Consider the following 57,671-nt stretch of genomic DNA (forward strand, 5'->3'; position numbering starts at 1 on the left):
CGTTTTTTCTGGCCCAGGCAACCAGTTCGGGGACTGTCTGGGAAAATTCACTCATCGTTAATCCTTGTATCTACCTGCGGCTTCTGCGCGGTAACGTGTATATAGCGGCCCAGGCTCAGGTAAGGCTCCTGGCGGCAGTAACGCGTCTCTAACTCTACTAATGCAGCAAAACAGTCATGCTGTTTTTGCTTATCGCGCAGATAGTCGTGAAAAACCCTGATACCGGTTTTACCGGTGATCTGCCAGCCCATCTCTTCGAGCCAGCCGTAGACCTGCTGCGGATCGCGCGGAAAGTCTGGTGAAAGCGTCCGTCGTTTCTTTTTGTACATGCCCTGCTGCACATAGCCAAAGTTGCCCACCAGCACGTTCCGCATCAGCAGGCCGTTGGCATTGTAAAACATCAGCGACAGCGCGCCGCCGGGACGCAGCGCCGACCAGAGCGTCTGCAGAACAGCAACCGGCTCGGCGACCCACTCCAGCACGGCATGGAACAATATCAGATCGACCGGCGATTCCAAATGCTGGGCGATGTCCTGAGCGGCGCAGTGGATAAAATGCATGTTGTCGATCACACCTTCCGCCTCTGCCGCCGCGCTGGCCCGGGCGACCATCTCACCCGACAGATCGCAGAGGGTGACGTGATGACCGAGCTTCGCCAGCCGGATGGCCGTCTGCCCCTCTCCGCCACCGGCATCAAGAATGCGCAGCGGCCGTGGACCAAAGGTCGCGAGCAGAGCATTGAGATCCTGCCACAGGATCGCCTGGCGTAGCTGCCCTTTCGTGGTGCCATATATATTGCGGGAAAACTTCTCCGCGATGTCATCGAAATTGCGATCCTGCATCTGCTACTCCGCGATCCTGGCAAAACCGCTATTTTGTCACACCCACGTTAAGAAGGAACCTATCTGGTGTAAGATCCACAGAATAACCTGCTGTATGGTCAAAAAGGAAACGGAAGCCATGCTTTTTACGCTGAAGAAATACATTGGTGGGATGCTGCTGCCCCTGCCGCTGCTGCTTTTGCTGATGGGGATTGGCCTGGTGCTGGTCTGGTTTACCCGCTACCAGAAGTCAGGCAAGGCGCTGATGAGCGCAGGCTGGCTGGCGCTGGTGCTGATCAGCCTGCAACCGGTCGCCGACGGGATGCTCAGACCGATAGAGCAAACCTACCCTACCTGGCGCGGCACCCAGCAGGTGAAATACATTGTCGTGCTCGGCGGGGGCTACACCTGGAACGATACCTGGGCGCCCAGCTCGAACCTGATCAACAACAGCCTGCCGCGCCTCACGGAGGCGGTACGCCTGTGGCGGCAAAATCCGGGGGCTAAAATGATCTTCACCGGGGCACCGGCGGTGACAAACCCCGTCAGCACCGCCGAGGCCGGGGCGCGGGTGGCTGAAACCCTGGGCATCCCGCGCAGCGACATTATGACGCTCGACAGCGCGAAGGATACCGAAGAGGAGGCGGCAGCGGTGAAACAGGCCATCGGCGAGACGCCGTTTTTGCTGGTGACCTCGGCGTCGCATCTGCCTCGGGCGATGATCTTTTTCCGTCATGCAGGGTTAAACCCCCTGCCCGCCCCCGCTAACCAGCTGGCGATCGACTCGCCGCTTAATCCCTGGGAGCGCATTATCCCCTCCCCGGTGTGGCTGATGCACAGCGACCGGGTCGGGTATGAGACGCTGGGTCGCGTCTGGCAGTGGCTTAAAGGTTCGTCAGGCGATCCACGGCAGGAGTGATTTTGCGGCGAGATCAAAATTGCTGCGGCTGAAATGACCGGTATTGACCAGCTGCGCCACCTCGTCCCAAAGGGTATAGAGCCAGCGACGCCAGATAAACGCCTCGGAAACCGGGGCGTGCTGGAGATAGTGCCACAGCAACCCTTCCGCCAGCGCGCTGTCGGAGAGGCGAAACAGCTCGTACTCGCGTGGCGCCCAAAGCATGACGCCCGGCCCCACTACCGCCAGCAGCTGGTCGGTACGAGGATCTTTCAACATGCTGCGCAGGTTGAGATTGCCGTGCACCAGCACGCAGTTGTCGTTAAAGCCTGCAAACAGTTTCGGCAGGCATTCGCGGGTGCGAAACAGGATGCGTTTATCCTGCATCGTCAGGCCGGTATTTTTAAACTGGTTGAGGGTATTCCACAGCACCTCTACCCGCTGGCGATACCATGAGGGCCAGATATTCTCCTGGGTGCTGTCCACGACGCCGACGCAGCCGTGACTGTCCTGCCGGTGCCAGGCGAGCAGCGCCTCAACGATCTGATCCTTAAGCTGCTCCCAGCGCTCCGGCGTGCGGGCCGGGGCTTCAGCGGGGACACCGTGCAGACGCTCGATAAGCAGCACGTCAGGACCAGGGTGCTCATCGTGGGTCATCACGCCGTAGACTACTGGCATGCGTACCGTACCGCTGCGGGCCAGCATCGACATCTTCCATGCCAGCTGGCGCGCCAGCCCCGGCGTGGTAAAGCTTCTCGCCAGCAGCGGCATAGGGTGGCCGTGGCTGTCGTACAGTGACCACAGCGCGGTATCCGCCTTCTCGTTGACACACTCCACGCGGCTGAGTTTCTCCCCCAGCAGGTGGCTCAATTCGGCACGCAGCTGTTCCATTTACGCTACCTCTCAGGAATACCCTTACGCAGACTACACCTTTTATAATGGGCGTCTGTCACAGAGATGTCACCCCGATCGGATCAAAACAGCGGCAGAAAGTGAAGAAATTCCCCTCCGGACGGAGGGGAGAGAGGAAACTAGCGGAGTTCAGCGCGCACGCGGGCCAGATCCTCTGCGGTATCCACGCCGGTGCCGGGGATGGCCTGCGCCACGGCAACGTGAATTTTTTCGCCGTGCCAGAGCACGCGCAGCTGTTCGAGCATCTCGATCTGCTCCAGCTGGCTCGGCTGCCAGGTGACGTAGCGGCGGATAAACCCGGCCCGGTAGCCGTAGATGCCGATATGGCGCAGGAAGGTATCACCGATGGCCTCGCGGGACTGGGCGAAGCGGTCGCGATCCCAGGGAATGGTCGCCCGGGAGAAGTAGAGCGCGTAGCCCTCGCTATCCATCACCACTTTTACCGCGTTAGGGTTAAACGCCTCCTCCGCGCTGTGGATCGGCACGGCCAGGGTCGCCATACCCACCTGGCGCTGGGCCAGATTCTCCGCCACCTGGCGAATAATCGCCGGCGGGATCATCGGCTCGTCGCCCTGAACGTTAACAATGACCGTGTCATCGCTAAAGCCGCACGTCTCCACCACCTCTGCCAGCCGCTCGGTGCCGGACTGGTGATCGGCGCGGGTCATGCACACTTCGCCTCCGGCCGCCTCGACCGCCCGCGCCACGTCAGGGTGATCGGTGGCGACAATGATCCGTGCGGCACCGGACTCACGCGCCCGCTCCAGCACGTGCACGACCATCGGCTTGCCGTTGATATCCACCAGCGGCTTACCCGGCAAACGGGTGGAAGCATAACGCGCCGGAATAATAACAACGAAACTCATGGACGGCTCTCTTCAGCAGCAAGCGCACGGGCTTCGTTTTCCAGCAGTACCGGAATGCCTTCCCGCACCGGGAAAGCGAGGCTGTCAACTTTGCAGATCAGCTCTTGTTTATCCTGGCTGTAGTAGAGCTTACCGTTGCAGACCGGGCAGGCAATGATTTCGAGTAGACGGTGATCCATAGTTCCTCCTGAGGGACCGAAAGGGGTATGCCTTAAATGTTACCATATTCCCCTAATCCGCAGCGGCAATTTCCCATCCATCCAGCCTGTCGGTGAAGAGTCCGTCAGGCAGACGTTTGCAGACCACCCGCCGCGCCCCCTGCCAGCGGGCAAAATCCTCGATAGCCGTCGCCAGGCCGCTCTCCAGCCTGCGTCCCGGCTTGACGTCCGGCTCAAGATAGAGGGCGATAATTTCCAGCTCGCCTGTTTTCCGGTGCATTTTGGCATCCATCCGCCCCACCAGCTGCCCGCAGTGCAGCAGCGGCAGGACAAAATAGCCATACTGGCGTTTCGGCGCTGGGGTGTAGCACTCCAGCCGATAGGTAAAGTTAAACAGCTGCTCGGCGCGCTTGCGATCCCAGACCACCGGGTCAAAGGGGGACAGCACCGCACTGTGGGTGGCGTGCAGCCCGCCCGCCTGCGCCAGCTCAAGCTCAGGCAGCAGGTCGGCGTGGACAAACGCCTCGCCCAGGGTTTCAACCTCCACGCGCACTACCTTTTGCTCAGACTGCCAGCGCGCCATCAGGGCAGGCAATGCAGGCTGGCGCAGGCGGTAGTAGTCCGCCAGCCAGACGGGGCGAAAAAGACCTAAGCTGCGGGCGCTCTTCTCCAGCATCCGATCCTCCGCCACCGCCTGGGAGAGGAGATCCCGCTCGTCATCCCAGTGGGGCATGACGCGGTGGGTCAGATCGTAGACGCGCTGAAAGTTGCGCCGCTCAATCACCATCACCTTACCGGCAGTAAACAGCCCCTCAAGGTGTCGCTTGTGCGGCTTCCACGCCCACCAGCCGCTGCTGCCTTTGCGCGGATGTTCAAAATCCGCCGAACGCACCGGGCCATTCTCCTGGATATGGGCAATCAGCTGCTCAATTTCATCCGCGTGCTCATCCATCCAGGCCGCACGGTATTTCCAACCCATATTTTCCGGGGCCAGCATCCGGTGGCGTACCAGAGAAAAATCCTCACGCGGCAGAAAGCAGGCCTCGTGCGCCCAGTACTCCATCAGCTCGCCCCGGCGCAGCGCCTCATCAAGCCATGACGGCGAGTAGTCGCCGAGGCGGCTGAACAGCACCAGGTAGGGGCTGCGGGCCACGATATTAATGGTGTCGATCTGCAGGAGCGACATCCGCTGAATGGAGGAGAGAATATCGGCAGGCCTGGCGCGGCGGCGCGGCTTTTTCAGCAGGCCCTGGGCGGCAAGATGAAGATGGCGAGCGGCGGTGAGCGAGAGTTGCGGCACAGACATACGGGTTCCCGTGGTTAACAGGGCGCTGTCGGCACTGTGCCGCTAGCGCACCAGAGTGAGCAGTTCCTGCAGCAGGCGTTCGGGTTGATCGCCCTCCAGATGGGCGTCAACGGGCAGATACCACCAGCTATCGTCAGCAAAGGCGCGGCACTTGACCGCATCCTTCTCGGTCATCACCAGCGTCTGGCCGGGTTGAATAAACCCACTGACCTGTGAATAGCTGAGCGCCTGATGATCGGCCAGCGCAACGGTGTTTTCTAGCGCTACGCCGCAGTCGGTCAGAGTTTGAAAGAAGCGCGGCGGATGACCAATCCCGGCCATGGCGACCACGGCGGGTAGCGCATTAACCGGGCGGCGCTCGCCGCTCTTCAGGTTCACGGCCATGCCAGGCTGCAAACGCATCGGGATCTCTCCTGCCCGCGCCTCGCCGCCGTTGGTTATCACTGCATCGACGGAGCGCAGACGTGAGGCCCGCTCACGCATTGGTCCGGCAGGCAGCCACCAGCCGTTGCCAAAGCGACGCACGCCATCGATCACCACGATCTCTTTATCGCGGGCGAGACGGTAGTGCTGGAGGCCATCATCGGTCACTATCAGCTGGAGATCGTGCGCGGCCAGCAGGGCTTTTACCGCGTCGCTGCGCACCGGAGAGACCGCCACCGGCGCGCCGGTACTCTGAAAGATCAGCACCGGCTCGTCGCCCGCCTGCTCCGTCGTCGTCTGTTGGTCTAGCAGCAGCGGATAGCGCTCTGCCCTGCCGCCGTAGCCGCGAGAGACCACGCCAACCCGTACGCCGCGCTGGCGCAGCTGTTCAACCAGCCAGATCACCACCGGCGTTTTGCCATTGCCGCCTGCCGTGAGATTGCCCACAACCACCACCGGCACCGACGCACGCCAGGCTTTTTTAATGCCCAGCCGGTAGCAGAGACGGATTGCCCCGCTCACCAGGCCATAGAGCCAGGAGAGCGGCAGCAGCAGCAGCCACAGCGGCGATTCGCCTGACCAGATGCGGGCTATCATGCGCCAAACTGCATCTTATGCAGCTGGGCGTAGACACCCTGCTGAGCCAGCAGTTCGCTATGGCTACCGCGTTCAACGATGCGGCCGTCTTCAACCACCACGATCTCGTCCGCTTTCTCAATAGTAGAGAGACGGTGGGCGATCACCAGTGAGGTACGGTTTTTCTGCAGCTCGTCCAGCGCAGCCTGGATAGCGCGTTCAGACTCGGTATCCAGCGCGGAGGTGGCCTCGTCGAGGATCAGGATCGGGCTGTCGCGCAGCAGGGCACGGGCGATGGCGATACGCTGACGCTGACCGCCGGAGAGCAGAACGCCGTTCTCACCGATGATAGTATCGAGGCCGTTATCCATCTTGCTGATAAAGTCCATGGCATAGGCCATGCGGGCGGCGGTTTCGATCTGCTCCCGGCTGTACTCTTCCGTGCGCGCATAGGCGATGTTATTCGCCACCGTGTCGTTAAACAGGTGTACGTTTTGCGATACCAGTGCCACCTGATTACGCAGCGAGTGCAGCTTGTACTCGCGCAGATCGTGGCCGTCCAGCAGGATCTCGCCGCTGTCGGTATCGTAGAAGCGGGTGATCAGGCTGGCCAGGGTCGATTTACCGGAGCCTGAGCGACCTACCAGCGCCACGGTTTTACCTGCGGCGATGTTCAGGTTGATATCACGCAGCGCCGGGGTTTCACGCCCAGGATAGGTAAAGGTGACGTTGCGGAACTCCACGTTGCCTTCGGCACGCTCAATTTCACGCTTGCCTTCATCTTTCTCCTGCTCGCTGTCAAGAATAGCAAACAGCGTCTGACAGGCTGCCATCCCGCGCTGGAACTGGGCGTTAACGTTGGTCAGCGACTTCAGCGGACGCATCAGGGCAATCATCGAGGAGAAGACCACGGTAATAGTCCCGGCGGTCAGGGTCTCCATCACGCTGGGGAAGCTCGCCGCATAGAGTACAAACGCCAGCGCCAGGGAGGCGATCAGCTGAATGATCGGATCGGAGATCGACGAGGCGGAGACCAGCTTCATCCCCTGCAGGCGCATCTTGTTGCTCACCTTGTCAAAGCGCTCGGTTTCGACCTGCTGACCGCCAAACATCAGCACCTCTTTGTGCCCCTTCAGCATCTGCTCTGCGCTGGTGGTCACCTGCCCCATCGTATTCTGCATGTTCTTGCTGATGTTACGGAAACGCTTCGATACCACGCGAATGGCAATCGAGACGATCGGGGCCAGCACGATCAAAATGATCGACAGCTGCCAGCTGTAGTAAAACATCATGATAAACAGGCCGATAATCGACGCCCCTTCACGCACGACGGTGATTAGCGCGTTAGATGAGGAGGAGGCAACCTGTTCAGAGTCATAGGTGATACGGGAGAGCAGCGTCCCGGTGGACTGCTTGTCGAAAAAGGCGACGGGCATGCCCATCTTATGGCTGAACAGGCGGCGACGCATGCTCATGACCACTTTGCCAGAGACCCAGGAGATACAGTAGCTTGAGATATAGCTGGTGATCCCACGCAGGATCATCAGGCCGATAATCACCAGCGGCATCCATATCAGCACGGAGCGGTCCGTTTTACCAAAACCATCATCGAGCAGCGGTTTCAGAAGCGATAGCATAAAGGTATCGCTGGCTGCGTTGAGGATCAGTGCTACCCCCGCCACGAACAGACCCGCTTTGAAAGGTGCAATCATTGGCCAAAGGCGGCGGAACGTTTGCCACGTAGAGAGATCTTTGTCGTTATGCATTCAAAAAACCAGCACTTGTTGAAATAGCCGCATATTCTACCCGTTATCTGCAGGGACGCCAAACCGCTGATGATACCAGCGGGGTAAAAGTTGCTCGCGCAGGCTGAGTATCTTCCAGCCGTTAATGGAAAAATAGATGCTCGTTTGCCCCCCGTGCGGCGTGTCGTACCAGCGGTAGCCCTGCTGCCGGTAGCGGCGGATCACCTTTGTTGAGGGGAGTCGCCAGGCGTTGTAGCGCGACGCAGAGGCCAGCGCCGCCTGCCCGTTGACCCGCTGTAACAGCGGTAGCGATGAGGACGTGCTGCTACCGTGATGCGGAACCTGGATAAGTGTAGCCTGTAGATGCTGCCAGTAGCGGCTCAGCATGCGCCGCTCGGCGGGCGCTTCGATATCGCCGGTAAGCAGGATGCTTTGGCGACCGTCATCGACTTTAACCACGCAGGAGCCGTTGTTCCCCTTCGCTACCTCCCCCGCCAGCGGCCAGTGAACGGTAAAGTTTAGCCCCTGCCACTGCCAGCGTTGACCGCGAAAACAGGGCAGATGCCCACCCCACCCCAGCGGGCTGCGGACGGTCATCTCCGGCCACGCTTTTTGCAGCGTCTCCAGTCCACCCCGATGATCGAGGTGCTCATGGCTAAGGATAACGCCATCGGGCCGGAGATGGTGCCAGCGTAGCCAGGGAACGATTAGCTGCTGGGCGCTGTCTCCGCCCGGCCACGCCAGCCCGGTATCATAGAGCAGGGCCCGCTGGTTGCGAGTAATCACCATCGCCAGTCCCTGCCCCACGTCCAGCATATGCACAGCCCACTCATCGCTGCGGGCAGGACGTCCGCGCGGCAGCGCCAGCAGCATGGCAATCGCCAGACAGAGAAACGGCGCGTTGGTGTAGATGCGCAGCCGCCAAAGCACTATCCCCACCCAGGGGAGCCAGACCAGCCCCAGCCAGCGCCGATCAATGTCATACCAGCCGTCCGGCAGCTGGCGTAAAAACCAGAACAGCAGCGCCAGGGTTTTGTCCGCCAGCAGCCAGCTGCCGCTCTCGATTATCGCCGGCCCGCTCAGGTGCAGCACCATCCCGGCCAGAATCAGCGGCACGGTGACAAAGGTCACCAGCGGTACGGCGATCAGATTGGCAACGATCGAGGTCAGGCTAATGCCATGAAAGATTGTCACCTGGATGGGCAGGAGCAGGATCATCATTCCCGCCTGCAGATGCAGCAGGCTCAGAGTGCTGCGCCCGATGCGCCCGCCGGGCAGGTGCGGTAGCGGAAACCACTGATACCAGAAGATCAGGGCGGCGACGGCGAAGGCGGAGAGCCACAGGCTCTGAGAGAGGATGGCAACAGGATCGATAAACAGCATCGCCGCCACGCAGCAGAGCCAGACCTGCCAGGGCGACCACTGCCGACCCGAGAGGCGCAGCGCGCTCCAGACGGCAAGGGAGGCTACCGTGCGCAGAGCCGGAGGCTGCATACCGGTAAGCCAGGCATAATAAGCGGCGCAGGCAAGGCCAAACAGCAGCGGCAGCCGCCAGCTAATTCTGTTGCCGGGGAGAAAAAATTGCACGCCGCGCATCAGCAGCCAGCCCAACGTCGCCGCCAGGGCAATATGCAGACCTGAAATAGCCATCAGATGCGCGGTGCCGGTCTCGCGCATCAGCGCTTTAACATCGGTATCGAGCGTGGTGCGCTCCCCCATACCCAATCCCAGCATGACCGACTGCCAGGCGTAAGGAGCCAGAGTCGCGCTCAGGGAGGCAAGGTAGCGGGCGCGCAGATCGCAGCGGAGATCGACCGGCCTGGCATGGATAAAACGCCCGGTAACGGGACGATGCTGGGCCAGGGCATAGCGCTGAGTATCAAAGCCCCCCTCGTTGAGCTGCCCGTGCACGGCACGCACCTTCAGCGTCATCTCCCAGCGCTGTCCGGCACAGCCCGGCTGCGGCAGATACTGCCCGTAGAGGTTGATCCCCGGCGCGGGAAAAAGCCGCCTGCCGTCCAGTTGCTCGATAACGCCCCGGTGCATGGTTATATTATCGGTAGCAATGATTTTCACCACCGCCTGCCGGGTCGCCCCTGGCAACGCCTGTGCCGGCCAGAGAGCCTCCTGCGCCGCCAGCAATCCCCAGGCAAAAAAGAGCAACCACAGCGCCAGCCAGCGCACGCTCCGCCAGCGCATAAAACCCAGCACGATCCCGGCACCTGCGATAGCTTCTATCCAGCCTGTCTCTGGCAGCCTCGGCAGCCACAGCAGGGGCAGAACGGCAGTCAACAGACAAAACGCAACGACAGGCAAACCCATAGCCACCTCCTTGTGCCGCGATTATGCAGGCACCGGACGGTGCTGTCGGTAAGGGCTTTGCAGTTTTACGAGGCGGCTTCAGAAAGAGGGGGGAAATCGTGGGAGCGAGAAATGAAAAAAGCACCCTCAGGTGCTCTCTTCAGAGAAGTACGTTTTCGCCGCTATGGCGTAAAACCTACCCTTCGTAAATGTTGGCGCGGTCGCGAAGTTCTTTACCCGGCTTAAAGTGCGGAACATATTTGCCTTCCAGATCCACTTTATCGCCAGTTTTTGGGTTACGCCCGGTGCGAGGTGCCCGATAGTGCAGAGAGAAGCTGCCGAAACCGCGGATCTCGATGCGCTCACCCTGGGCCAGGGTCGAGGCCATATGCTCCAGCATCTCTTTCACGGCGTCTTCTACAGACTTAGCCGGAATATGAGATTGTTGGCTTGCAAGTCTTTCGATCAATTCTGACTTGGTCATGATTCCTCCGGTTTCCTTAATCAGGAATATTCACTAGCGGCAGATTAAACAAGGGCGGCCATAGCCGCCCTTTGTTATTGATTACAGGATTAAAAAGCACTCCTGTCAAGCTACCCGAGGGTAACTTATTCGCCTTTCGCTGCTTTAAATGCTTCAGCCATAGCGTTAGAGAAGTTGCCTTCTTCCTGTTTGTTGTTAACAGAAGCGATTGCATCTTTCTCGTCAGCTTCGTCTTTAGCACGAACAGACAGGCTGATGGCGCGGTTCTTACGATCAACACCGGTGAACTTAGCTTCAACTTCGTCGCCAACGTTCAGAACCAGAGTTGCGTCTTCAACGCGGTCACGGGAAGCTTCAGAAGCGCGCAGGTAGCCTTCAACACCGTCGGCCAGCTCTACGGTTGCGCCTTTCGCGTCAACTGCAGTCACTTTACCGGTTACGATTGCGCCTTTCTTGTTCAGGGCAACGTAGTTGTTGAACGGATCTTCTGCCAGCTGCTTAACGCCCAGGGAGATACGCTCGCGCTCTGCGTCAACCTGCAGAACAACCGCAGCGATTTCGTCGCCTTTTTTGTATTCACGAACTGCTTCTTCGCCTGCAACGTTCCAGGAGATGTCAGACAGGTGAACCAGGCCGTCGATGCCGCCGTCCAGGCCGATGAAGATACCGAAGTCAGTGATAGACTTGATTTTACCTTCAACACGGTCGCCCTTGTTGTGGGTTTCCGCGAACTGCTGCCATGGGTTGTTTTTGCACTGTTTCAGGCCCAGGGAGATACGACGACGTTCTTCGTCGATATCCAGAACCATCACTTCCACTACGTCGCCAACGTTAACAACTTTGGACGGGTGGATGTTTTTGTTGGTCCAATCCATTTCGGAAACGTGCACCAGGCCTTCAACGCCTTCTTCGATCTCAACGAAGCAGCCGTAGTCGGTCAGGTTGGTTACGCGACCGGTCAGCTTGGTGCCTTCCGGGTAACGTTTAGCGATAGCTACCCACGGATCTTCGCCCAGCTGTTTCAGGCCGAGGGATACACGGGTACGCTCGCGGTCGAACTTCAGCACTTTAACAGTGATTTCGTCGCCAACGTTCACGATTTCGCTTGGGTGCTTAACGCGTTTCCATGCCATATCAGTGATGTGCAGCAGGCCGTCAACGCCGCCCAGATCAACGAATGCACCGTAGTCAGTGAGGTTCTTAACGATACCTTTAACTTCCATGCCTTCCTGCAGGTTTTCCAGCAGCTGATCGCGCTCTGCGCTGTTTTCAGACTCGATAACCGCACGACGGGAAACAACAACGTTGTTGCGTTTCTGGTCAAGCTTGATCACTTTGAACTCAAGCTCTTTGCCTTCCAGGTGCAGCGTATCGCGTACCGGACGCACGTCAACCAGGGAACCTGGCAGGAACGCACGAATACCGTTCAGCTCAACAGTGAAGCCACCTTTAACTTTGCCGTTGATAACACCGGTAACAGTTTCAGCGTCTTCGTATGCTTTTTCCAGCGTGATCCAAGCTTCGTGACGCTTAGCTTTCTCACGGGACAGCAGAGTTTCACCGAAGCCGTCTTCTACTGCATCCAGAGCAACGTCAACTTCGTCACCAACCTGGATTTCCAGCTCGCCCTGGGCGTTTTTGAACTGCTCAGCCGGAATGGCAGACTCAGATTTCAGACCGGCGTCAACCAGTACGATATCTTTGTCGATAGCAACAACAACACCACGAACGATGGAACCCGGGCGGGTTTCGATTTCTTTTAAGGATTCTTCAAAGAGTTGAGCAAAAGATTCAGTCATGTTTAATCTTCAGGTTAATATAACGTCCACCTGGCTCCATGCCGGATGGGGTTGTTTCACATACCCACTGTCACTCCGTTGCAGCGGGGGTACTACAAATTCGGTCGCTTTATGCGAGAGCCAACTTTTGGCGCGCGTATTGTAACGCTTTTTCAATCACTTGCTCAATGCTTAAACTGGTGGAATCCAGAACTAATGCATCGGCAGCAGGGACCAGCGGCGCTACAGGGCGATTACGATCGCGATCGTCGCGTTCTTTGATCTCGGCCAAAAGGCGTTCAAAGTTAACACTAAAGCCCTTCTCCTGCAACTGCAGCATGCGGCGATGCGCGCGCTCTTCCGAGGAGGCATCGAGGAAAATCTTCACCGGCGCGTCCGGGAACACGACCGTACCCATATCGCGACCGTCGGCGATCAGGCCCGGCAGCTCACGGAACCCCCGCTGACGGCGCAGCAGCGCTTCACGCACGCGGGGAAATGCGGCGACCTGAGACGCGGCATTGGCCACCTCTTGGGTACGGATTTCACCGCTCACGTCTTCGCCCTCAAGGATCACCTCCAGCCTGCCGTCAGTCGATACAAAGCGGACGTCGAGATGGGCAGCCAGTGGGACCAGCACCTCTTCCGAGGTAACGTCCACATGGTGATGCAGCGCGGCCAGCGCCAGCACACGATAGATCGCACCCGAGTCGAGAAGATGCCACTGTAACGCTTCTGCCATCGCCTTGCACAGCGTCCCTTTGCCTGCACCGCTTGGCCCATCAATGGTGATTACCGGGGCAGTTGCCGCCATCTTTTTCTCCTTATTAAAGGCTTACCATGAACGTAAACGCCGCGCATTATACGCGCCAACGTACGCAACTGTTATCTTTGCGTGTAAATAACGGAATTTATGAGACTGAGTGTAGAAGAAATGGGCGAGGATGAGTGTGAGAAAACGTAAGGAAATGCCGCATCAGAGGATGCGGCAGAGATAATCATGCTAAGGTGCTAATACGCGCCAGCTGGTCGAAATAGTCCGGGAAGGTTTTCGCAGTACACTTCGGATCCAGGATAGTGACCGGCGTGTCTGACAACGCCACCAGCGAGAAGCACATCGCCATCCGGTGATCGTTGTAGGTGCCAATTTCCGCGAACTGCAATTTCGCAGGCGGCGTGACGCGAATATAGTCCTCGCCCTCCTCTACTTCCGCACCCACCTTGCGCAGCTCGGTTGCCATGGCAAACAGACGGTCGGTCTCTTTCACCCGCCAGTTATAGATGTTGCGCAGGGTAGTCGTGCCGCTGGCAAACAGCGCGGCGGTGGCGATGGTCATTGCCGCATCCGGGATATGATTCATATCCATATCGATAGCCTTCAGCTCACCGCGGGTACAGGCGATGTAATCCTCTCCCCAGGTCACGGTCGCGCCCATCTTCTCCAGCACATCAGCAAAGCGGATATCACCCTGCACGCTGTTGCGCCCGATGCCGGTCACCTTAACGGTTCCGCCTTTAATGGCCGCCGCCGCAAGGAAATAGGAGGCCGATGAGGCATCGCCCTCAACCAGGTAGTGGCCTGGGGAGCGGTACTGCTGCCCGCCGCGTACCACAAAGCGCTGGTACTGCTGGTTCTCTACCTCAACGCCAAAGGTCTTCATCAGGTGCAGGGTGATGTCGATATAGGGCTTCGACACCAGATCGCCTTTGATGGCGATGTCGGTGTCCTGAGAGGCCAGCGGCGCGGTCATCAGCAGCGCGGTTAAGAACTGGCTGGAGACGCTGCCGTCCACGGCCACCTGGCCGCCGGTAAAGCCGCCGCGCAGGCGCAGCGGCGGGTAGTTCTCCTGCTCGAGATAGTCGATCTCTGCTCCGCCCTGACGCAGCGCATCCACCAGATGGCCAATTGGACGCTCTTTCATACGCGGCTCGCCGGTCAACACAATGTTGCTGCTTCCCAGGCACAGCGCAGCGGCTAGCGGGCGCATCGCCGTACCGGCATTGCCGAGGAACAGCTCAAGCTCTTCAGCCGACCGTAACGCGCCGCCGTTGCCGGTCACTTCACAGCGGGTACGATCGTCAGAGAGCGTGTAATGAACGCCTAACGCTTTCAGCGCATTGAGCATATGGCGCACGTCATCGCTGTCCAGCAGGTTAGTGAGGACGGTGGTGCCGTTTGCCAGCGCAGCCAGCAGCAGAGCACGGTTCGAGACGCTTTTAGAACCAGGCAGATTAATGGTGCCGTCTACTCGCGCGACAGGTTGTAACGTCAGGGATTCCATGAAACTTAACTCTCAACTCAACATAATAAAAACCCCGCAGCAGAGGTGCGGGGGTGAAAAAGGCGCGATTAACCGTGGCGGCGTTCGAAATCGGTCATGAAATCGGTCAACGCTTTAACGCCTGCCAGCGGCATCGCGTTATAGATGGAGGCGCGCATCCCGCCTACCACGCGGTGGCCTTTCAGCGCGTGCAGACCGGCAGCGAAGGACTCCTCCAGGAAGAGGCTGTCGAGCTTGCTGTCTGCCAGCTGGAACGGCACGTTCATGCGCGAGCGGTTCGCGACCGCCACGTCATTACGGTAGAAGTCGCTGCCGTCGATAACGCCGTACAGCAGTTCGGATTTCTGCTGGTTAGTGGCATTCATTGCCGCAACGCCGCCGTTTTGCTTCAGCCACTTGAATACCAGGCCAGAGAGGTACCAGGCGAAGGTCGGCGGGGTGTTGAACATGGAGTCGTTGTCGTTCAGCACGGTGTAATCCAGAATCGACGGGCAGGATGTGTGGGCTTTACCCAGCAGATCGTCACGGACAATCACCAGCGTCAATCCGGCCGGGCCAATGTTTTTCTGCGCACCGGCGTAAATAACGCCGTAGCGGCTGACGTCAAGCGGCGCTGAGAGAATAGTCGAAGAGAGATCCGCCGTGACGATCACGCTATCGTCAAAGTTTGGCTCTTCATGAATAGCAATGCCGTCGATGGTTTCGTTCGGGCAGTAGTGGAGATAGGCTGCATCGCTGGAGAGCTGCCAGTCACTCATCGGCTTAACGGCGCGCAGGCCGTCAACGGTCACTTTGGCATCAATAACGTTCGGCGTGCAGTATTTGTGCGCCTCTTTTACCGCGCTGGCGGCCCAGTAACCGGCGTCAACGTAATCCGCCGTGGTTTTGTCGCCCAGCAGGTTTAGTGGGATGCCCGCGAACTGGCCGCGACCGCCGCCGTGGCAGAACAGAACCTTATAGTTCTCAGGGATGCTTAACAGATCGCGAAAGTCTTGCTCCGCCTCTTCTGCACACTGGATAAACGGCTTACCGCGGTGGCTAATCTCCATGACCGATGTGCCAAGACCCTGCCAGTCGCAGAGCTCCTGCTGAGCCTGCTTAAGCACCTCTGTCGGCAACATCGCCGGACCAGAACTAAAATTAAAGACCTGTGTCATTTCCTCTCACCACGCTGAAAGCAATAAGTTATTCCTGTGACATCGGTTGTACCATTGCACGTCACCCGCCGCAACGGGTATTCCGACGACGGGAAGAAATGTGCGCTCAGTCACATAGCAGAATATTTTGTGCTGTTCTGTGGCGGTGGCGAAAAACCCTGTCAGGTAATACGAATTGCCCGGCTGGCCTTCGTCCATTCTGGATTTTTGCAGCGCGGACAGAGTTGTTTCTCTCCTGCCTGCATCGCGATCACCTCGCTGCATTTTACGCAGGCGTAGTCGCTATCCTCCGGCGCAACCATAAAGCGCGGCACCAGCCCCGCGGGCAGCAGCGACAGCCCAGGGCGCACGTCCTCATCGCGGTAGTAGTAGGTACTGATCTGCCCGTTGGTCTCCATGATGGCCAGCCGAATCTGCCCCAGCTGCTCCACGCCGTTCACTCGTAGCTCCATAAAGAACTCTACCTCGGTGAGGTTGGCCGCTCTCAGCTTGTCCCACGCCAGCTCGCCCTCCTCTACGATAATAATCGGCTTGCCTTCCAGCAGATCCTCCAGCCGTTCACTATGGGACATCAGCCACATCACCAGCCGGTAGCAGAGCGCCAGCGAGATAAAGACCACCAGCACCGGCAGCATCGGCACGTCGTCATAGAAAGCGACATCCCCCGCCGCCGAACCGAGGGTCAGGATGATCAGCACCTCGAAGAGGGACATCTGGCGCACGCCGCGCCGTCCGGCAATCTTCAGGAACAGAAAAACGAGGATAAAGGTGTAGAGACTTCGCAGCGCAACCTCGCCCAGGAAGTCGAGCGGTGCCTTGTCCAGCATCATGCGTTGCAGATCGAATGCTTTCATTTTCTTTTGCCTAAACAGGACGTTAGTTTCTACAAGCATAGCTCGCGCTTTTATTTTCGTCCTCTGGCGCAGGAAGATAGCGCCGTTCACCTAAAACCCGTATCATTGCGCGCTTTCCGTACGAATAAAGTGACGCTCATGACGCAAACATTTATCCCCGGCAAAGATGCCGCTCTGGAAGACTCCATCGCCCGCTTCCAGCAGAAACTGCTCGATCTTGGCTTCGATATTGAAGAGGCCTCCTGGCTGAACCCGGTTCCTAACGTCTGGTCCGTGCATATTCGCGATAAGGCCTGCGCACTCTGCTTTACTAACGGTAAAGGCGCCACTAAAAAGGCGGCGTTGGCTTCGGCCCTTGGCGAGTATTTCGAGCGTCTCTCTACCAACTACTTCTTTGCTGACTTCTGGCTGGGCGATGAGATCGCTAACGGCCCGTTTGTGCACTATCCCAATGAGAAGTGGTTCCCGCTGCCGGAAGATGACTCCCTGCCGGAAGGTATTCTCGACGCCCGCCTGCGTGCATTCTACGATCCGGAAGGCGAGCTGGCCGCCGGTATGCTGATCGACCTGCAGTCCGGCAACGAAGCGCGCGGCATCTGCGGTCTGCCGTTTACCCGTCAGTCCGATCAGCAGACGGTCTACATTCCGATGAACATCGTCGGTAACCTCTACGTCTCCAACGGCATGTCCGCCGGTAACACCCGCAACGAAGCCCGCGTACAGGGTCTGTCGGAAGTGTTTGAGCGTCATATCAAGAACCGCATCATTGCGGAAAGCATCAGCCTGCCGGAGATCCCGCAGGAGGTGCTGGCCCGCTACCCGGGCGTGGTGGAGTCCATTGCCACTCTGGAAGCGGAAGGTTTCCCTATCTTTGCCTATGACGCCTCGCTGGGCGGTAAGTACCCGGTGATCTGCGTCGTGCTGTTTAACCCGGCGAACGGCACCTGCTTCGCCTCCTTCGGCGCACACCCTGACTTTGGCGTGGCGCTGGAGCGTACGGTGACCGAACTGCTGCAGGGCCGTGGCCTGAAGGATCTCGACGTCTTTACCCCGCCAACCTTTGACGACGAAGAGGTGGCCGAGCACGCTAACCTGGAGACTCACTTTATCGACTCCAGCGGCCTGATCTCCTGGGATATGTTCAAGCAGGACGCCGACTATCCGTTCGTAGACTGGAGCTTCTCTGGTACGACCGAAGAGGAGTTCGCCACCCTGATGGCGATCTTCCGTGCCGAGGACAAAGAGGTCTACATCGCCGACTACGAGCACCTGAGCGTCTACGCCTGCCGTATTATCGTGCCGGGCATGTCCGACATCTATCCGGCAGAGGATCTCTGGCTGGCAAACAACAGCATGGGCAGCCATCTGCGCGAAACCCTTCTTGCCCTGCCGGGCAGTGAGTGGGAGAAAGAGGCCTACCTCGACCTGATCGCCCAGCTGGACGAAGAGGGTCACGATGACTTTACCCGCGTGCGCGAGCTGCTGGGTATTGCCACCGGGAAAGACAACGGCTGGTACACCCTGCGTATTGGCGAGCTGAAGGCGATGCTGGCCCTGGCGGGTGGCGATCTCGATCAGGCCCTGATCTGGACCGAGTGGACGATGGAGTTTAACGCCTCCGTGTTTACTCCAGCGCGGGCGAACTACTACCGTTGCCTGCAGACCCTGCTGCTGCTGGCGCAGGAAGAGGATCGCCAGCCGCTGCAGTATCTCAACGCCTTTGTCCGCATGTACGGCGCTGAGGCGGTTGAAGCGGCCAGCGCGGCGATGAGCGGTGAAGCACCGTTCTATGGTCTGCAGGCGGCAGACGGTACACTGGAAGCATTCCCGGCTCACCGCTCTCTGCTGGCAGCCTATGGGAAGCTGCAGCGAGCGAAACAGGCTTTCTGGCCAAAAGAAGCGTAAATAACACTATAAGCTGTAGGCGTATTGCGACAGCCAGGCTATATTACGGGGCAATTTCATTGCCCCGTTTTTTATATATATTGGCAACGAATTATAAATGTAATAATTAGGTTACTCATAAGTAATATTCTTTATTAATACTCAGACATATTGTTAATTTTTGGCAGAATTACTCCATTGTAATTAACGCACCCGCAGCGATAACAAAAAAATATTCAAAATATTTTATAATTCTTAAACTTTATTTATTAAATAAAAATCAATAAGTTATCAATAAAAAGACCTAAAACCACAGCGTCTAAGAGGTTATAAGACGGACGAGATATGATCCATATCAAGTTCTCTCCTATAATGCTTTGTTAGTATCTCATCGCCAACTTAATGAAGAGAGAGTTAGTGTGAAAGCTGACAACCCTTTTGATTTGATACTTCCCCCTGCGATGGCAAAAGTTGCCGAAGAGGCGGGTGTCTATAAAGCGACAAAGCGTCCGATGACGACGTTCTTCCTGGCGATCACCGCCGGGGTGTTCATCTCCATCGCCTTCGTTTTCTATATTACTTCCACTACCGGCACGGCCGCGATGCCTTACGGCGTTGCCAAGCTGATTGGCGGGATCTGCTTCTCACTGGGCCTGATTTTGTGCGTTATCTGCGGTGCGGATCTCTTTACCTCGACGGTACTTATCGTGGTGGCAAAGGCCAGCGGCAAAATCACCTGGGGCCAGCTGGCACGCAACTGGATCAACGTGTACGTTGGCAACCTGGTTGGCTGTCTGCTCTTTGTGCTGCTGATGTGGCTCTCCGGTGAGTACATGACCGCTAACGGCGGCTGGGGGCTTAACGTCCTGCAAACTGCTGACCACAAAATGCACCATACTTTTATTGAAGCCGTCGCCCTCGGCATTCTGGCAAACCTGATGGTCTGTCTGGCCGTGTGGATGAGCTACTCAGGCCGCAGCCTGATGGACAAAGCCATGATTATGGTGCTGCCGGTCGCCATGTTTGTTGCCAGCGGCTTTGAGCACAGCATCGCAAACATGTTCCTGATCCCGCTGGGTATCGTGATTCGTGATTTTGCTACGCCGGAGTTCTGGACCGCAGTCGGTTCATCTCCAGACAATTTTTCTCATCTGACCGTGATGAACTTCATAACCGATAACCTGATCCCCGTTACAATTGGGAACATTATTGGTGGGGGTTTACTGGTTGGGTTGACATACTGGGTCATTTACCTGCGTGGCGATAACCATCATTGATGGCTGTCCCAGGCAGTAAATAAAAAATCCACTTAAGAAGGTAGGTGTTACATGTCCGAGCTTAATGAAAAGTTAGCCACAGCATGGGAAGGTTTCGTTGAAGGTGACTGGCAGAAAGCGGTCAACGTCCGTGACTTTATCCAGAAAAACTACGCTCCTTACGAGGGCGACGAATCTTTCCTGGCCGGTGCAACTGAAGCTACCACCACACTGTGGGACAAAGTAATGGAAGGCGTCAAACTGGAGAACCGCACCCATGCGCCAGTTGATTTCGACACCTCTGTTGCTTCCACCATCACCTCTCACGACGCTGGCTACATCAACAAGGCGCTGGAGAAAATCGTTGGTCTGCAAACTGAAGCGCCGCTGAAACGTGCGATTATCCCGTTCGGTGGTATCAAAATGGTTGAAGGTTCCTGCAAAGCGTACAACCGCGAGCTGGACCCGATGCTGAAAAAGATCTTCACTGAATACCGCAAGACTCACAACCAGGGCGTTTTTGATGTCTATACCAAAGATATCCTGAACTGCCGTAAGTCTGGCGTGCTGACCGGTCTGCCGGACGCCTACGGCCGTGGCCGTATCATCGGTGACTACCGTCGCGTTGCGCTGTACGGCATCGATTTCCTGATGAAAGACAAATACGCCCAGTTCGTCTCTCTGCAAGAGAAACTGGAAAACGGCGAAGATCTGGAAGCGACCATCCGTCTGCGTGAAGAGATCTCCGAACAGTACCGTGCACTGGGCCAGATCAAAGAGATGGCAGCAAAATATGGCTGCGATATCTCCGGTCCGGCGACCACCGCTCAGGAAGCGGTTCAGTGGACCTACTTCGGCTACCTGGCCGCGGTGAAATCCCAGAACGGTGCAGCCATGTCCTTTGGCCGCGTCTCGACCTTCCTTGACGTTTATATCGAACGCGACCTGAAAGCCGGTAAAATCACCGAGCAGGACGCGCAGGAGATGATTGACCACCTGGTCATGAAGCTGCGTATGGTTCGCTTCCTGCGTACTCCTGAGTACGATGAGCTCTTCTCCGGTGACCCGATCTGGGCAACCGAATCCATCGCCGGTATGGGCGTGGATGGCCGTACGCTGGTTACCAAAAACAGCTTCCGCTTCCTGAATACCCTGTACACCATGGGGCCGTCTCCGGAGCCGAACATCACCGTACTGTGGTCAGAAAAACTGCCGCTGGGCTTCAAAAAATACGCAGCCAAGGTCTCTATCGACACCTCTTCCCTGCAGTATGAAAACGATGACCTGATGCGTCCTGACTTCAACAACGACGACTACGCTATCGCCTGCTGCGTAAGCCCGATGGTTGTTGGTAAGCAAATGCAGTTCTTCGGCGCGCGTGCTAACCTGGCGAAAACCATGCTGTACGCTATCAACGGCGGCGTTGATGAAAAACTGAAAATGCAGGTCGGTCCGAAATCTGAACCGATCAAAGGCGATGTTCTGAACTTCGACGAAGTCATGGAACGTATGGATCACTTCATGGACTGGCTGGCGAAACAGTACGTCACCGCCCTGAACATCATCCACTACATGCACGACAAGTACAGCTACGAAGCTTCTCTGATGGCGCTGCACGACCGTGACGTTATCCGCACCATGGCCTGTGGTATCGCCGGTCTGTCCGTTGCGGCTGACTCCCTGTCTGCTATCAAATATGCGAAAGTAAAACCGATTCGTGATGAAGACGGTCTGGCGACTGACTTCGCTATCGAAGGTGAATACCCGCAGTTTGGTAACAACGATTCACGCGTTGATGACCTGGCGGTTGACCTGGTTGAACGTTTCATGAAGAAAATTCAGAAACTGACTACCTACCGCAACGCTATCCCGACCCAGTCCGTTCTGACCATCACCTCTAACGTCGTGTATGGTAAGAAAACCGGTAATACTCCGGACGGTCGTCGCGCGGGTGCGCCGTTTGGCCCAGGTGCTAACCCAATGCACGGTCGTGACCAGAAAGGTGCCGTTGCCTCTCTGACCTCCGTTGCGAAACTGCCGTTCGCCTATGCTAAAGATGGTATCTCCTACACCTTCTCTATCGTGCCGAACGCGCTGGGTAAAGATGATGAAGTGCGTAAAACCAACCTGGCAGGCCTGATGGATGGCTACTTCCACCATGAGTCCTCTATTGAAGGCGGTCAGCACCTCAACGTCAACGTCATGAACCGTGAAATGCTGCTTGATGCGATGGAGCACCCGGAAAAATATCCGCAGCTGACCATCCGTGTTTCCGGTTACGCGGTACGTTTTAACTCCCTGACTAAAGAACAGCAGCAGGACGTTATCACCCGTACCTTCACGCAAACCATGTAATGGTTGACTGAAAAAGCGTACAATAAAGGCTCCACGATCGTGGGGCCTTTTTAGTAAACGCGCCCTCTCCTACGAGCCTGCTTTGCCAACTGTCCTGCCCGGGGCCGCTGGCAAAACAGACTTAAACACAGCGGAAAGCTGTGCAAAAACAGGCCCGGGATGGGCCATATCCGGAGAACCTCGCAATGTCAGTTATCGGTCGCATTCACTCCTTTGAATCCTGTGGCACAGTTGATGGCCCGGGGATCCGTTTTATCACCTTCTTTCAGGGCTGCCTGATGCGCTGCCTCTACTGCCACAACCGTGATACCTGGGACACCCACGGCGGCAAAGAGATCACCGTTGAAGAGCTGATGAAAGAGGTCGTGACCTATCGCCACTTTATGAACGCCTCCGGCGGCGGCGTAACGGCGTCCGGCGGTGAAGCTATCCTGCAGGCCGAGTTTGTGCGCGACTGGTTCCGCGCCTGCCATCAGGAGGGCATTCACACCTGTCTGGATACCAACGGCTTCGTACGTCGTTACGATCCGGTCATCGACGAGCTGCTGGAGGTCACCGACCTGGTGATGCTCGATCTCAAACAGATGAACGATGAGATCCACCAGAACCTGGTCGGCGTCTCGAACCACCGCACGCTGGAGTTCGCCCAGTATCTGTCGAAAAAGAACATTAACGTCTGGATCCGCTACGTGGTGGTACCGGGCTGGTCAGACGACGACGACTCGGCGCACCGCCTGGGTGAGTTTACCCGCGATATGGGCAACGTTGAGAAGATTGAGCTGCTGCCCTATCACGAGCTGGGCAAGCACAAATGGGTGGCGATGGGCGAGGAGTACAAGCTTGATGGCGTTCACCCGCCGAAGAAAGAGACCATGGACCGCGTGAAAGGCATCCTCGAGCAGTACGGCCACAAGGTGATGTATTAACGCAATCACGTCATGTAGGCCCGGCAAGCAGAGCGCCGCCGGGCAAAAGAGTTTAGGCGTGTGCCACGGGCGTCGGATGCTGGCCCGCTTTGCGCAGCAGCATCATCAGGTAGATAAACGACACGCTGGCAATCATGACAAAGAGCAGGTTGTCGGAATAGCTCTGCATCAGCATCGAAGTCAGGGTCGGCCCCAGCAGACTGCCTACGGTATAGCTAAGCAGCAGCGCCTGGTTCATCGCCACCAGCTGATGCGGCTCCACTTTTTCACAGGCCCAGGCCATCGCTACCGGGTAGAGCGTAAAGCCAGCCGCGCCCAGCACGAACAGCGCCGGAGCCATCGCGGCGTTGCCGAGCATCGCCAGACAGCCGACGATCACTACAAAGACCTGCACACGCAGCACCAGCAGGCGGCCAAAGCGGTCCGCCAGCTTGCCCACCGGCCACTGACCGAAAATACCGGCGCTGATCAGCACCGCCATCCAGAAGCCGATCCCGGCATCGCTAACGCCGTGATGGTTCAGCCACAGTGGCATCAGGCCATACAGCGAGCCAAGAATAATCCCTGAAATGACGCAGCCGTTAACGCCCAGACGCGCCTGGCGCAGACGCAGCATCGGCCACATCGTCGTCGCCTCCTGATGCTCGCTATGCTCGTTGACGATGCGGGTAAAGAGCAGCGGCAGGATAGCGGCCAGGATCAGCGCGGTAGCCCATGGGAGAACCTGCATCAGCCCGGTCGGCAGCTTGCTGACCATCAGCTGGCCCAGCACCGTACCGACGTAATAGATCATCATATAGGCAGCCAGCAGGCGGCCACGGTTGCGGGAGGTGCCGCTGCACATCAGGCCGCTCTCTACCACGACCCAGATCATCGCGCAGCCCACGCCAGCCACGAACCGCCATATCATCCAGCTCCAGAAGCCCACCATCAGGCCCATCCCGACGCAGCCAGCGGCAAAAATCAGCGAGGCGATATAGTAGCTGCGGTTGAAGCCGAAGCGTTTGATCAGGCGTCCGCAGAGCAGCGTGCCCAACAGGTTGCCGGTGAAAAAGGCGGAGCCAACCATACCTACCTGCCACGTCGGCAAGTTTTCATGGGCGAGCCAAAGCGGCACGAGCGTATTTAGCGTCGCGATTGACAGAGTCAATAACAGCAGCCCACAGAGCAACATTAGCACCGGGCGGGTATAGATAGGCATGGATATAAACCGTGAGGAAGTTCTGATTTCGAGCGCATCATGCCACCGGCAAAAACATTGTCAATTGGCGCGAATGGCCGCATAAGCGCCTTTTTGACCGTTCGATTTGAAATACTGATTATCACAGGTGAAACGCAGCGGGATAATCTTATTAACTAAATGATTATATTAATAATAACAAAACATCCCGGGCCTGCGTTTAGTTGAAAAATTTCATGGTTGAAGCTGCCATTTTTTTGCGGCCTCTTTATCTTTAGCCAGCGACCGCCATGCCGACGGTCATATGCAGGCCATAAAATACGCCGCGACCAATGAGTTCTCCTACCAGCAGCAGTGCAAATGCCACAGAGAGCAGCGACACCGTAGGCATTTTTCCGGCAACCTGCGGTACAATCCAGCAGCACAGAGCCACCGCAAGCATGACGGTGCGCCACGCCATCAACGAGCCGTAATCAGGCACCAGAGCAGATGCCTGCTGCACGGCACTGTGGATCGTCGCTAACTCCGTCCCCTGCATAATTGACACGATAGCGCTGGCAATCAGCGCCACCACGGACACCGCTGGCAGCAGGCGCATCGCCCAGCCATCGATCCCGGCGATACGCAAAAGTAGATAGCCCAGCAGCGGTCCCCCCATCAGCATAGTCAGGAAGAAGCTCAGCGGTGTCCAGATGCTGTACCAGGTGGGTACCGTATCGATGCTGTTATAGACGCGCACCATCATCCAGACAAAAACCACGCCCAGTATCATCGTGACCACCAGCCAGAGAGCGCGTAACCCAGGCACCAGCTTGTGCATCACTGCCAGCAGCCAGCCTAGCCCGCCCACGGCAAAAAAGATCGACCCGCTGGCAATTTCATTGCTTAAAGCGGATGCACCTAGCTGGTTAAGGGAGTTAAAGGCGCGTATCGGCGAGCCAAGGTGCAGCACAGAGGCGATAAATCCAACACCCATCAGCACCCACAGCCCCAGCATACAGGCAGTAACCCGCTGCTGCGCCTCGGGGGCAAATCCTCCTTTTAAAAGGGCAAATGCCAGAACGATAAAACCGCCTACCACGCACTGCCCGAAAACCGTGAAAATCATCAACGGCCACTCATGCCATCCGCTTCCCATCTCACACCTCCTCCGGGTTCGCCAGATAGCCCGTTGTATCCCCGATTGGGCGGCAGTTGGCGTTGGGTTTAATAACGATGTTGGGTTTCGTGAAGTGCGCGCCCGGCAACGGAGCCACGGCGGCCAGTTCACCGTACTGTTTACGCAGCATCTCGATGGGGCCAAAATCCAGTGCCCGCAGCGGGCAGGACTCAACGCAGATCGGTTTTTTCCCCTCCGTAACGCGATCGTGGCAGCCGTCGCATTTGGTCATATGGCCCTTATCGGCGTTGTACTGCGGCGCGCCATAGGGACAGGCCATATGGCAATAGCGGCAGCCGATGCAGACCTCCTCGTTGACGACCACAAAACCGTCTTCACGTTTGTGCATCGCCCCGCTCGGACACACCTTGGTACAGGCAGGATCGTCGCAGTGATTGCACGAAATGGAGAGGTAGTAAGCGAAAACGTTCTGCCGCCAGACGCCGTTATCTTCCTGCCACTCACCGCCTGCATACTCATAGATGCGGCGAAAGCTGACCTGCGGCGTCAAATCCTTATAGTCTTTACAGGCCAGCTCGCAGGTTTTACACCCGGTGCAGCGGCTGGAATCAATAAAAAATCCATACTGTGTTGCCATCGGTTACTCCTTAAACCTTTTCAACCTGAACGAGGTTGGTATGGGATGGGTTCCCTTTCGCAAGCGGAGAGGGACGCTGGGTGGTTAGCACGTTAATGCACCCGCCCCGATCCACGCCTTTGTCATCCGGGTCATACCAGGCGCCCTCACCTAACGCAACGACGCCGGGCATCATGCGCGATGTCACCTTCGCCTCAATATGCACCTCGCCGCGACCGTTAAAGATACGTACCTTGTCCCCGTTGCTGATTTGCCGTTTTTGTGCATCGATCGGATTCATCCACATCTCCTGACGGCAAGCGGCCTTCAGCACATCAACGTTGCCGTAGGTAGAGTGGACGCGGGATTTATGGTGAAAGCCGGTGAGCTGGAGCGGATATTTTTCTATTAAGGGATCGTCATAGCTTTCAAAGCCTGGCGTAAAGATGGGCAGCGGATCGATAACGTCTCCGTCTGGGAGATCCCATGTCGCCGCAATTTCTGCTAATGCCCCGGAGTAGATCTCAATTTTACCGGAGGGGGTAGAGAGCGGATTGGCCTGCGGATCGTCACGGAACGCTCTGTAAGCAACATGATGCCCTTCTGGATCGCGCTTTTTAAAAATGCCCTGTTGACGAAACGCCTCAAAGGTGGGCAGTTCGGGTATGGCTCTGCGCGACTGTTCATAGAGGTAACGCAGCCACCCCTCCTGAGTACGCCCCTCGGTAAATTGCAGCTCTACCCCCATCCGTTTTGCCAGCTGGGAGGTCATCTCATAGATTGTCTTGCACTCAAAACGGGGCTTGATCGCTTGCTCAGTAAATATGACATAGGTCATATTCCCACACGAGCCGTCTAGCGCGAAATCCATTTGCTCTGCTGCTGTACAGTCCGGCAATAGGATATCAGCATATTTCGCAGAGGCGGTCATAAAACAGTCGATAACTACGATCATCTCGCAACTGTTGTCATCCTGCAAAATCTCGCGGGTACGATTGATATCAGCATGCTGATTTACAAGACAGTTGCTGGCATAGTTCCAGATCATTTTGATCGGTACATCCAGTTTTTCTTTACCCTGGACGCCGTCACGTAGTGCAGTCATTTCTGATGCCCGAACAATAGCATCGGTCCACATAAACACCGGGATAGTGGTTTGTATAGGATTATCCAGCGTTGGCATTCGCTCGAAAGGTATTTCATAAAACCCTTCTCGCGCACCGCTATTACCGCCATTGATGCCAACACTCCCCGTCAGGATTGCCAGCATAGCAATAGCACGCGTGGTGATTTCCCCATTCGCCCGGCGCTGCGGTCCCCATCCCTGACTGATACAGAGTGGTTTAGTACTGCCAATTTCACGCGCCAGTTTAATAATACGTTCGGCAGGAATACCGGTGATGTTTGCTGCCCACTCTGGCGTTTTAGGAAGACCGTCGCTCCCCTGCCCCAAAATATACGCTTTGTAATGACCATTCTTTGGCGCGCTATCAGGCAGAGTATTTTCATCATAGCCAATGCAATACCTGTCCAGAAACGCCTGGTCAATCAAATTTTCTGTGATCAATACCCACGCCAGAGCACTTACCAAAGCTGCATCCGTACCTGGCCGGATAGGGATCCACTCATCTTCTCGTCCTGCTCCCGTATCGGTATAGCGCGGATCGATGACAATCAGCCGGGCCTTTGATCTCTCCAGCGCTTGCTCAAGATAGTAACTTACCCCACCCCCGCTCATCCGCGTTTCGCCAGGGTTATTACCAAACAGCACTACAAGCTTGCTGTTTTCAATATCTGAAGGGCTGTTGCCGTCGGCCCAGCCACCATAGGTGTAGTTCAGACCCGCAGCAATTTGTGCAGAAGAGTAATCTCCGTGGTGGCTCAGGAAACCTCCACAGCAGTTCATTAGACGTGCAATCAATGTCTTATCGGGTGGAAATGAACGAGTCATCGTACCGCCAATCGTACCGGTACCGTAGTTTATGTAGATAGACTCATTACCATAATCTTTAATAAGACGTTTCATGTTAGTGGCAATGATGTCATAAGCCTCATCCCAGCTAATGCGCTCAAACTTGCCTTCACCGCGCAGGCCTACGCGCTTCATCGGGTATTTCAGGCGATCCGGATGATAGATACGACGGCGTATAGAACGGCCCCGCAAGCAGGCGCGAACCTGATGCAGGCCTTGATAATTATCATCTCCCGTATTGTCGGTTTCGACATACTTAATCTCACCATCGAGTACATGCATGCGCACTGGGCATCGGCTGTCACAGTTTACGGTACAGGCGCTCCAGACTATTTTTTCCGAGTGTGAATTGAACGCGTCGGCAGCGTTTGCGATTCGGATAAAAGGTTGGGAAAAAGTGTTCGTTGTCATGCTCAGGCCGCCTATCGCTGCGGTTTTGACTAAGCTACGACGACTAATCTTTGCTGCGAGTATTGCGTCGGGGATCTTATTTTTCATTTGGCTGCGCTCTGCTGTGTAGGCTGTCAAAAGCAACGTTCACTTAATAGTTTTTTATACAGCCTGTTTAGTAAAAGTCAGATATAAATTCTGCTTAACAGTTAAGCGCAGTATTACTCCTCAAAACCGTAAGGTTTGTTGTTTCATATCAAAGAGGCATAAAAAAAGCGCCTTAAGGCGCTTTTTAGGACAGGACTGACCCGTCCTGAATAGCGTTGACACATTTTACTCATACACTGAGGAAAATGTGATGAACCAGTATGTTAAACGCACACAACGCGATTACCCTCTATCCTTTAAATTAACTGTCGTTGAGCAGGTCGAAAAAGGCGAAATGACCTATCGCCAGGCGCAGGACCGTTATGGTATTCAGGGCAGCCACACCGTCCTGAGCTGGCTGAGAAAGTACGGTCAACTCGACTGGCTTACATCCCCTTCTGTCAGAAAGTGCGGAGCCAATATGCCTGACATCCCTCAGACCCCTGAACAAAGGATTAAAGAACTGGAACAGCTACTGGCTGAATCCGAAGTCAAAGCTCAGTTCTTTGAGGCCGTCGTGAAGGTAATGAACACCGAGTTCGGAGCCACGCTGACAAAAAAGCAGTTAACCTCCTTATCACGCAAACACAAACACCGAAACTCACCGTAACGCGAGCCTGCCGGTTGATGGGGATCAGCCGGCAGGCCTGGTACCAGGCCCTGCAGCGTGAGGATGAGAGAAAAGAGCAGGCCCGGCATATCATCACGCAGGTGATGGCTGTCCGCTTACATCAGCCCCGGTTAGGGACGCGGAAACTGCATCACCTGCTTCTGCAACGACCGGAAGCAAGGTCACACGTCGGGCGTGACAGGTTGTTCCGGATCCTGCGTTGTGCGCGGTTACTGGTGGTACCCGTGCGGGCGTATCACAGGACAACGAATAGCCATCATCGTTTTTACCGTCATCCTAACCTGCTGAAAGCGGGAGAGAATCAGGTGACCGCGACCCGCCCTGAGCAGGTGTGGGTGGCTGATATCACCTGGCTTCCTCTGCGAACAGGAACAGCGTATATAAGCCTGGTAACGGACGTCTGGTCGAGAAAAATAGTGGGATATCATGTGCATGAGAGCCTGCACACCCGGCATGTTGCCTGTGCGTTCAAAATGGCACTGGCTGGCAGGCGAACATCGCATCCGCTGGTTCATCACTCTGACAGAGGTATCCAGTACTGCTCTCAGGAATATCAGGCGTTACATCAACGGCATGGCGTCATGTGCTCAATGACAGACGGGTATGACTGTTATCAGAATGCGCTGGCGGAACGGGTAAACGGGATATTAAAAACCGAATACCTGCTTGTGAAACCGGAAGATATCGAACAGGCGAGAAAGATGGTCAGGGAGTCGGTAGAAATTTACAACACACAGCGCCCTCATCTGTCGCTACAATACAAAACACCCGATGAAGTTCACCGGGCGTTACAGGCCTGAAAAGTGTCAACCTATTCCAGGACTAGTCAGACAGGCTGGATTAGCCGATGTACTCCAGACCTTTCATGTACGGACGCAGCACTGCGGGGATCTCAATGCGGCCATCAGCCTGCTGGTAGTTCTCCAGCACAGCGACCAGCGTACGCCCTACTGCCAGACCAGAGCCGTTGAGGGTATGCACCAGACGGGTTTTCTTGTCGGCTTTGCTACGGCAGCGAGCCTGCATGCGGCGCGCCTGGAAATCCCAGCAGTTAGAGCAGGAAGAAATTTCACGATAGGTATCCTGCGCCGGCAGCCACACTTCCAGATCGTAGGTTTTGCGTGCGCCAAAGCCCATGTCGCCGCTGCACAGCAGCACTTTACGGTACGGCAGGCCTAACAGCTGCAGCACCTTCTCCGCGTGGCCGGTCATCTCTTCCAGCGCGTCCATGGACTCTTCCGGACGCACGATCTGCACCATCTCAACTTTATCAAACTGGTGCATACGGATCAGGCCGCGGGTGTCACGACCGTAGGAGCCTGCTTCAGAGCGGAAGCACGGCGTATGGGCCGTCATCTTCAGCGGCAGCGCTTCCTCGTCGAGGATCTCATCACGCACGAGGTTGGTCAGCGGCACTTCCGCCGTCGGGATCAGCGAGTAGTTGCTGCTCTCTGCCTCTTCGTCCAGCGGACGAGTATGGAAGAGATCGCCACCGAATTTAGGCAGCTGGCCGGTACCATACAGCGTGTCCTGGTTGACCAGGTACGGCACGTAGTTCTCGATATAGCCGTGCTGTTCAGTATGCAGATCGATCATAAACTGGCTCAGGGCACGGTGCAGGCGGGCAATCTGCCCCTGCATCACCACAAAGCGGGAGCCGGTAAGCTTAACCGCCGCGGCGAAGTCGAGGCCTTTAGCCATCTCGCCCAGCGTAACGTGATCGCGTACGTCAAAATCAAACTTACGTGGCTCACCCCAGCGGCTGACTTCCACGTTTTCGCTGTCGTCTTTACCGAGCGGCACACAGTCGTCCGGCAGGTTCGGCAGGGTCAGCGCGATGTCACGGATCTCCGTCAGCAGCGCCTCAAGCTCGGCTTTAGCGGCATCCAGCTCCTCGCCCAGCTTGTTCACTTCCAGACGTAACGGCTCAATGTCTTCCCCACGCGCTTTCGCCTGGCCAATGGATTTCGATCGCGAGTTACGTTCCGCCTGCAGGTTTTCCGTATTGACCTGCAAAACTTTACGACGCTCTTCAAGAGCGCGCAGTTTATCTACATCCAGCTTAAAGCCCCGGCGTGCCAGTTTTTCTGCGACTGCGTCTGGCTCGGTACGCAGCAGATTGGGATCGAGCATGCTTATCCTGTGCTTATCGAATTGATATTAGAGGGAGTGGCCGCAGACGCAGCCACAAGAATTCACAGGTAACCTTACCGCAACGCCTCAATTAGCGATAGCGTTTTGTGGGGCTTTTATTGTCCTGATCGGCCAGCCAGGCGAGCTTTTCGCCAATCTTGCCCTCAAGACCTCTGCTGGTGGGATGATAATAGCGCGTTTGTGCTATTTCAGGCGGGAAGTAGTCTTCGCCTGCCGCATAGGCGTTAGGCTCGTCATGGGCATAGCGATACTGCTGACCGTAGCCCATCTCCTTCATCAGCTTGGTTGGCGCGTTGCGCAGGTGATCGGGCACGTCGTAGTCCGGCTTGTCGCGGGCATCGGCCATCGCCGCTTTAAAGGCGGTATAGACGGCGTTGCTTTTTGGCGCGCAAGCAAGGTAGACAATCGCCTGAGCGATGGCGCGCTCCCCTTCTGCTGGCCCGACGCGGGTAAAGCAGTCCCAGGCTGAGAGCGCGACCTGCATCGCACGGGGATCGGCGTTGCCAACATCCTCAGAGGCAATAGCCAGGCAGCGGCGCGCGACGTAGAGTGGGTCGCCCCCGGCGGTAATGATTCGCGCATACCAGTAGAGCGCCGCATCCGGCGCGCTGCCGCGTACGGATTTGTGCAGGGCAGAGATGAGATCGTAGAAGCGATCGCCTTTGTTATCGAAACGCGCGCTGCGCTCGCCAGCAATTTCGGTGAGCAGTTCAGGCTTAAGCACCCGCTTGCCGCCGTCATCGACTTCGGCCATGTCGGCCATCATCTCCAGCGTGTTCAGGGCGCGCCGGGCATCGCCGTTGACTAGCTGGGCAATCGCCAGCCGGGTCTCATCCGGCAGGACGATATTCTGCCCGCCATAGCCGCGAGTCTTATCGCTGATGGCCTGATTCAGCACCTGCTCAATATCTTCAACAGAGAGGGATTTCAGCAGATAGACGCGGGCGCGGGAGAGCAGCGCTGAGTTTAGCTCGAACGATGGGTTCTCCGTCGTGGCCCCGATAAAAGTGATAGTGCCGTCTTCAATATGCGGCAGGAAGGCATCCTGCTGGCTCTTATTGAAGCGATGGACTTCGTCCACAAACAGAATGGTGCGGCGGCCGGCATTGCGGCGCTGGCGGGCGCGCTCGATGGCCTCGCGGATCTCTTTAACGCCGGAGGTCACCGCTGAGATACGCTCAACGTCGGCATTAGCGTAGTGAGCTATCACCTCAGCAAGCGTTGTCTTGCCGGTGCCTGGCGGCCCCCAGAGGATCATTGAGTGCAGCTGCCCGGCCTCGATAGCGCGCGGCAGCGGCTTACCCGGTGCCAGCAGATGCTGCTGGCCGATATACTGCGCTAAGTTTTCTGGCCGCATACGGGCGGCCAGAGGTTGAAACGCATTGTCTGAAAAATCGAGCGATAGATTGCTCACTCAGGCCTCTACTTGCGTTGATCGTCCACCGTTACGCCCTGCGGCGGGGTAAAGGTGAATTTAGAGGGATCGACAGCGCCATTCTGCTGAGACTGTAGCTGGTACAGGCTGCGCTGATCGTCCTGCTCAACGGCGCTGAACTGGTTAATGGTGCCGTTCTGGCTCACGTTAATGGTGAACTGTTTCAGGTTACCATTTTTGCTTTTCGGCGTGAGCACAAAGTCGTTACCGGTTTGCTTGATATTGTACTGCTGCCAGTCGCTGGTCTGGTTACGGGCGATCAGCATGAACGGCGTATTGCTGGTGGCCGCGCTGAGATTGGTAGCCGTCGCCTGCTCAACGAACGGGTTATAGAACCACAAGGTTTTGCCGTCAGAGACCAGAATGCTTTCGTCCGGCTGCGTCATGTGCCAGTTAAACAGGTTCGGGCGCTTAACCCATAAATCCCCCTGACCTTCCTGCACCGCCGCGCCGCTACCATCGGTTACTTTTTGCGTGAAGCTGGCATGGAAGCTGCCTACTTTATCGAGGCGGCTTTTCAGATCGCTGGCGGCATCAGCCCAGACGCTGCTCGCTACCAGTGAAGAGAGTAATGCACAGGTCATTGCGATTTTTTTCATTGTTAGTCCTTTTGCTACGTCTGCTACGTCGCTCCCGATCCGGGAGAACCTCTGACACTCATTGCAGGCTAAACCGGCAAAGAGTGAAAGAGGAAAAAGCTGATTTTTGACGAATTTACCCAAATTTGCACTCAGAGGCATTACTCAAACGGCGGTGGAGCAAGCACCTCACGGTTGCCGTTATGGCCCGCCTCGCTGACGATACCCTGGGCCTCCATCTGCTCGATGATACGCGCAGCGCGGTTGTAGCCAATGCGGAACTGACGCTGAACCCCGGAGATTGAGGCTTTACGCTTCTCGGTAACAAAGTTGACCGCCTGGTCGAACAGCGGATCCAGCTCTTCACCTGAATCCAGCCCGCCGCCACCGCCTTCGCTTTCGCTGTCGGAGGTAATGCCCTCGACATACTGAGGACGGCCACGCGCTTTCCAGTCCTGCACCACGGCATGAACCTCTTCGTCACGGACAAAGGCACCATGCACGCGCACCGGAGCCGAGGAGGAGTTAGGCCCGGAGTAGAGCATATCCCCCATGCCCAACAGCGACTCGGCGCCGCCCTGGTCGAGAATGGTGCGGGAGTCGATTTTGCTCGATACGGTAAAGGCGATACGCGTCGGAATGTTGGCCTTGATAAGGCCGGTGATCACATCCACCGACGGACGCTGGGTAGCCAGCACCAGGTGGATACCGGCCGCACGCGCCTTCTGGGCCAGACGCGCGATCAGCTCTTCAACCTTCTTACCAACCGTCATCATCAGGTCGGCAAATTCGTCCACCAGCACCACGATATACGGCAGCTTCTCCAGCACCGGATGGGTGGCGTCCATGCTGTCGCCCGGCTTCCAGTACGGATCGGGGATTGGACGGCCCATGCGTGCGGCTTCGGCAATCTTCTCGTTGTAGCCCGCAAGGTTACGCACGCCGAGCGCAGACATCAGCTTGTAGCGACGCTCCATCTCGTTGACGCTCCAGCGCAGGGCGTTGGCGGCGTCCTTCATGTCGGTAACCACTTCGGTCAACAGGTGTGGAATACCCTCATAGACTGACAGCTCCAGCATTTTCGGGTCGATCATGATGAACTTCACGTCTTCCGGCGATGCTTTATAGAGCATGCTGAGGATCATGGCGTTGACCCCCACCGATTTACCCGAGCCGGTAGTACCCGCTACCAGCAGGTGCGGCATCTTAGCAAGGTCGGCAATAACCGGATCGCCCGAGATATCTTTCCCCAGCACCACGGTCAGCGGCGACGGGCTCTCGCGGAACTTGGCGCAGTCCAGCACCTCACGCAGGTAGACGGTCTGGCGTTTTTTATTCGGCAGCTCAAGGCCCACGTAAGGCTTGCCAGGGATCACTTCCACCACGCGAACGGCCACCGTTGACAGAGAACGGGCCAGATCGCGTGAGAGGTTAGAGATACGCGCTGCCTTCACGCCCGGCGCAAGGTTAAGCTCGAAGCGGGTGATCACCGGACCCGGCGAGTAGTTCACCACATCGGCTTTGATGCGGAAATCGTTCAGGCGAGCCTCAACCAGGCGCGCCATCTGCTCCAGGGCAAAGGTATCCACCGGCTCCACCTCTGACGGCGGCCGGGTCAGCAGATCCAGCGACGGCAGCGGCGTTGTCGGCCGCTGCGTTGGGCGGCTGTCACCGTTACGCATCAGCAGCGGATGGAGTAGGCTATCCTGTGCGGCTGGCGGCGGCGGCACGGCGGCGGGCTGATGCGCAGGCTGATAGTGCTGCTGCGGCTGTTGCTGTACCGCCGCAGGTGCGACAGGCTGCTGATAGTGCTGCTGTGGCTGTACCGGCGCAGCAGGCTGCTGATAGTGCTGCTGTGGCTGCTGTACAGGAGCCGTTGGCTGGGCAGGCTCTTCCGGCGGCAGCGTAAAGAGTGGCTCGCTCGGGCCGTCGTCCACTAGCGTTTTCATTGGAGAAAATTCAAAGTCGGCCAGCGAGAACGGGTTTGCCGACGGCGGCTGCTCAGATGAATAGCGCTGCTGCTGCGAGGCAGCAAACTGGCGGGCCAGCTCCGCTTCGGCGGCATCGTCTTCATCATTCTGCCATTGCTCATCATGCACCGTGTCGGCGTGCACCTCGTGCTGATACTCTTCGCCATAGCGCGACTGCTGGGAAGCAGCAAACTGGCGCGCCAGCTCGTCCTGATGCAGCGTATCGGCTTCATCATCGCCAAAGGACTCAGGCTGCTGACGCTCAGCTTCACGAGCGGCACGCTCTTCAGCGATACGCTGCGATGGGAGCTTAATACCATAGGAGGCCAGTTCACGGCGGGTCGGCACGCGTACCCGGTTAGGGCGCGGCAGCTGTGGACCAATACCCTCTTTGACCTGCGGACGCGGCGCACCGCCGTCGGCCAGGCCGAAGGCAGGTGCAGCAGCAGCGGCTGCGGCAACCGTCGTCACCGCTGCCGCAGCCTGTTTAACATCCGGTACGGCTGGGGCAAAGGTCGGCTCTGCTACCGGCGGCGTCATCGCAGGTGCGGCTGGTGCAGGGGCAAATGGCTCTGGCGCAGCGGGTTCGGGAACCGGCTGATACCAGGCAGCAAGCTGCTCGCGTTCGCGGGCGCGACGCTCCTCAACCTCTTCAAAATAGTAGAGTGGCGGACGGGTATGCTTAACCTCTTCCTCCGGCTCTGGCTCTGGCTCTGGCGTTGGCATCACAGGCTCTGGCATAGACGCTGGTGCAGCGGCTACAGGTTCAGGTTCCTGCTGCCAGGCTGGTTCAGGTGACCAGGCTGGCTCCTGGGACCACACAGGCTCAGGCTGCGGCGCAACGTTGGCGACGTGCATCTCGGGTGGATTCTGCGCCTGCATCGGCGGAACATAGTGTTGCTGCGGCTCAGGAGCGGCAGGCTGCCACTGGGCTTCAGGGAGAGGTTCAGACAGCGTTGCTGCGGCCGGGATCGGGGCCGTCTGGGTCACCGGCGGCGTTGGCATAACCGGCTGCGACGGTGCAACATATGCCTGGGCGTCAGCGGTCGCCAGCGCGGCGGCGGCAAGCGGTTCAGCCACGCTCGGGCCGCTCAGCAGCGGATCGTATTCGTCATACTGCTCCCCCTGAGTCGCGCGATGGCCAGAGAAGAGCACGTCGTTCGGATCGGCGGCTACGCCCCGAGCGCTGTACTGCACCTCTTCCTCATCGTCCATGCGACGGCCCGAGAAGAGCGCTTCATCGGTTTTACGGCCCAGCGGGTTGGCAAACTTCTCTGCCACGCGCTTACGGCGGGCCAGCACCCCACGCATGATGCGGGTACGGCGAGACTCGCGCCGCTGCGCAGCCGGTTCATCATCGTACTCCTCTTCGTCTTCGTACTCTTCCTCATCGACCCAGGTGTCATCACGGCGGGTACGGTTGCTGGCGAAGGTAAGAATGTTGAGCAGCACGCTACCAATTTTCTCGGCGATGCTGACCCAGGACCAGCCGGTGAACAGCGTCAGTCCGGCAGCCCAGACGCAGAGCAGCGCGATAGTGCCTCCGCTGCTGTGCAGCAGCGGCATCATGGTGGTACTGAGCAGGCTGCCGATCACGCCGCCGGAGGCAAAGTACCAGATATCGTCGGCGTTAATGGCCGCAAGACCGCAGGAGGTGAGGATCAGGGCCAGTACGCCAATCAGGCGCAGCGAGACGGCGAAGTAGTCGATATAGTCGTCATTGGTGCGGTGCCGCCAGGCAAACCAGCAGCCGCCGACGATCATCACCGGGATGGTATAGGCCATGACCCCAAAGATGAAAAATAGCGTATCGGCAAGCCATGCGCCCGGCGCGCCACCCAGATTATGGATAGGCTCATGCCATGCGGTTTGTGACCAGCTGGGATCGGAAGGGTTGAAGCTAAGCAGCGCGACCATCAGCCAGACTGCAAAAAGGGCGACAAGTATCAGTAACGCCTCAAGGAGCCGGCGTCCGCTGCTTAACTTGGTTAGTGTGACTTCTTTGTCTTCAGTATATTCCTGGCTCAAGAAAGGCTCTCCAGGTCCTTGTTGCTAAAACGGAGAACAGTGTCAGGTTGCCCCGACACTGCTGCTGTATGGATTACCAGGAGTGTAATCAAACTGCGTCGATTTTGCACCTGTTCCGTGTTAGCGGGTTTTAATAACCAGACGATTGCTCTGTTTGACCTCTTCCATCACCACATAGGTACGCGTGTCGTTGACGCCCGGCAGACGCAGCAGGGTTTCACCCAGCAGTTTGCGGTAGGCCGACATATCCGGCACGCGGGTTTTCAACAGGTAGTCGAAATCACCGGAGACCAGATGACACTCTTGAATCTCTTCAAGTTTTTGTACTGCGGCGTTAAATTGCTCAAACACATCCGGCGCGCCGCGATTCAGAGTAATCTCAACAAATACCAGAAGTGATGCATCCAGATAATGCGGGTTCAGCAGCGCTGTATAGCCCTGGATGAAACCCTGTCTTTCCAGCCGGCGCACACGCTCAAGGCACGGCGTCGGAGAAAGTCCCACTCGCTTTGAAAGCTCGACGTTAGAGATGCGCCCATCCTTCTGCAGCTCATTCAGAATGTTACGATCGATGCGGTCGAGATCTTTGCCAGGGCGCTTTTTGCTATCTACCATTATTATTGTCTCTCTGTATTCCTTCCCTACTCCTGTCTTGACCCTGTGCACTTCACTGTTCAGAGTCTTTGCCCGTCACCATACGCTCCGCATTATCATTATTTGCGCGGAGCATAATGGGGGCCTGCATTAAGAAGACGGTTGCCAGGCGCAGCCGGTAAGATTGCAAAGGGTATCTGTCCACGCCCTTTTACATAATTTTGTCCCACGCGCGAAGCGCTGCTCTTGTCTTCTTCGAATGTTTTCGCAAATGCGCAGCGGATTGTCAAAGTAAAACATCTTTTTTTAGTACAACATGCCAGATATTCATCATCGACCCTGCCTAAAACTCATGTAATCCTCTTATAAAACTACCAATTTCAGTAGAATTAGTTATGGTCGCAATAAATGAAAGGTTGTAGATTATTGGCCCCGCCTATTGCACATATCGTTAACAAAACTGCCATGCCCTTTTTTTACCGTCGTAAATTCCCTACAATCCAGCCCATTGTCTGCCACCAACTATGGGGATCTCATGGGCACAGCTAAACATACTAAGCTGCTTATTCTTGGTTCTGGACCTGCCGGCTACACTGCCGCGGTCTATGCCGCACGCGCTAACCTCCAGCCGGTACTGGTGACCGGTATGGAAAAAGGCGGTCAGCTTACTACCACCACTGAAGTGGAAAACTGGCCGGGCGATCCGCACGATCTGACAGGTCCGCTGCTGATGGAGCGTATGCACGAGCACGCAGCGAAGTTTGAGACTGAAATCCTGTTTGACCATATCAACAAGGTCGATCTGCAGAACCGTCCGTTCCGCCTGACCGGCGACAGCGGTGAGTACACCTGTGATGCGCTGATTGTGGCAACCGGCGCGTCCGCCCGTTACCTCGGCCTGCCGTCAGAAGAGGCATTTAAAGGCCGCGGCGTCTCCGCCTGCGCAACCTGCGACGGTTTCTTCTACCGTAACCAGAAAGTTGCGGTCATCGGCGGCGGCAACACCGCAGTTGAGGAAGCGCTCTACCTGGCGAACATCGCCTCTGAGGTGCATCTGATCCACCGTCGCGATACCTTCCGCGCGGAGAAGATCCTCATCAAACGCCTGATGGACAAAGTCGCCAGCGGCAACATCGTGCTGCACACCCACCGTACTCTGGAAGAGGTGACCGGCGATCAGATGGGCGTCAGCGGCCTGCGCCTGCGTGATACGCAGAACGCCGACAACGTTGAGTCGTTAGAGGTTGCTGGGCTGTTCGTAGCCATCGGCCATAGCCCGAACACGGCGATTTTTGACGGTCAGCTGGAGCTGGAAAACGGCTACATCAAAGTGCAGTCCGGTATCCACGGCAATGCTACCCAGACCAGCATCCCGGGCGTCTTTGCCGCCGGGGACGTCATGGACCACATCTACCGTCAGGCGATCACCTCTGCGGGCACCGGCTGCATGGCCGCGCTGGATGCAGAGCGCTATCTCGACGGACTGGCTGAACTTTCTAAATAATCTTTACAAGTCAGTAACAAAGGTAAAAAAGGCGACTATAAGTCGCCTTTATTTTTGTCCCGTTGTAACATTGCGCAGCTCAAAAATCTGACAGGCCACCTGCTAAGCGTGCAATGAATAAAACCCGTCAACAAGAATTAACCCGCTGGTTAAAACAGCAAAGTATTTTCTCCCGCCGTTGGCTGCTGGTGTCACGCCTGCTCGGCCTGGCGAGCGGTCTGCTGATTGTCGCCCAGGCCTGGCTGCTGGCGCGCATACTCAACCACCTGATCATCGAAAATATTCCGCGCGAAGCGCTGCTGATGCCGTTTATCCAGCTGGTGCTGGTGTTTGTGCTGCGCGCCTGGGTGGTCTGGCTGCGCGAGCGGGTTGGCTTTCATGCAGGCCTGCACATCCGGTATGAGATTCGCCGCCAGGTACTCGACCGCCTGCAGCAGGCTGGGCCGGCATGGATCCAGGGGCGTCCGGCGGGCAGCTGGGCGACGCTGATCCTGGAGCAGATTGACAATATGCATGACTACTATGCCCGTTATCTGCCACAGATGGCGTTGGCGGTGAGCGTGCCGCTGCTGATCGTGATTGTTATCTTCCCTTTTAACTGGGTTGCGGCGCTGATCCTGCTGGCGACGGCCCCGCTGATCCCGACCTTTATGGCGATGGTCGGCATGGGCGCTGCCGATGCAAACCGCCGCAACTTTAAGGCACTGGCCCGCCTGAGCGGCCACTTTCTCGATCGCCTGCGCGGAATGGAGACGCTGCGTATTTTTGGCCGCGGTGCGGCAGAGACGGACAATATCCGTAAAGCGTCGGAAGATTTTCGCAGCCGCACCATGGAGGTGCTGCGCCTCGCTTTCCTCTCCTCCGGCGTGCTGGAGTTCTTCACCTCGCTCTCCATTGCGCTGGTGGCGGTCTACTTTGGCTTCTCCTATCTGGGCGAACTGAACTTCGGCCACTATGGCACCGGCGTAACGCTCTTCTCCGGTTTCCTGGCGCTGATCCTGGCCCCGGAGTTTTTCCAGCCGCTGCGTGATTTAGGTACTTTTTATCATGCAAAAGCGCAGGCGGTCGGCGCGGCGGATAGCCTGAAGACCTTTCTTGAGACGCCGCTGGCCCATCCTGAGGGTGGCGAAGCGCTGCCTGACGACAGCGACGGCATCGGCATCAGCGCACGCGATCTGTGGATCACCTCTCCGGAAGGTGCGGTGCTGGCCGGTCCGCTCAACTTTACCCTTGCCGCCGGTCAGCGCGTGGTGCTGGTGGGTCAGAGCGGGTCGGGTAAAAGCTCGCTGATCAATACCCTCTCCGGATTTCTCTTCTACCGGGGTTCGTTGCAGGTTAACGGTACCGAGCTACGCGATCTCAACCCGGAGGCCTGGCGGCAGCGCCTGAGCTGGGTGGGGCAAAACCCGCAGCTTCCGGCGGCCACGCTGCGTGAAAACGTGCTGCTGGCGCGGCCTGACGCCAGCGAAGCGGAGCTGAACGCCGCGCTGGACAGCGCCTGGGTGAGTGAATTCCTGCCGCTGCTGCCGCAGGGAATCGACACGCCGGTTGGCGACCAGGCGGCACGGCTTTCAGTAGGTCAGGCCCAGCGGGTGGCGGTGGCGCGCGCCCTGCTCAACCCATGCCAGCTGCTGCTGCTGGATGAGCCCGCCGCCAGCCTTGACGCCCATAGCGAACAGCGCGTGATGCAGGCGTTAAACGCCGCCTCCCTGCGCCAGACCACGCTGATGGTCACCCACCAGCTGGAGGGGCTTGCCGACTGGGATGCCGTCTGGGTGATGCAGAATGGGTCGATTGTCGAACAGGGCACCTTTGCCGAGCTTTCCGCCGCCAACGGCGCTTTTGCCGCCCTGCTCGCCCACCGTCAGGAGGAGATTTAAATGCGCGCGCTTATCCCTTTTCTCGCGCTCTATAAGCGCCATTTCTGGCTGCTGACGCTCGGCGTCGTGCTGGCCATCGTTACTCTGCTGGCGAGCATCGGCCTGATCACGCTCTCGGGCTGGTTCCTCTCCGCCTCGGCGGTGGTGGGCGTGAGCGGGCTCTACAGCTTTAACTACATGCTGCCCGCCGCCGGGGTGCGCGGGGCGGCGATTACCCGCACCGCGGGGCGCTACTTTGAGCGGCTGGTGAGCCACGACGCCACCTTCCGGGTGCTTCAGCACCTGCGCGTCTCGACCTTCAGCAAGCTGCTGCCCCTCTCTCCTGCCGGACTGGCACGCTTTCGCCAGGGCGAGCTGCTCAACCGCATTGTAGCGGACGTTGATACCCTCGATCATCTCTACCTGCGGGTGATCTCCCCGCTGGTGGGGGCGCTGATTACTATCGTAGTGGTGACCATCGGCCTGAGCATTCTCGATGCCACCCTGGCATTGACGCTCGGCGGCATTATGCTGCTGACGCTGCTGCTGCTCCCTCCCCTGTTCTATCGCGCCGGTAAGCCTACGGGCGAGAAGCTGACCACCCTGCGCGGCGAGTACCGCCAGCAGGTCACCAGCTGGCTTCAGGGCCAGGCGGAGCTGACAATTTTCGGCGCAAGCGAGCGCTATCGTGCGCAGATGGAGAACACCGAGCTAAGCTGGCACGATGCCCAGCGTCGTCAGTCAGAGCTTACCGCGCTGTCGCAGGCGGTGATGCTGCTGATCAACGCGGTTGCCGTGCTCGCCATGCTGTGGCTGGCGGCGGGCGGTGTCGGGGGCGATACCCAGCCGGGCGCGCTGATCGCTCTGTTTGTCTTCTGTGCGCTGGCCGCCTTTGAGGCACTGGCGCCGGTAACAGGGGCCTTCCAGCATCTGGGCCAGGTCATCGCCTCGGCGGTGCGGATTACGCAGATTACCCAGTACCCGCCCGAGGTGCGCTTCAGCGATAACCAGACGCCAACCCCTGCGCAGGTGGCGCTGACCCTCGACAACGTCAGCTTTAGCTATCCCCAGCAGCCGCAAAAGGCGCTGGACGACCTATCGTTACAGATTAATGCGGGGGAGCACGTTGCTATTCTGGGCCGCACCGGCTGCGGTAAATCCACGCTTCTGCAGCTGCTGACCCGGGCATGGGATCCTGCTGCGGGCGAGATCGCCATTAACGACCAGCCGCTCGCCTCCCTGAGCGAAGCGACCCTGCGTGCGTCCATCAGCGTCGTGCCCCAGCGGGTGCATCTGTTTAGCGCCACCCTACGCGACAATCTGCGGCTGGCCTCGCCGACGGCGACGGATGAAACCCTGGCGGCAGTGCTCACTCAGGTAGGCCTGGAGAAGCTGCTGGAAGAGAGCGGCCTGAATAGCTGGCTTGGCGAAGGTGGCCGTCAGCTCTCCGGCGGCGAGCTGCGACGGCTGGCGGTGGCGCGGGCGCTGCTGCATGATGCCCCGCTGCTGCTGCTTGATGAGCCTACCGAAGGGCTTGATGCAACCACCGAGAGCCAAATTCTTGATTTACTTGAACGTGTTACCGTGGGCAAAACCGTGCTGATGGTCACCCACCGCCTGCGTGGATTATCACGCTTCGATCGCATTATTGTGATGGACAATGGTCAAATAATTGAGCAAGGTAATCACACAGCGTTACTGGCCAAACAGGGGCGTTATTACCAGTTTAAGCAACGGCTGTAGACGACTGACCAGGCACCGGGTGCCTGGTTCTATGGATCAATTATTGTTGCGTTGCGGAGCGTTGTCGCCATGCGCCTGGTTCAGCTATCTCATCACTCTCTTGCTTTTCCCTCCCCGGAAGGGGCGCTGCGTGAACCAAACGGACTGTTGGCGCTGGGAGGCGATCTCAGTCCGGCTCGTCTGCTGATGGCCTACCAGCGGGGCATTTTCCCCTGGTTTTCACCCGGCGACCCGATCCTCTGGTGGTCCCCCGATCCGCGGGCGGTGCTGTGGCCTGACCGCTTTCACGTTAGCCGCAGCATGAAGCGCTTTCATAAAAACTCGCCCTACCGCGTGACGCTGAACCACGATTTTGGCCGGGTGATTGACGGCTGCGCTGCAGATCGCCATGAAGGTACCTGGATCACACCCGCCGTAGTGCTGGCCTACCATCGTCTGCATGAGCTGGGCCATGCTCACTCCATTGAGGTCTGGGAGGAAGACGAGCTGGTCGGAGGGATGTACGGCGTCGCCCAGGGCGCATTGTTCTGCGGCGAATCGATGTTTAGCCGTCGGGTCAACGCCTCCAAGACCGCCCTGCTGGTATTTTGCGCCGAGTTTTTACGTCAGGGGGGCGAGCTGATTGACTGCCAGGTGCTGAACGAGCATACCGCCTCGCTGGGCGTGGACGAAATGCCGCGTCGGGAATACCTTCAGCACCTCGATCGCCTGCGTCATCGGCCGCTATCTCCCCGTTGCTGGCTGCCACGCACCTTATTTACGCCAGCCCTATGAATGTTTTCGGCATATTTTCTTCCAGAGTGCTATAATAGCGGCGCAGAGTAGCTTCTGCCTGTTGCCCCGCCGCCGCTTGGGAATAGCTCGAATCAGGTAACGCCCATCGTTTATCTTATCGCTCCCCTTTAGGTTTGCGCTTTTTTGCGCCGCTTCGCTGGCGCGAGGGTAATACGCCAAGGTTACTTTGCTGCGTTTTATCAGCACAAATCTTTACTTAACAGACGAACTTCGGCATTATCTTGCCGGTTCAAAAATTTTGGTAGTGATACCCCCGAGGACTAGATGGCCAAAGAAGACAATATTGAAATGCAGGGTACCGTTCTTGAAACGTTACCTAATACCATGTTTCGCGTAGAACTGGAAAACGGTCACGTGGTAACTGCGCATATCTCCGGTAAAATGCGTAAAAACTATATCCGCATTCTGACGGGCGACAAAGTGACTGTTGAGCTGACCCCGTACGACCTGAGCAAAGGCCGCATTGTCTTCCGTAGTCGCTAATCGCATCGCTGCTGTGCGGTAATTGCACAGAGTCTAAATAGTAAAAGGCCGGGAATTATCCCGGCCTTTTTTATTTCTGCTATCTCCTGTGGCGCATAGCTTCTTGTAGGCCGGATAAGGCCATAGCCGCCATCCGGCATAGCAGGCCGCCGGGCGGCGCTGCGCTTGCCCGGCCTACGGTTCAGCCTCTGGATATAGAAAGGCCGGGAATTATCCCGGCCTTTTTTATTGGCGTAAGTGAGAGATTAATGCGCCGCTTCCGGCTTGTGCTTCTGCGCACCCTGGAAGCCGTAGGTCAGCTCATTTTTCTCTACATCCAGCTCGACCGTCACCTGACCACCATCCACCAGTGAACCAAACAGCAGCTCGTTGGCCAGCGGTTTTTTCAGGTTGTCCTGGATCACGCGTGCCATTGGACGTGCGCCCATTGCGCGATCGTAGCCCTTCTCTGCCAGCCAGTCGCGTGCTTCCTGACTGACCTCCAGCGAGACGCCTTTCTGATCCAGCTGCACCTGAAGCTCGACGATGAACTTATCCACCACCTGATGAATAACCTCGGTAGAGAGGTGATCGAACCAAATAATGTTGTCGAGACGGTTACGGAACTCCGGCGTAAAGATCTTCTTGATCTCCTCCATCGCATCGGTGCTGTTATCCTGATGGATAAGACCAATGGATTTACGCTCGGTTTCACGTACCCCGGCGTTGGTGGTCATCACCAGCACCACGTTACGGAAGTCTGCTTTACGCCCGTTGTTATCGGTCAGGGTACCGTTATCCATCACCTGCAACAGCAGGTTAAAGACGTCCGGGTGCGCCTTCTCGATCTCATCGAGCAGCAGTACCGCGTGCGGATGCTTGATCACCGCGTCCGTTAACAACCCACCCTGATCGAAGCCAACGTATCCCGGAGGCGCACCAATCAGGCGGCTGACGGTATGACGCTCCATATACTCGGACATATCGAAGCGCAGCAGCTCAATGCCGAGCGCTTTGGAGAGCTGAACCGTGACTTCGGTTTTACCGACCCCGGTCGGGCCGGCAAACAGGAACGACCCTACCGGCTTATGATCCTGACCAAGACCGGCACGGCTCATCTTAATGGCTTCGGTTAAGGCCTCAATGGCTTTATCCTGACCAAAGACCAGCATTTTCAGGCGTTCGCCAAGGCTCTTCAGCGTATCGCGATCGCTCTGGGAAACGCTCTTCTCAGGAATACGGGCGATGCGGGCCACCACCGTTTCGATATCCGCCACGTTGATGGTTTTTTTACGCTTGCTGACCGGCATCAGGCGCGCACGCGCTCCGGCCTCGTCAATCACGTCGATAGCCTTATCCGGCAGATGACGGTCGTTAATGTATTTCACCGCCAGCTCCACCGCTGCACGTACCGCTTTCGCGGTGTAACGCACGTCGTGGTGCGCTTCGTACTTCGGCTTCAGCCCGTTGATGATCTGCACCGTCTCTTCAACAGACGGTTCGGTGATATCAATTTTCTGGAAACGACGCGCCAGCGCACGGTCTTTCTCAAAGATGTTGCTGAACTCTTGATAGGTCGTAGAGCCCATCACGCGGATCTTGCCGCTGGAAAGCAGCGGTTTGATCAGGTTGGCGGCATCGACCTGTCCACCCGAGGCGGCACCCGCCCCGATAATGGTGTGGATCTCATCGATAAACAGGATGCTGTTGCTGTCCTGCTCGAGCTGCTTCAGCAGCGCCTTGAAACGTTTCTCGAAATCACCGCGGTATTTGGTACCTGCCAGCAATGAACCAATGTCCAGCGAGTAGATAGTGCAGTCGGCCATCACTTCCGGCACGTCACCCTGCACGATACGCCAGGCCAGACCTTCCGCAATCGCCGTTTTACCGACGCCGGATTCGCCCACCAGCAGCGGGTTGTTTTTACGACGACGACAGAGTACCTGGATAGCTCGCTCAAGCTCCCTGTCGCGGCCGATCAGCGGATCGATCCCGCCGACACGAGCAAGCTGATTGAGATTGGTGGTGAAGTTTTCCATACGTTCCTCCCCGCCTGCCTGCTCTTCGTGATTTGCCTGGCTGCCGGGATCGGAAGCCTGATTCGGTTCGTCTTTCCGCGTGCCGTGGGAGATAAAGTTCACCACGTCGAGACGGCTCACCTCATGCTTACGCAGCAGATAGGCAGCCTGAGACTCCTGCTCGCTGAAGATAGCGACCAGTACGTTCGCGCCGGTCACTTCGCTACGGCCGGAGGACTGAACGTGGAATACCGCACGCTGCAATACGCGCTGGAAGCTGAGCGTCGGTTGCGTATCGCGCTCGTCTTCGCTGACGGGCAGCACGGGTGTGGTTTGTTCGATGAAGGCTTCGAGTTCCTGACGCAGCGCCACCAGATCGACGGAGCACGCTTCAAGCGCCTCGCGAGCCGATGGATTGCTGAGCAGAGCCAGCAATAAGTGCTCGACGGTCATAAACTCATGTCGGTGCTCGCGCGCTCTGGCGAAAGCCATGTTTAAACTGAGTTCCAGTTCCTGGTTGAGCATTGGGCACCCCCTCAATAGTTTGCCTTAATCAGGCGAGTTCCTGCGTACACAACAACGGATGTTCGTTCTCCCGGGCATACTTGTTCACCATCTCCACCTTGGTCTCTGCTACTTCAGCAGTAAAAATGCCGCAGATGGCTTTCCCGTGATAGTGAACCGTGAGCATCAATTGCGTGGCGCGTTCTACATCATAAGAAAAGAACTTTTGTAGCACGTCAATAACAAATTCCATCGGCGTGTAGTCATCGTTCATTAACATAACTTTATACATAGCTGGCGGTTTTAGCGCGTCGCGCAGCTTATCCGCCGCCAATTGGTCAAAATCCAGCCAATTATTAGACTTACCCATCGTTGTTCGCTTTCATCTAAGGTTGCCATTTCCGACAGAGTGCACCCTGTCGTTGACTTGAGTCTAGATGCATTTTGAATCTACATCAGGATCCAGATAACTAACATCTATCATTGCTATTCGCGAGGGCTGTCACAAACCCAGGCAATAGCGTTAACTGCTTCAAATTTTTGAGTGAATCATCCTGCCGGACGCTGCCAAACGCTTGACGCTAACCCCGATTTATCTAAATTGTACAAGCGAGAGTTGGCGAGGTTTTGAACAAACCCAGACTCTGCCACCGGTTCATTCCATCTTACTCAAAGAAGATTAACGAAGGATGTCGAAGCATGGAAACGGGTACTGTTAAATGGTTCAACAACGCTAAAGGGTTCGGTTTTATCTGCCCTGAGGGCGGCGGCGAAGATATTTTCGCTCACTATTCTACCATCCAGATGGATGGTTACAGAACGCTCAAGGCAGGGCAAACCGTCCATTTTGATGTACATCAGGGGCCGAAAGGCAATCATGCCAGCGTCATCGTGCCCATTGAAGCAGTGGCGATCGTCGAGGCCGTCGCCTGACGCCGCTTAGCTTTAATTGTGTACATCCCGCTCCTAAAATGCCAGCCCGCAAGCTGGCATTTTTATCGTCCCTACTCCCGCGCCAGCGCCTCGACCGGATCGAGTCGGGCGGCGTTGCGCGCTGGCAGCCAGCCAAACAGCACGCCGGTAAAGGTTGAGCAGACGAACGCCGTTATCAGCGCAACCGGGGAGAAGCCAATCTCCCAGCCGGGTAAAAAGAGCTGAAGCGTAAAGGCAATCAGCATCGACAGGCAGACGCCCAGCGCGCCGCCCACCAGACAGACCAGCACCGCCTCGATCAAAAACTGTGACAGCACGTCGCTTTTCCGCGCCCCGACCGCCATCCGGATGCCGATCTCCCGGGTGCGCTCGGTGACCGAGACCAGCATAATGTTCATGACGCCAATGCCGCCCACCAGCAGCGAGATCACCGCCACCAGCGTCAGGAACAGCTGTAGAGTACGTGTGGTCTTTTCCGCCGTTTTCAAGATCCCATCCATGTTCCAGGTGAAGAAATCTTTTTTACCGTGGCGCAGGGTAAGCAGGCGCGTCAGCTGAAGTTCAGCCCGTTCACTGCTGTAGCCTTCGTTCACCCGTACGGTGATGGAGTTCAGCCACGACTGACCCATAATGCGTCCGGACATGGTGGTATAGGGCAGCCAGACGCGCAGGATCTTGCTGCTGCCGAACATGCTCTGCTTCTCCTGAGCTACGCCGATGACCGTTGCGGGCATATTCCCCACCAGCACAATCTCGCCCACCACCCGGGCTTTATTCGGGAAGAGCTGTCGTCGGGTATTCTCGTCCAGGATCACAACCTGAGCGCGACCGTTGAGCTGCTGATCGTTGAAGGTGGTCCCCTCGCTAAAGGTCATGCCATAGACGTTGAAGTACTGCCCGCTGACGCCGTTAGCGCTGGCGGCCACGTCGATACCGCCGTAGCGCAGGCGCAAATTCTGGGAAACTGCCGGGGTCGCCGAGCGAACCCAGGGCTGCTTCTGAATGGCGATCAGATCGTCATACTTCAGCGCCTGCTGATACTGTGGATCGTCATCACCGAAATCTTTCCCCGGATAGACGTCAATGGTGTTAGTGCCAATGGCGCGGATATCCGCCAGCACCAGCTGTTTGGCGGCATCGCCCACCACCACAATCGACACCACCGAGGCGATGCCGATAATAATCCCCAGCATGGTCAGCAGGGTGCGCATCTTGTTAGCCGCCATCGCCCGCCACGCCATGGTCAACGCCTCGCGAAAGCCGCTGCTGAACTGCCGCCAGCCGTTATCAGGCTGTACGCTGGGCTGCTGACGGACGGCTTCCGGCTTCACGGCAGGCGGCGGGTTGCGGATAATCTCACCGTCGCGGATCTCTATGATCCGCTCGGCTTGGGCCGCCACCTGCGGATCGTGGGTAACGATAATTACCGTATGCCCCGCGTCACGCAGCTGGTGGAGGATCGCCATCACCTCCTCCCCGGAATGGCTGTCCAGCGCCCCGGTTGGCTCATCGGCGAGGATCACCTGCCCACCGTTCATCAGCGCCCTGGCGATACTGACCCGCTGCTGCTGGCCACCGGAGAGCTGTGAGGGCTGATAGCTCTCCCGCTCCGCCAGCCCAAGACGTTGCAGCAGTTCATGAGCGCGAGCCAGCCGCGCCTTGCGCTCGGTACCGGCGTAGACCGCAGGCACCTCCACGTTCTGCGCCGCCGTCAGGTGGGAGAGCAGATGATAGCGCTGGAAGATAAAACCGAAATGCTCCCGGCGCAGGCGGGCCAGCGCATCCCCGTCCAGCGTGGCGACGTCCACCCCCGCCACGCGATAGCGGCCGCTGGTGGGTTTATCCAGGCAGCCAAGGATATTCATCAGGGTCGATTTACCGGAGCCGGACGCGCCGACAATGGCAACCATCTCTCCAGCGGCGATATCCAGCGTGACGCCTTTCAGCACCTCGACCATACCGTCGCCAGAGGGGTAGCTGCGGCGAATATCACGCAGCTCAAGCAGCGCCGTCATGGCGTGGCTCCGGCGCTCTCCTGGCCGATGACGACCTCATCACCCTCCTCCAGGCCTTTCGCGACCTCAACGTCGGTGTCGTTGCGCGCCCCGAGAGTCACCTCCCGCTCGCGGGTTTCACCGTTACGCAGCAACGTGACCTTGTAACGGTTATCACCAATGGGCTCACCCAGCGCCGCCAGCGGAATGGTTAGCACGTTTTTCACCGTGGAGAGCTGGATATGCACCTGAGCGGTCATCTCCAGCCGCAGTACACCCTGCGGGTTCGGCACCTCAAAACGCGCATAGTAGAAGATGGCATCGTTGACCTTCTCCGGCGTTGGCAGAATGTCTTTCAGCACCCCTTCGTAGCGCGTCAGCGGATCCCCCAGCACGGTAAACCATGCCTTCTGCCCCGGCTTAAGGTGAATAACGTCAGCCTCGGAGACCTGAGCTTTTACCAGCATGGTGCTCATATCCGCCAGGGTCAGAATGTTAGGCGCCTGCTGGGCGGCAATCACCGTCTGGCCTTGCAGGGTGGTAATCTGCGTCACTTCCCCCGCCATCGGGGCGATAATGCGCGTGTAGTCGAGGTTAGTTTTTGCCGTGTCGAGGGTGGCCTGGTTGCGCTTGATCTGCGCCTCGATGGTGCCAGTCTGGGCCTCCTTCACCGCCAGCTCGGTGGCGGCGCTATCGAGATCCTGGCGCGATACCGCCTGGGTCTTCGCCAGCTGCTGCTGACGAGAGAGCGTGACCGCCGCCAGCTTTTTCTCCGCCTCCGCCTGACGGCGCTGGGCGCGCAGCTCCATCAGGGTCGCCTCCACTTCGCGGATCTGGTTTTGCGCCTGCTCGGGATCGATCACCCCCAGCAGCTGATCCTTTTTCACCTTATCGCCGATGTTAACCGACAGCGTCTTCAGCTGCCCGCTCACCTGGGCACCCACATCAACCTTGCGAAGGGCGTCCAGCTTACCCGTTGCCAGCACGCTCTGCTGAAGCTCCCCTGGACGCACGATCAGCGTCTGATACTGCGCGATCGGCGCGTTGAGCTGCCGCCATCCCCAGACGGCGATAACCAGCAGGAGCAGCGCCAGCGCGACGTAAATCTTCCTGCGTTTTCCCTTAAGATTCATAAAAATTCCGGATAGTTAAGCTGACTACACTGAAACAATTCTATATGAACCGCCAGCGGCTGGAACCCTCTCTTTTTTTGCCTGAACGATTCAGGATTAGTCTGCCCGTCCGCGCGCCAGCCACAGCACACGGGAGAACATACTGCGCAGCAGCGGCGGCACCGCCTCTACGCCACGCCGCCCCGCCTCCAGCGCCACTTCAATGGCCAGATCCGGCTTCGAGGAGCGGTGAATGGCTTTAATGATTACCCGCCGCTCATTCATGCGGATCCCCTCCGGCAGCTGAGCGATGCGGTGGTAAACGTCAGCAAAGCCCTGGCGATACATGAAATGCTCCATATCAAGAGCGGGCAGCGCGGTCAGATGCTCCCGCTCCAGGCTTTTGTCATTATCAAGCAGGCTACGCACCGTGGCGGCATACTTCTTCCCTGCCTCGTCGCCATCCACCAGCACATGCCAGGCGATCCCCATCCGTCGGGCGAACTTCACCAGCGGCTTCAGGCCGGACTGGGCAAACTCAATCACCTTAATCCCTTCAGCATCGAAGTGGTGACCGCACTGGCGCGCCAGCTCGCTGATGGTCCAGGTCTCGGTCTCCCCCTCCACCAGCAGCCAGCAGCGGGCAAAGAGCGACGAGGGGCGATTGGCACGAATATGAAAGGCAATGCGGCGGCCATCCTCCGCACTCAGTCCGCCCGGCCCCAGACGCCAGGCAGCTACCCTGGACGCCTCGCGCACCAGCCGACAGAGATGCTCGACGGGCGTCAGGGAGAGCAGCTCTCCGGAGTTGGTGGTGGTGATGCGCTGGAGCGGCAGCAGATTGAGCAGGTGCCAGGCCACCGAGAGCATGATGGGATGCAGGCGCGTCTCGGGATCCTCAATCAGCAGCAGCGGGCGTGCATCCCGGTCCAGCTGTACCGTCCCCTTGGCTTTTAGCAGCGTGGCGAACAGGCCCAGCAGGATCACCCGATGGCTGCGGCCACCGGGCCGGTCGATCATCCGGTTGATGATATCGAGATAGCGCCAGCTGCGCTGTTCATCGTGGGAATGGCGGCGCATCAGCCGTTGACGGGCTTCACCGGTGCCCTGCTCGGCAAAATAGTGCTCCAGCAGCTGCACCATTGCCGACAGCCCCTGGCGGATCTGCCCGTCGCTGAGATTTTGCGGACGCGATACCAGATCGTGAGCCAGCACGTCGAGCTGGCGGGCGGTGACGTCTACCTCCGGTAGATCCGGTACGCTGCCGTCGCGGATGCGGCGCATAAAGCGGGCGTCCCGCAGGCGCAGAACCGGCATCAACCGCACCAGATGCTGCGCAAGATCGTCGGCCTCCACCAGCGCCAGCGTCTGGCCCTCGGCATCCAGAAAGGAGCGCCGGGTGGTGACTTGACCCTCATTGGTCTGCTCTGCTTCGAGGCGGTAGAAAATCCGCCGGTAGCCATCCGTACCTTCCGCTATGCAGTTGGCCAGCGGGCGATAGCGACGAGCGCGATAGTTACCTGGCTCGGCCTCACAAAAGGTCAAAATAATATGCAGGTGGCGCTCACGGCCTTGAATATCGCCGGGGGGAAACCAGAAGTCGTTGCGGGTAAAGGTATACAGATCCGTTTCCGGTGAAAGCAGCAGCGTGAGCGCATCCAGCAGGCTCGATTTCCCCCACGCGTTTTCACCTATCAGCACGTTATTATGCTCCAGCATTAGCGACAAACGATTGATGCCGCGAAACCCTACAATCTCTACCCGTTCAAGTCGCATTTCGCCTCCCACAGAGTGATTTTTTCATAATTACATAAATTTGCGGGATGCTTAACGATATTATTCCCCTGGCTACCCCTTTGTTGGTAGGCGACCTTCAGCAAAATTGCGCTAAATCAATCTCTCTTCAAATAGCATAAATACCGCTTTAACCGCCTCTCGCCGGGGCATAATCTTAAACATGTATTTCAAATATAACTTTAAAGGTGTGACCATGTTTTGTGTGCAATGTGAACAAACAATCCGTACCCCGGCTGGCAACGGCTGCTCTTATGCGCAGGGTATGTGCGGTAAAACCGCAGAGACCTCTGACCTACAGGACCTCTTGATCGCAGCGCTGCAAGGCTTGTCCGCCTGGGCGCTAAAAGCCCGCGACTACGATCTGATCGATCATGAGATCGATAGCTTCGCCCCTCGCGCCTTCTTCTCCACCCTGACCAACGTGAACTTTGACTCACCGCGCATCGTCGGTTATGCCCAGGAAGCCATCGCCAAACGTGAGGCGCTGAAAGCGCTCTGCCTGAGCATCGACCCCACAGCCTCCGTTGATAACCCGATGGCGGGGTTACAGCTGGTGAGCGACGACCTGGGCGAGCTTCAGCGCCAGGCCGCCATCTTTACCCCGAACAAAGACAAAGCCGAGATCGGCGATAATATTCTTGGCCTGCGCCTGCTCTGCCTCTATGGCCTGAAAGGTGCCGCGGCTTACATGGAGCACGCCCACGTGCTCGGCCAGTACGACAACGCCATCTACGCCCAGTACCATAAGATCATGGCGTGGCTCGGCACCTGGCCATCCGATATGAATGCTCTGCTTGAGTGCGCGATGGAGATCGGGCAGATGAACTTCAAGGTGATGAGCATCCTCGACGCCGGGGAGACCAGCGCCTACGGCCATCCGACCCCAACCCAGGTTAACGTGAAAGCGGTCGCCGGCAAGTGCATTCTTATCTCCGGCCACGATCTGAAGGATCTGCATAACCTGCTGCAGCAGACTGAGGGGACAGGCGTGAACGTCTATACCCACGGCGAAATGCTGCCAGCCCACGGCTACCCGGAGCTGCGTAAGTACAAACACCTGGTGGGTAACTACGGCAGCGGCTGGCAGAACCAGCAGGTAGAGTTTGCCCGCTTCCCTGGCCCCATTGTGATGACCTCCAACTGCATTATCGATCCGGCGCCCGGTGCCTATGACGATCGTATCTGGACCCGCAGCATCGTAGGCTGGCCGGGCGTTAGCCACCTTGAAGGCGATGATTTTGCGCCGGTGATCGCCCAGGCGCAGCAGATGGCGGGCTTCCCCTATAGCGAAATCGAGCATCTGATCACCGTTGGCTTTGGTCGCCAAACCCTGCTCGGCGCGGCCGATACGCTGATCGATCTGGTGAGCCGTGAGAAGCTGCGCCATATCTTCCTGGTGGGCGGCTGCGACGGCGCGCGCGGGGAGCGTAGCTACTTTACCGACTTCGCCACCAGCGTGCCGGAAGACTGCCTGATCCTGACCCTCGCCTGCGGTAAGTACCGCTTTAACAAGCTCGATTTCGGCAACATCGAAGGCCTGCCGCGTCTGGTGGATGCCGGTCAGTGCAACGACGCCTACTCGGCGATTATTCTGGCGGTAACCCTGGCAGAGAAGCTGGGCTGCGGAGTAAACGACCTGCCGCTGTCGCTGGTGCTCTCCTGGTTCGAGCAGAAAGCGATTGTGATCCTGCTGACCCTGCTCTCCCTGGGCGTGACCAATATCGTTACCGGCCCGACCGCGCCGGGCTTCCTGACCCCGGATCTTCTGGCGGTGCTGAACGAGAAGTTTGGCCTGCGTTCGGTCACCACCGTTGAACAAGATATGCAGCAGCTGCTGAGCGCATAAGGAGTAGACGATGACGATGCCAACCTCACAATGTCCGTGGCGGATGCAGGTTCACCACATCCATCAGGAGACGCCGGATGTGTGGACGCTCTCCTTGCTGTGCCACGACTACTATCCGTACCGCGCCGGACAGTATGCGCTGGTCAGCATCGGCAACGCCGCCGATACTCTGCGCGCCTATACCCTCTCCTCCACGCCGGGGGTGAGCGAATACATTACGCTGACCGTCCGGCGTCTTGACGATGGCGTGGGATCCCAGTGGCTGACGCGGGAGGTGAAGCGCGGGGACACTATCTGGCTCTCTGACGCGCAGGGTGAGTTTACCTGTGACGATAAGCCCACCGACCGTGTGCTGCTGCTGGCGGCAGGCTGCGGCGTTACGCCGATTATGTCGATGCGCCGCTGGCTGGCAAAACACCGTCCGCAGGCTGACGTGCAGACTATCTTTAGCGTGCGCTCGCCGCAGGATGTGATCTTCCCCGATGAGTGGCGTGACTATCCGGTCACGCTGCTGGCAGAGCACAACGCCACTATCGGGTTTATCCCTGGCCGTTTGACCACCGAGCTGCTGCAGAGCGTGCCGGATCTCGCCTCGCGTACCGTGCTGACCTGCGGTCCTGCCCCCTACATGGATTGGGTGGAAAACGCGGCGAAGGCGCTGGGCGTGACGCGCTTCTACAAAGAGCAGTTCTTTGTGCCGGTCGCAGCGGCGGCCAGCAGCGGGCTGAAGATCAGCGCCCTGCAGCTGGCGCGGGAGTTCTACGCCCCGGTCGGTACCACCCTGCTGGAAGCAATGGAGAGCAATAAAGTCCCGGTTAACGTGGCCTGCCGGGCGGGCGTCTGCGGCTGCTGTAAAACGAAGGTGGTTGCCGGGGAGTATTCGGTGACCAGCACCATGACGCTGACGGATGCCGAGATTGCAGAGGGTTACGTGCTGGCCTGCTCCTGCCAGCCAGAGAGCGATTTGGTGTTAGCGTAAGGTAAACGCCCGGCGGCGCTAACGCTTGCCGGGCCTACAAATTACATCGTGCCCATTGTAGTAGCGGTAGATTACGAATACTTTGGCGCAATGGAGTAGCGTCCGGCCCCTAAAAAGGCCACCGCCAGCGCCGCAATAAAGAAGTAGACCATGCTCTCGATCGCCCAGGCACCGGTTTTATCCAGCTGCCCGGTGATATTCACCCCCACCATCATCCAGGCGACGATCATCGTAAAGGCCAGCACCAGCGCCGCCGGGCGAGTGAAGATCCCCAGAATGATTAACACGGGCGCCACGACCTCCCCGACCAGCACGCCATAGGCGACAAACCCCGGCAGCCCCTTCGCCACCAGCATGCCGCTGATGCCGTCCACGCCGTCAATCAGCTTGTGCAAACCATGAAACAGCATCAGCCCGCCCACCGTCAGACGCAGTAAAAAACGGCCCGCATCTTCATGTGCACACATTCTATTAACCGCATTTAACATTGATTTAACCATTTGAAATGATTCCTGTTTTCATTACCTATCGGCAAAAATCATCTTACGTTTAGTTACCGAAAAGCCCCAGCGAATAAAGGGGTAACGGCGCTTCGTTTTCTCTTTTTCATCTAAGCTTGTTACCAACATCACAAAATGGAGATGAAAAGATGAAACAAACCGTCGCTGCCTACATCGCAAAAACGCTGGAGCAGGCCGGGGTAAAACGCATTTGGGGCGTTACCGGCGATTCACTGAATGGCCTGAGCGATAGCCTGAACAAGATGGGCACCATTGAGTGGATGTCGACCCGTCATGAAGAGGTAGCCGCCTTTGCCGCCGGGGCAGAAGCGCAGCTGACGGGCGAGCTGGCGGTATGTGCAGGCTCATGCGGCCCAGGCAACCTGCATCTGATCAACGGCCTCTTTGACTGCCACCGTAACCACGTGCCGGTGGTCGCCATTGCAGCGCACATTCCCTCGAGCGAAATTGGCAGCGGCTACTTTCAGGAGACCCACCCGCAGGAGCTGTTCCGCGAATGCAGCCACTACTGCGAGCTGGTCTCCAGCCCGGAGCAGATCCCGCAGGTGTTAGCCATCGCCATGCGTAAGGCGATCCTCAATCGCGGCGTCTCGGTGATCGTCCTGCCCGGCGACGTGGCGCTGAAGCCTGCGCCTGAAAGCGCCAGCAGCCACTGGTACAGCGCGCCACGGCCGGTAGTGACCCCCGCCGAAACCGAGCTGCACAAGCTTGCCCAGCTGCTGCGCTACTCCAGCAATATCGCCCTGATGTGCGGCAGCGGCTGTGCCGGAGCGCATGACGAGCTGCTCGCCTTCGCGGAAAAGCTGAAGGCACCGATTATCCATGCCATGCGCGGCAAGGAGCACGTGGAGTACGACAACCCCTACGACGTGGGCATGACCGGGCTGATCGGCTTCTCCTCCGGCTTCCATGCCATGATGAACGCCGACACGGTGGTGCTACTCGGCACCCAGTTCCCCTACCGGGCCTTCTACCCCACCGATGCCAAAATCATCCAGATCGATATCAACCCGGCCAGCATTGGCGCGCACAGCAGGGTCGATATGGCGCTGGTAGGCGATATCAAAGCCACGCTGGCCGCCCTGCTACCGCATCTGGAGGAGAAAACCGACCGCCGCTTCCTTGATAAAGCGCTGGAAGACTACCGCGATGCGCGCAAGGGGCTGGACGATCTGGCCAAGCCCAGCAGCAAGGTTATTCACCCGCAGTATCTGGCCCAGCGGATCAGCGACTTCGCCGATGACGACGCTATCTTCACCTGCGACGTCGGGACGCCAACGGTGTGGGCCGCACGCTATCTGAAGATGAACGGCAAACGCCGTCTGCTTGGCTCGTTCAATCACGGCTCGATGGCCAACGCCATGCCGCAGGCGCTGGGGGCGCAGGCAACGCATCCCGAGCGTCAGGTGGTGGCGATGTGCGGCGACGGCGGCTTCAGCATGCTGATGGGCGATTTTCTCTCGCTGGCGCAGATGAATCTGCCGGTAAAAATCATCGTCTTTAACAACAGCGTATTGGGCTTTGTGGCGATGGAGATGAAAGCCGGGGGTTACCTGACGGACGGTACCGATCTGCATGAGACCAACTTCGCCCGCATCGCCGAGGCCTGTGGCATTACCGGCATCCGCGTCGAGAAATCCGCCGACGTTGACAGCGCCCTGCAGCGCGCCTTTGCCACCGAAGGGCCGGTGCTGGTCGACGTGACGGTGGCAAAAGAGGAGCTCTCTATTCCGCCGCAGATCAAGCTTGAGCAGGCCAAAGGCTTCAGCCTCTATATGCTGCGCGCCATTATTAACGGTCGCGGTGA

43 protein-coding genes and 1 pseudogene (1 of these 44 running past the window's edge) are annotated in these 57,671 nt (G+C 57.7%); 15 read left to right on the plus strand and 29 right to left on the minus strand.

Annotated features, from left to right (window positions below; all coding sequences use genetic code 11):
• Positions 1 to 47 precede the first annotated feature (47 nt).
• The gene (cmoM, locus tag RTP97_RS05655) at positions 48 to 842 is read right to left on the minus strand and encodes a tRNA uridine 5-oxyacetic acid(34) methyltransferase CmoM (protein WP_312411718.1); all 795 of its coding nucleotides are present in this window, start codon (positions 840 to 842) and stop codon (positions 48 to 50) included.
• A 118-nt stretch (positions 843 to 960) separates the two neighbouring features.
• On the opposite strand from cmoM, the gene elyC reads away from it, so the two are divergent.
• Positions 961 to 1,740, plus strand: a complete 780-nt coding sequence (gene elyC / locus RTP97_RS05660; RefSeq protein WP_312411721.1) for an envelope biogenesis factor ElyC — start codon at positions 961 to 963, stop codon at positions 1,738 to 1,740.
• Here elyC and RTP97_RS05665 read toward each other — a convergent pair.
• The 13 genes from RTP97_RS05665 to RTP97_RS05725 all read right to left on the minus strand — a co-directional run bounded on the left by RTP97_RS05665 (position 1,717) and on the right by RTP97_RS05725 (position 16,561).
• Complete coding sequence (locus RTP97_RS05665; protein ID WP_312411723.1) at positions 1,717 to 2,610, minus strand: YcbJ family phosphotransferase; 894 nt, start codon at positions 2,608 to 2,610, stop codon at positions 1,717 to 1,719. The genes elyC and RTP97_RS05665 overlap by 24 nt on opposite strands.
• Before the next feature lie 140 nt (positions 2,611 to 2,750).
• Entirely contained in the window at positions 2,751 to 3,497 is a 747-nt protein-coding gene (gene kdsB, locus RTP97_RS05670) for a 3-deoxy-manno-octulosonate cytidylyltransferase (RefSeq protein WP_312411726.1), read from the minus strand.
• The gene (gene ycaR / locus RTP97_RS05675) at positions 3,494 to 3,676 is read right to left on the minus strand and encodes a protein YcaR (protein ID WP_312210421.1); all 183 of its coding nucleotides are present in this window, start codon (positions 3,674 to 3,676) and stop codon (positions 3,494 to 3,496) included. The genes kdsB and ycaR overlap by 4 nt, the downstream gene beginning before the upstream one ends.
• Before the next feature lie 52 nt (positions 3,677 to 3,728).
• Positions 3,729 to 4,961: a winged helix-turn-helix domain-containing protein gene (locus RTP97_RS05680; protein WP_312411729.1), complete on the minus strand. Its 1,233-nt coding sequence runs from the start codon at positions 4,959 to 4,961 to the stop codon at positions 3,729 to 3,731.
• A gap of 42 nt (positions 4,962 to 5,003) precedes the next feature.
• Positions 5,004 to 5,981 (minus strand): tetraacyldisaccharide 4'-kinase, encoded by a 978-nt coding sequence (lpxK, locus tag RTP97_RS05685; RefSeq protein WP_312411732.1) that lies wholly within the window; start codon positions 5,979 to 5,981, stop codon positions 5,004 to 5,006.
• Positions 5,978 to 7,726 (minus strand): lipid A ABC transporter ATP-binding protein/permease MsbA, encoded by a 1,749-nt coding sequence (msbA, locus tag RTP97_RS05690; protein WP_312411733.1) that lies wholly within the window; start codon positions 7,724 to 7,726, stop codon positions 5,978 to 5,980. Before msbA ends, lpxK begins: the two co-directional genes overlap by 4 nt.
• Positions 7,727 to 7,762: 36 nt before the next feature.
• Positions 7,763 to 10,027 carry a ComEC family protein gene (locus RTP97_RS05695; protein ID WP_312411736.1) on the minus strand — a complete coding sequence of 755 codons (2,265 nt, stop codon included), beginning with the start codon at positions 10,025 to 10,027 and terminating at the stop codon, positions 7,763 to 7,765.
• A 175-nt stretch (positions 10,028 to 10,202) separates the two neighbouring features.
• Positions 10,203 to 10,490: an integration host factor subunit beta gene (gene ihfB, locus RTP97_RS05700; RefSeq protein WP_103819646.1), complete on the minus strand. Its 288-nt coding sequence runs from the start codon at positions 10,488 to 10,490 to the stop codon at positions 10,203 to 10,205.
• 125 nt (positions 10,491 to 10,615) lie between these two features.
• Positions 10,616 to 12,289 carry a 30S ribosomal protein S1 gene (gene rpsA, locus RTP97_RS05705; RefSeq protein ID WP_312210412.1) on the minus strand — a complete coding sequence of 558 codons (1,674 nt, stop codon included), beginning with the start codon at positions 12,287 to 12,289 and terminating at the stop codon, positions 10,616 to 10,618.
• Between the two features lie 109 nt (positions 12,290 to 12,398).
• A complete protein-coding gene (gene cmk, locus RTP97_RS05710; RefSeq protein ID WP_312210411.1) occupies positions 12,399 to 13,082 on the minus strand; it encodes a (d)CMP kinase in 684 nt (227 codons plus the stop codon).
• A gap of 184 nt (positions 13,083 to 13,266) precedes the next feature.
• A complete protein-coding gene (gene aroA, locus RTP97_RS05715; RefSeq protein WP_312411738.1) occupies positions 13,267 to 14,550 on the minus strand; it encodes a 3-phosphoshikimate 1-carboxyvinyltransferase in 1,284 nt (427 codons plus the stop codon).
• A gap of 68 nt (positions 14,551 to 14,618) precedes the next feature.
• Positions 14,619 to 15,707, minus strand: coding sequence for a 3-phosphoserine/phosphohydroxythreonine transaminase (serC, locus tag RTP97_RS05720; protein ID WP_312411740.1), 1,089 nt, complete (start codon positions 15,705 to 15,707; stop codon positions 14,619 to 14,621).
• A 161-nt stretch (positions 15,708 to 15,868) separates the two neighbouring features.
• Positions 15,869 to 16,561 carry a DUF421 domain-containing protein gene (locus RTP97_RS05725; RefSeq protein WP_312411742.1) on the minus strand — a complete coding sequence of 231 codons (693 nt, stop codon included), beginning with the start codon at positions 16,559 to 16,561 and terminating at the stop codon, positions 15,869 to 15,871.
• 138 nt (positions 16,562 to 16,699) lie between these two features.
• On the opposite strand from RTP97_RS05725, the gene ycaO reads away from it, so the two are divergent.
• From ycaO to pflA, 4 genes are all read left to right on the plus strand, one after another.
• On the plus strand, positions 16,700 to 18,466 hold the full coding sequence (gene ycaO, locus RTP97_RS05730; protein ID WP_312411744.1) for a 30S ribosomal protein S12 methylthiotransferase accessory factor YcaO: 1,767 nt from the start codon (positions 16,700 to 16,702) through the stop codon (positions 18,464 to 18,466).
• 398 nt (positions 18,467 to 18,864) lie between these two features.
• Positions 18,865 to 19,722, plus strand: a complete 858-nt coding sequence (focA, locus tag RTP97_RS05735) for a formate transporter FocA (protein WP_141092946.1) — start codon at positions 18,865 to 18,867, stop codon at positions 19,720 to 19,722.
• Between the two features lie 51 nt (positions 19,723 to 19,773).
• Positions 19,774 to 22,056, plus strand: coding sequence for a formate C-acetyltransferase (gene pflB, locus RTP97_RS05740; RefSeq protein ID WP_312411746.1), 2,283 nt, complete (start codon positions 19,774 to 19,776; stop codon positions 22,054 to 22,056).
• 185 nt (positions 22,057 to 22,241) lie between these two features.
• Positions 22,242 to 22,982 (plus strand): pyruvate formate lyase 1-activating protein, encoded by a 741-nt coding sequence (gene pflA / locus RTP97_RS05745; RefSeq protein WP_312411748.1) that lies wholly within the window; start codon positions 22,242 to 22,244, stop codon positions 22,980 to 22,982.
• Positions 22,983 to 23,034: 52 nt separating this feature from the next.
• On the opposite strand, the gene RTP97_RS05750 is transcribed toward pflA, so the two are convergent.
• The 4 genes from RTP97_RS05750 to dmsA all read right to left on the minus strand — a co-directional run bounded on the left by RTP97_RS05750 (position 23,035) and on the right by dmsA (position 28,368).
• Complete coding sequence (locus tag RTP97_RS05750) at positions 23,035 to 24,183, minus strand: MFS transporter (RefSeq protein WP_312411751.1); 1,149 nt, start codon at positions 24,181 to 24,183, stop codon at positions 23,035 to 23,037.
• 253 nt (positions 24,184 to 24,436) lie between these two features.
• Entirely contained in the window at positions 24,437 to 25,300 is an 864-nt protein-coding gene (locus tag RTP97_RS05755) for a dimethyl sulfoxide reductase anchor subunit family protein (RefSeq protein ID WP_312411753.1), read from the minus strand.
• Position 25,301: 1 nt separating this feature from the next.
• Positions 25,302 to 25,919: a DMSO/selenate family reductase complex B subunit gene (locus RTP97_RS05760; RefSeq protein WP_312411755.1), complete on the minus strand. Its 618-nt coding sequence runs from the start codon at positions 25,917 to 25,919 to the stop codon at positions 25,302 to 25,304.
• 10 nt (positions 25,920 to 25,929) lie between these two features.
• Positions 25,930 to 28,368, minus strand: a complete 2,439-nt coding sequence (dmsA, locus tag RTP97_RS05765; protein ID WP_312411757.1) for a dimethylsulfoxide reductase subunit A — start codon at positions 28,366 to 28,368, stop codon at positions 25,930 to 25,932.
• A 250-nt stretch (positions 28,369 to 28,618) separates the two neighbouring features.
• Between dmsA and RTP97_RS05770 the strand changes: the two are divergent.
• Positions 28,619 to 29,864 (plus strand): annotated as a pseudogene (locus RTP97_RS05770) (IS3 family transposase).
• 14 nt (positions 29,865 to 29,878) lie between these two features.
• On the opposite strand, the gene serS reads toward RTP97_RS05770, so the two are convergent.
• The 5 genes from serS to lrp all read right to left on the minus strand — a co-directional run bounded on the left by serS (position 29,879) and on the right by lrp (position 37,818).
• Entirely contained in the window at positions 29,879 to 31,171 is a 1,293-nt protein-coding gene (gene serS, locus RTP97_RS05775) for a serine--tRNA ligase (RefSeq protein ID WP_312411759.1), read from the minus strand.
• 91 nt (positions 31,172 to 31,262) lie between these two features.
• On the minus strand, positions 31,263 to 32,606 hold the full coding sequence (locus RTP97_RS05780; RefSeq protein WP_312411761.1) for a replication-associated recombination protein A: 1,344 nt from the start codon (positions 32,604 to 32,606) through the stop codon (positions 31,263 to 31,265).
• Between the two features lie 8 nt (positions 32,607 to 32,614).
• Positions 32,615 to 33,226: an outer membrane lipoprotein chaperone LolA gene (gene lolA, locus RTP97_RS05785; RefSeq protein ID WP_312210392.1), complete on the minus strand. Its 612-nt coding sequence runs from the start codon at positions 33,224 to 33,226 to the stop codon at positions 32,615 to 32,617.
• Between the two features lie 140 nt (positions 33,227 to 33,366).
• Complete coding sequence (gene ftsK, locus RTP97_RS05790; protein ID WP_312411763.1) at positions 33,367 to 37,203, minus strand: DNA translocase FtsK; 3,837 nt, start codon at positions 37,201 to 37,203, stop codon at positions 33,367 to 33,369.
• A 120-nt stretch (positions 37,204 to 37,323) separates the two neighbouring features.
• On the minus strand, positions 37,324 to 37,818 hold the full coding sequence (gene lrp, locus RTP97_RS05795) for a leucine-responsive transcriptional regulator Lrp (protein WP_000228469.1): 495 nt from the start codon (positions 37,816 to 37,818) through the stop codon (positions 37,324 to 37,326).
• Positions 37,819 to 38,332: 514 nt separating this feature from the next.
• Between lrp and trxB the strand changes: the two genes are divergently transcribed.
• From trxB to infA, 5 genes are all read left to right on the plus strand, one after another.
• Positions 38,333 to 39,301, plus strand: a complete 969-nt coding sequence (gene trxB / locus RTP97_RS05800; RefSeq protein WP_312210390.1) for a thioredoxin-disulfide reductase — start codon at positions 38,333 to 38,335, stop codon at positions 39,299 to 39,301.
• Between the two features lie 113 nt (positions 39,302 to 39,414).
• Positions 39,415 to 41,181 carry a heme ABC transporter permease/ATP-binding protein CydD gene (gene cydD, locus RTP97_RS05805; RefSeq protein ID WP_312411764.1) on the plus strand — a complete coding sequence of 589 codons (1,767 nt, stop codon included), beginning with the start codon at positions 39,415 to 39,417 and terminating at the stop codon, positions 41,179 to 41,181.
• A complete protein-coding gene (gene cydC, locus RTP97_RS05810) occupies positions 41,182 to 42,903 on the plus strand; it encodes a heme ABC transporter ATP-binding protein/permease CydC (protein WP_312411766.1) in 1,722 nt (573 codons plus the stop codon).
• Positions 42,904 to 42,972: 69 nt separating this feature from the next.
• On the plus strand, positions 42,973 to 43,677 hold the full coding sequence (gene aat / locus RTP97_RS05815) for a leucyl/phenylalanyl-tRNA--protein transferase (RefSeq protein ID WP_312411769.1): 705 nt from the start codon (positions 42,973 to 42,975) through the stop codon (positions 43,675 to 43,677).
• A 285-nt stretch (positions 43,678 to 43,962) separates the two neighbouring features.
• Positions 43,963 to 44,181: a translation initiation factor IF-1 gene (gene infA, locus RTP97_RS05820; RefSeq protein WP_001040187.1), complete on the plus strand. Its 219-nt coding sequence runs from the start codon at positions 43,963 to 43,965 to the stop codon at positions 44,179 to 44,181.
• Between the two features lie 245 nt (positions 44,182 to 44,426).
• Here infA and clpA read toward each other — a convergent pair whose 3' ends face one another.
• A complete protein-coding gene (clpA, locus tag RTP97_RS05825) occupies positions 44,427 to 46,703 on the minus strand; it encodes an ATP-dependent Clp protease ATP-binding subunit ClpA (RefSeq protein WP_103819666.1) in 2,277 nt (758 codons plus the stop codon).
• Between the two features lie 28 nt (positions 46,704 to 46,731).
• Positions 46,732 to 47,052: an ATP-dependent Clp protease adapter ClpS gene (clpS, locus tag RTP97_RS05830; protein ID WP_312210375.1), complete on the minus strand. Its 321-nt coding sequence runs from the start codon at positions 47,050 to 47,052 to the stop codon at positions 46,732 to 46,734.
• A 329-nt stretch (positions 47,053 to 47,381) separates the two neighbouring features.
• Here clpS and cspD point away from each other — a divergent pair, with 329 nt between their 5' ends.
• The gene (cspD, locus tag RTP97_RS05835; protein ID WP_312210373.1) at positions 47,382 to 47,615 is read left to right on the plus strand and encodes a cold shock-like protein CspD; all 234 of its coding nucleotides are present in this window, start codon (positions 47,382 to 47,384) and stop codon (positions 47,613 to 47,615) included.
• Positions 47,616 to 47,686: 71 nt separating this feature from the next.
• On the opposite strand, the gene macB is transcribed toward cspD, so the two are convergent.
• The 3 genes from macB to RTP97_RS05850 form a co-directional block, all read right to left on the minus strand.
• Positions 47,687 to 49,630 carry a macrolide ABC transporter ATP-binding protein/permease MacB gene (gene macB / locus RTP97_RS05840; protein WP_312411771.1) on the minus strand — a complete coding sequence of 648 codons (1,944 nt, stop codon included), beginning with the start codon at positions 49,628 to 49,630 and terminating at the stop codon, positions 47,687 to 47,689.
• Complete coding sequence (gene macA, locus RTP97_RS05845) at positions 49,627 to 50,742, minus strand: macrolide transporter subunit MacA (RefSeq protein ID WP_312411773.1); 1,116 nt, start codon at positions 50,740 to 50,742, stop codon at positions 49,627 to 49,629. Before macA ends, macB begins: the two co-directional genes overlap by 4 nt.
• Before the next feature lie 96 nt (positions 50,743 to 50,838).
• Positions 50,839 to 52,497: an ATP-dependent endonuclease gene (locus tag RTP97_RS05850; protein WP_312411775.1), complete on the minus strand. Its 1,659-nt coding sequence runs from the start codon at positions 52,495 to 52,497 to the stop codon at positions 50,839 to 50,841.
• Positions 52,498 to 52,711: 214 nt separating this feature from the next.
• Here RTP97_RS05850 and hcp point away from each other — a divergent pair, with 214 nt between their 5' ends.
• Both hcp and hcr read left to right on the plus strand, forming a co-directional pair.
• Positions 52,712 to 54,364, plus strand: a complete 1,653-nt coding sequence (gene hcp / locus RTP97_RS05855; protein ID WP_312411778.1) for a hydroxylamine reductase — start codon at positions 52,712 to 52,714, stop codon at positions 54,362 to 54,364.
• A gap of 10 nt (positions 54,365 to 54,374) precedes the next feature.
• Entirely contained in the window at positions 54,375 to 55,343 is a 969-nt protein-coding gene (gene hcr, locus RTP97_RS05860; protein ID WP_312411779.1) for an NADH oxidoreductase, read from the plus strand.
• Positions 55,344 to 55,414: 71 nt separating this feature from the next.
• Here the strand turns inward: hcr and RTP97_RS05865 are convergent, their stop codons facing one another.
• Positions 55,415 to 55,843, minus strand: coding sequence for a DoxX family protein (locus RTP97_RS05865; protein ID WP_312411780.1), 429 nt, complete (start codon positions 55,841 to 55,843; stop codon positions 55,415 to 55,417).
• Positions 55,844 to 55,992: 149 nt separating this feature from the next.
• Between RTP97_RS05865 and poxB the strand changes: the two genes are divergently transcribed.
• On the plus strand, positions 55,993 to 57,671 hold the 5' portion of the coding sequence (poxB, locus tag RTP97_RS05870) for a ubiquinone-dependent pyruvate dehydrogenase (protein WP_312210363.1). The gene runs 40 nt beyond the window's last position; 1,679 of the gene's 1,719 nt are visible here — the first part of the coding sequence; the start codon lies at positions 55,993 to 55,995; its stop codon lies beyond the right edge, outside the window.

Source organism: Pseudescherichia sp. (assembly GCF_031998825.1).
Classification (GTDB): Bacteria; Pseudomonadota; Gammaproteobacteria; order Enterobacterales; family Enterobacteriaceae; genus Pseudescherichia.

Excerpts from the sequence above, each read along its gene's own strand:
- cmoM (WP_312411718.1), bottom strand. The coding sequence starts at position 842 with ATGCAGGATCGCAATTTCGATGACATCGCGGAGAAGTTTTCCCGCAAT.
- elyC (WP_312411721.1), top strand. The coding sequence starts at position 961 with ATGCTTTTTACGCTGAAGAAATACATTGGTGGGATGCTGCTGCCCCTG.
- RTP97_RS05665 (WP_312411723.1), bottom strand. The coding sequence starts at position 2,610 with ATGGAACAGCTGCGTGCCGAATTGAGCCACCTGCTGGGGGAGAAACTC.
- kdsB (WP_312411726.1), bottom strand. The coding sequence starts at position 3,497 with ATGAGTTTCGTTGTTATTATTCCGGCGCGTTATGCTTCCACCCGTTTG.
- ycaR (WP_312210421.1), bottom strand. The coding sequence starts at position 3,676 with ATGGATCACCGTCTACTCGAAATCATTGCCTGCCCGGTCTGCAACGGT.
- RTP97_RS05680 (WP_312411729.1), bottom strand. The coding sequence starts at position 4,961 with ATGTCTGTGCCGCAACTCTCGCTCACCGCCGCTCGCCATCTTCATCTT.
- lpxK (WP_312411732.1), bottom strand. The coding sequence starts at position 5,981 with ATGATAGCCCGCATCTGGTCAGGCGAATCGCCGCTGTGGCTGCTGCTG.
- msbA (WP_312411733.1), bottom strand. The coding sequence starts at position 7,726 with ATGCATAACGACAAAGATCTCTCTACGTGGCAAACGTTCCGCCGCCTT.
- RTP97_RS05695 (WP_312411736.1), bottom strand. The coding sequence starts at position 10,027 with ATGGGTTTGCCTGTCGTTGCGTTTTGTCTGTTGACTGCCGTTCTGCCC.
- ihfB (WP_103819646.1), bottom strand. The coding sequence starts at position 10,490 with ATGACCAAGTCAGAATTGATCGAAAGACTTGCAAGCCAACAATCTCAT.
- rpsA (WP_312210412.1), bottom strand. The coding sequence starts at position 12,289 with ATGACTGAATCTTTTGCTCAACTCTTTGAAGAATCCTTAAAAGAAATC.
- cmk (WP_312210411.1), bottom strand. The coding sequence starts at position 13,082 with ATGGCGGCAACTGCCCCGGTAATCACCATTGATGGGCCAAGCGGTGCA.
- aroA (WP_312411738.1), bottom strand. The coding sequence starts at position 14,550 with ATGGAATCCCTGACGTTACAACCTGTCGCGCGAGTAGACGGCACCATT.
- serC (WP_312411740.1), bottom strand. The coding sequence starts at position 15,707 with ATGACACAGGTCTTTAATTTTAGTTCTGGTCCGGCGATGTTGCCGACA.
- RTP97_RS05725 (WP_312411742.1), bottom strand. The coding sequence starts at position 16,561 with ATGAAAGCATTCGATCTGCAACGCATGATGCTGGACAAGGCACCGCTC.
- ycaO (WP_312411744.1), top strand. The coding sequence starts at position 16,700 with ATGACGCAAACATTTATCCCCGGCAAAGATGCCGCTCTGGAAGACTCC.
- pflB (WP_312411746.1), top strand. The coding sequence starts at position 19,774 with ATGTCCGAGCTTAATGAAAAGTTAGCCACAGCATGGGAAGGTTTCGTT.
- pflA (WP_312411748.1), top strand. The coding sequence starts at position 22,242 with ATGTCAGTTATCGGTCGCATTCACTCCTTTGAATCCTGTGGCACAGTT.
- RTP97_RS05750 (WP_312411751.1), bottom strand. The coding sequence starts at position 24,183 with ATGCCTATCTATACCCGCCCGGTGCTAATGTTGCTCTGTGGGCTGCTG.
- RTP97_RS05755 (WP_312411753.1), bottom strand. The coding sequence starts at position 25,300 with ATGGGAAGCGGATGGCATGAGTGGCCGTTGATGATTTTCACGGTTTTC.
- RTP97_RS05760 (WP_312411755.1), bottom strand. The coding sequence starts at position 25,919 with ATGGCAACACAGTATGGATTTTTTATTGATTCCAGCCGCTGCACCGGG.
- dmsA (WP_312411757.1), bottom strand. The coding sequence starts at position 28,368 with ATGAAAAATAAGATCCCCGACGCAATACTCGCAGCAAAGATTAGTCGT.
- serS (WP_312411759.1), bottom strand. The coding sequence starts at position 31,171 with ATGCTCGATCCCAATCTGCTGCGTACCGAGCCAGACGCAGTCGCAGAA.
- lolA (WP_312210392.1), bottom strand. The coding sequence starts at position 33,226 with ATGAAAAAAATCGCAATGACCTGTGCATTACTCTCTTCACTGGTAGCG.
- lrp (WP_000228469.1), bottom strand. The coding sequence starts at position 37,818 with ATGGTAGATAGCAAAAAGCGCCCTGGCAAAGATCTCGACCGCATCGAT.
- trxB (WP_312210390.1), top strand. The coding sequence starts at position 38,333 with ATGGGCACAGCTAAACATACTAAGCTGCTTATTCTTGGTTCTGGACCT.
- cydD (WP_312411764.1), top strand. The coding sequence starts at position 39,415 with ATGAATAAAACCCGTCAACAAGAATTAACCCGCTGGTTAAAACAGCAA.
- cydC (WP_312411766.1), top strand. The coding sequence starts at position 41,182 with ATGCGCGCGCTTATCCCTTTTCTCGCGCTCTATAAGCGCCATTTCTGG.
- aat (WP_312411769.1), top strand. The coding sequence starts at position 42,973 with ATGCGCCTGGTTCAGCTATCTCATCACTCTCTTGCTTTTCCCTCCCCG.
- infA (WP_001040187.1), top strand. The coding sequence starts at position 43,963 with ATGGCCAAAGAAGACAATATTGAAATGCAGGGTACCGTTCTTGAAACG.
- clpA (WP_103819666.1), bottom strand. The coding sequence starts at position 46,703 with ATGCTCAACCAGGAACTGGAACTCAGTTTAAACATGGCTTTCGCCAGA.
- clpS (WP_312210375.1), bottom strand. The coding sequence starts at position 47,052 with ATGGGTAAGTCTAATAATTGGCTGGATTTTGACCAATTGGCGGCGGAT.
- cspD (WP_312210373.1), top strand. The coding sequence starts at position 47,382 with ATGGAAACGGGTACTGTTAAATGGTTCAACAACGCTAAAGGGTTCGGT.
- macB (WP_312411771.1), bottom strand. The coding sequence starts at position 49,630 with ATGACGGCGCTGCTTGAGCTGCGTGATATTCGCCGCAGCTACCCCTCT.
- macA (WP_312411773.1), bottom strand. The coding sequence starts at position 50,742 with ATGAATCTTAAGGGAAAACGCAGGAAGATTTACGTCGCGCTGGCGCTG.
- RTP97_RS05850 (WP_312411775.1), bottom strand. The coding sequence starts at position 52,497 with ATGCGACTTGAACGGGTAGAGATTGTAGGGTTTCGCGGCATCAATCGT.
- hcp (WP_312411778.1), top strand. The coding sequence starts at position 52,712 with ATGTTTTGTGTGCAATGTGAACAAACAATCCGTACCCCGGCTGGCAAC.
- hcr (WP_312411779.1), top strand. The coding sequence starts at position 54,375 with ATGACGATGCCAACCTCACAATGTCCGTGGCGGATGCAGGTTCACCAC.
- RTP97_RS05865 (WP_312411780.1), bottom strand. The coding sequence starts at position 55,843 with ATGGTTAAATCAATGTTAAATGCGGTTAATAGAATGTGTGCACATGAA.